Consider the following 57,671-nt stretch of genomic DNA (forward strand, 5'->3'; position numbering starts at 1 on the left):
CCCTTATCTATTGTCTCCTCAACAAAGGTAATCTCTTTTTCCTCCCCCTCCCAGCACATCAAAATGCGAATTAGCCGTGACAAGAATATCGTTACGGCAAATGGTGTAGGTCATTTGGAATTTACTCGTGAAATGCTTATACTGCTGAAAGCCAATACCCACGAACAGATTGCCCATTGGTATGATTTCTACAAAAACGGATTCGTGAGACAATAGATAAATTCATATGGAAAAGAATTGGGTGAAGAACATATCCGTATATATCAAAAGAACGATTAGTCCTGACGGAAGAGACACGTTTGAGTCCACACAAGCATTGAGCGAACGGATGTTTGAGTTTACAAGTGTCAAGAATGGAGATAGATTGTTGGATTTGGGGTGTGGCTGGGGAAAATCCCTGCAACCATTCGTTTCTCATTTTCTATCCGCTCTCGGAATAGATACGAGCCAAGAGAATATTGCACAGGCAAAGGATACTTATAAGCACTATGATAATGTTTCGTTTCAGTGTGGTAGCATTCAAAACTTGGAACTGTCGGCAGAAAGCGTAGATTTAATCATTTCCTCGCTCGTTCTGCATCAAGTGGAATGGAATGAGCAGGCAAGACTGTTTGAAGCCGTGAAGCAGGTACTGAAAGCAGATGGCGAAATGATAATGGCAGATGAAATTATCTTGTTCAATCCAGACGCATCTCCCGAAAAGTTTAATGAAGTCTATCGCTATCTGTTGGAACATACTACCCCGAAAGAAGTGTATGAAAATCATATCAAACCATATCTGCAAGAGGGACATATCTATACTTGGCAGGACATGAAAGAGAACACTCCTCCCGAATATTGGTTCCACTCTATCGAAGATTTGAAAACGACATTGCAGAAAGTTTGTTTGAAACTTGTGGAGGTTCAAGAAATAACCCCGTTTTTCGGTCTGCTCAAAATCAAACATCAATAATATCAAAAGAATGAAACCGAGGAAGATATACGCCTGTTGGATTTATGTAAGTGATTTGCAAAAGTCAAAGCAATTTTATAAGGACATGGGCTTTGAGGTTAAACTAACAGATGGAGATTGGATAGAGTTTGATTTAGGTGAAACTTCATTCGCCATTCTTCAAAGACCAGCACATAAAGGTGATGTGATTGCCAGCAAAACAAGGATTATGTTTGAAACCGACAACATAGAACTTGTATATGAAGAATTAAAGAATAGAGGAGTAAAGACAATCGGAGAAATAAGAACAGAGCCTTACGGCAAGTTGCTGACCTTTGAAGACCCCGACGGGCATTGGTTGGAATTTTACCAAAGACCCAAGCCCGTAAAGACGTAGAAAAGACACAATCTTCGGCTTAGTTCCGCCCCTTCCTCTTGCAACGGGAATGCCAAGAGCATTGCCGCCTCCCCCTTGCTCAGGAAACGAGGCTTGCGCTCTACGGCTTCATACTTCGCCCCCTCGAATGGATTAAAGTGGATTGTTCCCTGACTGACGGCTCGGTACATCAATCGGCTCAACCAGCATAAATGTCTGTTTGTCGTTGCAGGGGCATAACCCTCCTTCTTCAAATAGAAACGATAATCATCAAAGAAGTCCATCGTGAGAGCTGTTAGGGGAATATCCACCTCGCTACGACTTCGCACAGAGGCGTTGAGTTGTCTGTCGGAACTTCGATTGTCGCTGTACGTTCCCTCACTCTTGCTTTCTCGTTGGGCTTTGAGTTCTTCTGTACTAAGGGCAAGAAGTGTCGTTGGAGTCCTCCCGATGCCTTGCAGGTAGTTCTTCAGAATTTCGGCACTCACTGCTCCATATTTGTAGAGCAAGGTGTTGTATCCTTGTTCGATTTCATCCCGAAAGGTTTGCAGGCGTTGGTTGGTCTTCTTGTCCGTTGTCTCCCCTCGCTTCACGCTCCAATCGTGGGGAGTGGTGCTTTCGCCTGTGGTTATCACCACGTTCGCTCCGTCTATGGTGATACGGCAAAGGATTGCCGTTGTGCCGTCCGCCTTGGTCTTGTTCTTATTGATATAGAATAGGATTTTGAATGTACTGCGCATAAGTTTTACAAGGTTAAGGTTAGGTTTTCAGTGAAAGAGAGATACCGCTCGAACTCATCGAAGAGTTTCTTTGGGGTAACGTGGGCATATCGCTCGGTCGTTTGGATGCTACTATGCCCCAACATTCGGCTCACCGTTTCGATGGGAACGCCTCGTTCCAAAGTAATCAAGGTGGCAAAGGTATGTCGGCCAATGTGTGCCGAAAGGGGAATAGAGATGCCAGCCCGAAGTTGTAAGGCTTTGAGTTGGGTAAGATAGGCCGAATAAGCAATGGAAGCAAAAAGAGTGTTGCGCTCCTTCGATTGATACCGCTCTATCATACGAACCGCTTCGGGCAAGAGTTTTACACGACAAAGTGTATCTGTCTTTTGTCTGCGGAACTTCAGCCACAATGCCCCCTCATAGTCCGTAAAGAGGTGTTCCCGATTAAGAACAACCATATCGCAATAGGCAACGCCCGTATAACAGGAGAAGAGAAAGAGGTTGCGTGCTGTTTCCAACTCCACTTCATAAGGCTCAAAAGTCAAGGCTTGCAACTTATCCAATGAAGCTCTGTCCAAAGCACGAGGTTGTTTGTTCTCTCCTCGTTCGATCTCCACGTGAGCGAACAGCTGTCGCTCTGTCAAGCCCTCACGATATGCCAAACGGCAGACTTTCTTCACCGCCAAAGCCATCTTGCGATAATAACCTTGTGAATGTCCCAGCTTTCCAACAGAGTAGTGTCGCAAGCATTCCAAAAAATCTTCTTCAAGTTGACCAAAAGAAATGTCTGTCGTGTGGAACTTCTCCCCTATAAAGGCTTGCAGATGCTTGCGAATAGTATAGTAACTGTTCAAAGTTGTTGCCGTTATCTCGATTCCCACCTTTTGCCTCATCTCTTCGACCATTTGGTCGTATCGTTCCAAAAAGGTGATTTGAGTTTGCATACTTCATTGAAACAGCTCTTTGATGTCTGTGGCCGTAAATGCCACACCACGGTTGCAAAGGATTTGATAAGCCGACTGCACCGAGAGAAGCAGACGTTCCAACTTGCCGTTCGTTGCCACAGCTTCACGGCTCTTGCCATTCAATCTGCTCTCACGAGCGTTCCACAAATCGGGGTTGCATGAAATCTTGCAACTGAACTGCGCCATGGTTCGCCCGTATGTTATTCGTCCCATTACCGGAGCTTGCCCCGACTTGTCCAATCCGCTCTTTTTCAGGTATAGCAAAACCTTCATTTCGTCTGTTTGCATACGCTTCTGTTTTTATGGGCAAAGTTACCCGTTATCGAAGCGTTTTCAGCTATGCAAAACATTGTGTATCAAAGTATAAGCACCTTAATTACAGAAAGATAAGTTACCGAAAAGCCTTCCGTCAGTTACCGTCTTCTACCTCTTCGTTACCATTCAAGGAATAGACTAACGATTTGGTAACGGAACTTCTGCACAAATCCACGCTTTCTGCACTTTTATCCTCTGTGTAGAACATAGAGAAATACTGCAAATCCCTCTCATTTCCATTTACTTACCTCTCATCTACAACCTAATACCCTTTCCGAAGATAGTTCCTCCGAGAAAACAAGGTGACGCATTTGAGCGGTGCAGAAGCTATTAAACTCATTGTGAAGAGTGGTGAACTAAGCACCCCGTCAGGGTGTCGCACTGATTGACTGACTGGTAAGTGCGACACCCTAGCGGGGTCGTATATCTCTCCCGGGGTCTTCTTTCCCGGGGTCTTCGACACTTCGTGCCTCGACCGCGGACTATGAAGAACGGACCCCTACCGGGGTCCCCTGCTGGTTAGCCTATCGGGAAGTATGCAACTCCATTCCGAGGACACCAACCGGTCATCCCTTGAGAGAATATGGGGAGTGGGCAAGCACCCCTCCGGGGTGCCCTGCGGACTCGGTAGACGGGGCTGCGTCAGACGGGGTGGCACCCCGGCATAGGTGCATCGCAGTTCGTCCGACCATCCGACTCGTCCGATATGATAGCGCGCGCCCCAAAAAAGGGGCAAAAATCTAATACCGATAAAAGAAAACACTAATACCGATATTAGGCGCACCTAATATCGGTATTAGTGAAATCTCTCTCCAGGGCCGTATCGGAGAGCGACAAGGTCAATCGTCCCAGAAGCCGAGGTCGTCGAGCATCTCCTGCTCGTCGCGCTCCAGCTGCTCGAGGTCGTCCGTCTCAGCGTCCGCAGCATCCTCTCTCAGCTCGGGATCGTCGTCATCGAGCCAGTCGGGGATATACTGCGTCGGGTCCATGAATTGCTCGAGATCGCGCCGCTCTTTCTTCGTCGGGCGTCCAGTACCCCGCGCCCGCCCCTGGCGATAAGCGGCCTGCATCGTCTCGAGGATCTCGTACTCGCTCCTGGGGGTGACGTTCTTGAGATACTCGGGCACCAGCTTTACTCCCACGCGAGCCTTGGGGAGCCCCACCACCTCGAAGGAGAAGGTCATCGGTGGCTTCTTCACCTCGATGCGATCCCCCACCCTCACCTTGGAGGCGGGCTTGAGGGAGACGCCATCGCGGGTGACACGATTGATCTTGCACGCCTTGGCGGCTATGGAGCGGGTCTTGAAGACTCGGGCGCCCCAGAGCCAGCGGTCTATACGTAGGTCTTCCATGGGTCGATTTTTTCTCTCTCTTAGTGATGATGGCTCTTCTTGTGCGTCTCGTCCTTGGTGCGGGCGTTGTAGGTATTCATCGTCCGCTCGATGCCCTGCAGGGCAAAGCTGCGGATCACCTCGGCGGCGAGGATGGCGAGGTTGGGCCACTGAGCCTCCTCCTCTTCGTCAAAGGAGCCGAGGACGTAGTCGATCTGCCCCCCCTTGGCGTAGTGGGAGCCGATGCCAAATCGGAGACGGGCGTACTTCGCACTCCCAAGCGTTGCCTCGATGTGCTTCAGGCCGTTGTGCCCGCCAGAGCTACCCTGAGCGCGGATGCGAAATTCGCCAAAGGGGATATTGAGGTCATCGACGACGACGAAGAGGTTCTCCTGCGGGATATTCTCCTTCTTCATCCAGTAGCGGACGGCATCACCGCTGAGATTGACGTAGGTGGAGGGCTTGAGGAGGATGAGGATCTTATTCTTGACCCTCATCTGGGCAACCATGCCGTAGCGCTTGTCCTCAAAGGCGACACCTCCCTCCTCTGCCAGCGCGCTCAGGACGCGGAAGCCGGCGTTGTGTCGGGTGTCACGGTACTCGGGGCCGGGATTGCCGATCCCCACGATCAGGTATTTACTTGACTCACTCATGACTTGATAGATAATGATCTGCCACCTCCTCCAGCCGGCTGTACCACTCGGCTCCGTAGGCGCGCACCAGTGCGGAGCGGACGAAGCGGTAGATCCGGATCCCCTCTCGCCGACCCCGTGCCACCGCCGCATCACAGAGGGGTGACCAGACGTCGTAGTAGAGGATCGTCCGCCCGGCATCGGTCCGCCGGGTACGCACGGGGTAGAGGTGGCAGGAGATCGGCTTGTAGAAGAGCGACTGCGCCCCCTCGGTGAAGCACTTCTCGAAGGCACAGCGGCAGCACTCGCCCTCCTCATTGCAGGTAAAGACGCACCGCCCACCGTCGACGATCATCGTCGCCCAGGCTCCCGGAGCCGGGCTGTAGAGCACGCCATGGGTCGTCATATAATCGACGTTGGCAGGCGGGATGGTGTCGATCACCTGGGGCAGCGCCTCTAAGAGGGAAGCTTTCTCCTCCTCCCCCACGGGCGCACCCTCCACGCCCTCCACGCAGCAGGCACCCCGGCAGACCTCGAGGTCACACGCGAAGTACTCGGTGATGACCTCCGGACTGACGAGGATCTCTCCCACCTCGAGGTATTTACTCTTCTTTGCCATAAAAAAAAGGAGAGCCATCCCTACCATGCCGGCACGGGGTGACTCTCCTTAGATCTTGCGACCCGTCGTCTCCTGCATATAGTGCGGGAGGGAGGGGCGTGGGTAGCTTACTCTGCGGAGCCCTCAGCAGCCTCCTCAGCCGGAGCCTCGGGAGCAGCGGGTGCTGCAACCTCCTCCTCAGCCTCCATCTGAGCAGCCATAGCGGCCATCTCACGGGAGGACTTGATGGTGGCGACAACGGCGTTGCCGGCGTTGAGCAGCTCGAGGTTGTCGAAGCTCAGATTGCGTACCTGGATCGGCTGGTCAACACCCATATTGGTGATGTCGATGTGGAGACGATCGGGGATATTGGTATAGAGACCCTTGACCTTGAGGTAGCGCATACGAGTGATCAGCGTACCACCGGCACGGACACCCTTCGCGAATCCATCGAGGACGATGGGCATATTGACCACGATAGGCTTATCCTCAGAGATCTGGAGGAGGTCAATGTGCAGCACCTCGTCGGTGACGGGGTGGAACTGCAGGTCCTGCACGATGCACATCACCTTGTCGCCACCCTCTACAGAGAGCTCGACCGTGTGCACGTCGGGAGAGTAGATCAGGTTGCGCACATCCTTCTTGGATACAAGGAGGCTCTGATTCTTCTCACCACCATAGATCTCTACGGGGATCAGACCCTGGCGACGCTGGTCGCGGGTCGCCTTCTTACCCACCTCCTTGCGGAGAGTGGCACTTAGACTGTACGTCTTCATACTTGCTTATTAGTTGTGTTACTCAAAATTAGCTCTTCCTAATTTCCCATCACACCTTGATAGGCCTTTTCCATAAGAAAAGCACGCAAAGATACTGATTTCCTCTCACATAACGACCCCCCCCGACTCCCCCTTTGGGCAAAAAAAGGAGAGAAAGCCCGGGTAGGACTCTCTCTCCATAGAGGGATGATCGATTCGCCGACCTTACTCTAAGCGGCGAGCACCGTCACCGATGATGACGGGGTAGACCTTGGGTGCGTGACCAAACTTCTCCTCATACGCCTTGGTGGCGTGGGCGATGAAGCTGTCGTAGAGCTCCTCGCGGACGAGATTGATCGTGCAGCCACCGAAGCCTCCACCCATGACACGTGAGCCGGTGACGCCGTGATGAAGTGCCTCGAGTACGAGGAAGTCCAGCTCCTCACAGCTCACCTCGTACTTCATTGAGAGGCCCCAGTGGGTCTGGTACATCTTACGACCCACGGTGGGGTAGTCCCCCGCCTTGAGCGCATCGGAGACCACCAGCACACGATCGATCTCCTCAATCACGTACTCGGCCCGGAGCGCATCCTCAGCGGAGACCTTGTCCCGGATGCTATCCAGCATGTGGAGGTCAGCGTCGCGGAGGTACTCGATCTTGCGGTCGGGATAGGCCTCACGGAGAGCTCGGACCACATGCTCGCAGGAGGCACGGCGCTGATTGTAGGCACCGGAGGCGAGATTGTGCTTCACCACCGTGTCGATCAGGACGAGGCGGTAGCCCTCGGGCTCCCAGGGGAAGTACTCGTGCTCCAGCGAGCGGCAGTCGAGGCGCATGATGTGCCCCGCCTTGCCGAAGACGCTGGCAAACTGGTCCATGATCCCGCAATTGACACCCACATAGTGGTGCTCGGTCATCTGCCCAGCGATGGCAAGGTCGAAGTCGTCCACCTTGCCGTCACCAAAGAGCTCATTGAGCGCCCTGGCGTAGCAGCTCTCGAGAGCAGCGGAGGAGGACATACCTGCCCCGAGCGGCACATCACCGGAGAAGGCGGTGTCGAAGCCCCTGACCGGGACGCCGAGCTTCTGCATCTCGCGGCTGAGGCCGAAGATGTAGCGCGCCCACTGCTCCTCGGGAGCGTCCTCCTCCGTGAGACCGAAGGAAGCTCTCTCGTCGAGGTCGATGGCGAAGGCGTTGATGCGGTCGGTACCATTGGGACGGATCGCCGCCATAATGCCGGTGTCGACGGCACCGGGGAAGACGAAGCCTCCATTATAGTCGGTATGCTCACCGATGACATTGATCCGGCCGGGGGCGAAGTAGAGGCACACCCCGTCTGTGTGGTCAAAGGCCTGCCCAAAGGCAGCTCTCACTTTTTCTCTATTTCTCATAAGGACTCAGGCTGCAGTGTGGGTGGCAGGGACGTCGGTCTTATTGGGCTTGCACCCCCAGAGGGCGTAGAAGAGGATCCATGCCTCACCGATGGCAACGAGGACCCAAGAGATATTCCAGCCGATACCATCAGCCATCGCGCCCTGGATCACAGGGAGGAGCGCACCACCGAAGCAGCCCATCATCAGGATGCCGGATGCCTTGGAGGTGTAGCGGCCGAGGCCATTGAGGGCGAGGGTGAAGGTGGAGGGCCACATCACGGAGTGGAAGAGACCGATGGCACAGAGGAAGTAGGGATTCTCCGTCACCATGGCGAGGATCACGAGGATCAGCGCGGCGAGGGCGGCGATCATCAGCTGCGTGCGGGCGCTGACCTTGCTGAGGAAGCTGCCGACGAAGCGACCGACCAGCAGACCACCCCAGTAGAAAGAGGCGAGCGTGGCGCCGAGCTTGGCGGCCATCGCGAGGTCGTTCATCGCATAGAGGACGATATTGGCACCCACGCAGACCTCCACGCCGACGTAGAAGAAGAGGGTCACCAGCCCGAGTGAGAGCTGACGGAAGGACCAGACGCTATCGGGGAGTTTCTCGTTGCCTGAGGAGACACCCTCGATCTCGGGGAGATTGATGCGCGTGAGGGCAAAGACGATCACCGCCACGAGGACCATCAGGCAGATGATCGGGAGGTAGAGGGAGGTGATATTGACCTCGAGTCCGCTCTTTCCGCTAAAGATCACGTAGGCGACGAAGAGCGGGCCGAGCGTGGTCATGAGGGAGTTACCGGTACCGGAGATATTCTGACGCTGTACGCCGGTGGTGCCGGGGACATCGCAGGCGACGAGGTAGGGATTGACCACAGCCTGGAGGTAGGTGAGTGCCGTACCGGCGACAAAGGCGGCAATGAGGAAGATCCAGTAAGCGATCGGGAGGGTTACGGGACCCTGCCAGGTGAGACCGGTGAAGTCGCCGGACTTGGCGGTATTGATAACAAAATTGCCCGTCTCAGCCGCAGAAGCCTGCATGGCAGCGATACTGCCCTGCTCCTCGATGGACTTTGCCTCACTGATCGCGTCAGAGAAGCGAGGCAGGTCAAAGCTGTCGAAGCACCAGGCGGAGCACATATAGATCGCAAAGGCAACGATCAGGATGCCGAGACCGAGGATGAGTGACTTCTTGTACCCATTCTTCTCGATATATCGGGTACTGATCGGACCCATCACTAAGTAGGCGAGGAAGAAGGCGAAATTGAGCGCCGTCGTCAGCGTATTGGTCATGCTACCTCCCTTGATGAGGTAGGCGGCCTGCATCGGGGCCTGGAATTGCTGATTGAGGTTGGTGATCAGGCCGATCAGAGCCATCAGCACCACCATGATGATGAAGGGCACCAAGTAATTGGGCTTCGTCTGATTGTACGTTTTAGTCATAAGATATTGTGGAAAGTGTTAGTAAGCGTATGGTCAGAGCTCCTCGTCCTGTATCTCCACGGTGGAGAAGGCGAAGGTGGTCCGACTCTCGTAGGTGTCTCCCGGGCGGAGGACCGTAGAGGGGAAGTCGGGCTTATTGGGAGAGTCGGGGAAGTGCTGTGTCTCGAAGCAGATCGCTGAGCGGGCGGGATAGCGGCTCTCGCCCTTGCCCCTCATATTGCCGGTGAGCCAATTGGCGGTATAGATCTGTACGCCGGGCTGGTCGGTCTGCACCTCCATGGAGATGCCGCTCTTGGGAGAGAAGCAGATGGCGCAGGGTCCGAAGGTACCCGGCTCCTTATCCAGCACCCAGGTGTGGTCGTAGCCACGCGCCTGGAGGAGCTGCTTCTCCTCTCTGTCGATCCGCTCGCCCACCTCGTGCCAGTCGAGGAAGTCAAAGGGCGTCCGCTCCACAGCCTCAGCGGTACCGAAGGGGATCGCCGTGTCGTCTGTCGGGAGGTACTTCGACCCGAAGAGCCGAAGCATATGGTCGTGGACGGATGGGTCGCCCTCACCGGAGAGATTGAAGTAGGAGTGATTGGTAAGATTGACCACCGTCGGCCTGGTCGTAGTCGCCCTGTAGTGTATGTCGAGGGTGTTATCCTCAGTGAGACTATAGGTCACCTCCACCTCCAGCTCTCCCGGGAAGCCCTCCTCACCGTCTGTGGAGGTGTACCGCAGCACGAGCGTAGCGTCATCCCTCTGCTCGGCCTCCCAGACACGGAAGTTGAATCCGGTGGGTCCGCCGTGGAGGCTATTGGGACCATTATTGATCCTGAGGCGATAGGTTATGTCATCAAGCGTGAACTTCCCCTTCGCGATCCGATTGCCGTAGCGACCGATGATAGAGCCGAAGTACTGCTCCTCCGTCCCGAGGTAGTCGTCGAGGCTGTCGTGCCCGAGGACGATATCCACCGGCTTGCCCTCTCGGTCGGGGACGAGCAGCTGGACGATCTTGCCGCCATAATTGGTCACCAGCATCTCCATCCCGACCCCATTGGTGAGACGGTAGAGGTGGGTGGGATGACCGCAGAGGTTGCGGTCAAATTTCTCTGCGTCTATCGCGACAGGCTTTCTATAATAGTTCATACGTAAGCATTGGTTGGAGTGGTGCATGAGCCGAGAGAAACCCTCCCGGACGATATTCCGTCATCAAATGTACACTTTTTTACCCTTACACCCCACCGATAAGCAAATAATTTATTGTACACCACCGCCACCCAGCTCTATCAGCCAGCGACAAAAGAGGAGGAAAAGGTAGGCCAAAAGGACCATGAGGAGGATCAAGACGATGATGGCCACGACGAAGTAGCGGGCTCGGCGATTGACCTCACGGATCGTCTCGCGGTCATCCTCGACAAAGCCCCGAACCAGCTTGGCGGTCCGGCTATTGGCTCGGAAGAGGAAGTCCAGCACCGGACCGATGAAGGGGACCAGCCCGACGCAGGCATCGATGAGAAAATTGTAGAGTATCGCCAGCGTCAGCGGGAGGGACCTGATCTTGCGGGTCGAGAGCCGCAGGCCGGGGATCACGAAGAGGAAGCCCACCACATCGCCCGCATAGGGGATGAGACCGATGAGTGCATCGATCCCGTAGCGGTCCATATACCTATCCGCCCAGAGGATGATCCGGTAGTCGCGGTCGCTGAGGAGCTCCAGCTGGCGCTCCTCCTTCCTCGCATGGCGCGCTGCCTCCTCCGCCCGAGCGCGATCCATGGAGGCTTGCTCCTCGGGGTCAGTCAGCCGGAGCTGACGCCGCACCCGCTCTCGTCGTCCCTCGTGCATCGCCTTATACGTCCAGAGTCGCCTCGCCGCTGAGCAGCTTACGGAGGTCGTCCGGCCCGAGGTCCTGCTTTCCCTCCCCGGCGAGGAGCAGCAGGTCCTCACGGACACGCTCATCGGTCAGGTCGGTGTGGACACGGCGCCTCACCTCAGCAAGGAAGGCGGACTTATCATCGATCTGCCGCATATTATACTGAAAGGTCTCACGGATCCGCTCCAGCTCACGCCGGTAGTGGTCCTCGGTCACCTTACTCGCCACCTCCTTCTGCCGCAGCAGGAGGAGCTCATCGACAGCTGCCGCCGACCGCTGAGCGGCGACACGCGAGCGGGCTGCCGCCACCTGAGCCAGCTGGCGGGCACGCTGCTCATCCCGAGGGTCGGCCGGTCTCGAGGGAGTAACAGAGTGAGAGACCCTCTCTGCAATCACCGGCGCCGCCTGTTGCTCCACCCCCTGCAGACGCTGCCGGAGGCGATCGATGCGCTCCGTCATCTCGGCAGGGAGGGAGGTCTGCTCCAGCTCCCTGAGAGACTGAGGAGCCACTAAGCGATCCTCCAGCGGACTCTCGATGATGTCCCGAGCAATGGAGAGGAGCTTCAGCACCGGGGTAAGGTGGGCGGCCGCATCGCTCAGCATCGTCGGTGAGAGGGTCTGCAGCTCATGGATATGCTCCGTCAGGTCACCGGCATCCATACGCGACTGGTGGTACTCCTTGAGCGACTCATCGTAGATGCGCTGTAGCGAGTCGATCTCCTCGCCGAAGACCCTCAGGTCAACCCTCAGCTCCTCGTACTTACGCACGATCTCTCCATCGTACTTATCCCACTCGGTGAGGTCGCGGCCGTAGCTCTCGCTAGCCTTACCAAAGGTGACCATACGGCGGAACCAATTCGGCTCCTTTGGCTTAGCCTGTAGAGCCTCCTGGTAGCGCCCCTCCAGCGAGTCAAGGAGCACCTTTGTCGTCTCCACCTGATCCTTATAGTAGGTGATATTGAGCCGGGCGTCAAGCATTTTCTCCTCCAACCCTCTCATATGCTTATGGATCTCCTCCCTCTCGCGGACGATCTGCTTCACTTCGGGGTCGGAGTAGAGTGCCTCCCGTAGAGCCCTCCACTCACCCGAGAAGACGCGCTCCCCATACTGATAGAAGAGGTCCGCCCTCGAGAGGTAGAGGTCGTTTATCGTCCGGTACACCTCCACCAACCGCGCCATATCCGCCTGTATTGAGGAGGCATCCCGCACCACATCGCTCCGGAGGTCGAGGAGCTGCCCTTTCAGTCGTGCGGTGTCGCCGACCGTCTTGCTGTAGTGTGTGACGAGATTGACCGCCGCCATCACGAGGGCAAAGCGACGACCGGAGGCGTAGCTGTAGTCCCGCACCGAGTCGGAGAGGCTGGTGCGGAAGTCCTCCGAGATAGAGCTGAGCAGCTCAGAGGCGCGCCCCGAGAGACTGTCAAAGGAGAGCCTCGCCCGGCCGTACATCTCGTCTACATCGATCCAGCGAAGTTTATCAAAGTCAAAGAGCTCCGGCGCCACGCTATGGATCCGATCACCAAAGAGATCCTTCAGCAGCGCCACCCACTCCCGATAGCTGTAGAGGACCTGCTCCCGCAGCTCACCGTAGGCGGTGATGGCCCCCTTGATATCCCCTTTTGCTTCCTTATATGCCTCTACCAGACCGGCATAGCGCCGGAGGAGATCCTCCGACTCCGCCTGGATCGCCTTGATGCCGGCGGTGCCGACGATGGTATCGACCGCCTGCTGAGAGAGCTGAGGCTTCACGCCCGGTCGGTAGTCACGGGACGCCTCGTCCACCTGCAGGAGGACCCGGTCCATAGCCCTCTTCCCCTCCTCGAGCAGCTCCGTCACCACACTCACCGCCTTGGCACTCTCGCTCGACTCGATCAGGTCGATGATGCGGTACTCATCGACGAGGCTCTTGCTGCTACTGTTATTGAGGAAAGCCTCCCTGATGTGGGGGTCGTCGCCCATCGACCTATACGCCTCCCAGACCAGCCGGCTCACCTCGGACGAGTCCCCGGAGATGCCGTCACCCCGCAGCTCATAGGCGAGGTCGGCACGGGTAAAGTGGTCGTCCCGGGCGACCAATTGGTCAGCAATAGACTTGATGCGCTCGTAGAGACGCTGCAGATCGATATCGGACATAGGAAAAAGAGAATTTCGGTACATATAAAAAAACAGCCGTGAGCGACACCGCCCACCCGACTGCTCAAATGTAACGCTTTTCAGTGGATCGTCTCCGCCGGAGGGACCCTACCCGGATCTCTATCGGTCGAGCCAAAGGGTCATCTGGCAGGCACGACAGTCGGTGGTGATGCGGAAGCGCTCCTGACCACGGACGAGGTAGAGGGGCAGGGCAAAGGGTGGCCGCTTGCCCTCCCGGGTGCAGTAGCCCAGCCGATGAAGCAGGCAGTGACGGGTCTGCATCACCGGCACCGACCCCTCCGGCATCGCCACCTCCATTGCGGGGGCGATCTCCCCCTCTACACCGAGACGGCGGTAAAGCCGCTCTGCCTGCCGGTTGGCGACGTTATAGGTAAAGTCAAGGCTCACCGGCAGTCCGCACTCCTCCCGAGAGTGCTCCCGAAAGAGGAAGTCCCTCCGCTGCTCCCGGAGCCGCTCCCCCCGGCGGTCACGCTCCTCGGTCATCACCCTCAGGCAGGCCTCCCGCAGGCGCTCCACAAGCTCCCTCCGCAGCTCCGTCACCACGGAGGGCGGCAGGTATAGTCCCCGAAGTCTCAGCTCCGGCTGCTCGACCCTGTAGGGCGTGTCGCCGAGCTTAGAGAGCGCATCGATGAGTCTCGCCGAGGGATCCTTCTCGGCCGGCTCCAGTGCCATCTCCCGTTGCACCTCCACCGCTATGGAGGGCGATTCGGCTACAGCGGCACGAAGGATGATCCCCTGCTCCGTCGCCTCGCACTCCATACTTATTTGGACCTTTCGGCTCGAGGCATCATCGCGCCTCAGGAGCCGGTCCAGCCGATGATTGAGGTTGCGGAAGACCATCGCACCGGGCGGCATCTCGACTGCGGCGGAGAGCCTCAGCCGGTAGGTCCCATCGCCCTGGGGCGTCACCTGATTGACCAGCGCACCGGCTGTCGTCGTCTCATCAGGGGAGACTAAGAGGAGGCCGTCGCCATTACTCAGCTCAGTCCCCATATCGCGGAGCCGAATCACTACCTCCCGTCCCCGACACTCAGTGAGCGTGCCGAACTCCTCCCCGACACTCTTATTGGTATAGGGGGTGATGCTCTCCGTCGGGATCGGCGTATGCAGTGGGGTATTGTAGGCGGTGAAGCGTCGAGAGAAGGTCTGCTCCGGTCGGGGCGTAAAGGTGAGCTCCGTCTCGCCCCACGAGCTGCGGCAGTACTCCTCGCTGCGACGAGCGATGATCTCATCCACCACACGGCGGTAGTGGGCGGTCACATTGCGGACGTAGTCGATGTCCTTTAGCCGCCCCTCGATCTTTAGCGACGAGACACCCCGGTCGAGCATCTCCTCGACGATCTCAGTCCGATTGAGGTCCCGGAGCGACAGCAGGTGCTGCCCGGTGAGAAGTTTTTGCCCCGTGGCATCCTCCAGGTCGTAGCTCATGCGGCAGTACTGAGCGCAGGCTCCACGATTGGCACTGCGGCCACGGCACGCCTCGGAGATGAAGCAGCGCCCGCTGTAGGAGACGCAGAGGGCTCCGTGAACAAAGCTCTCCACCCGCATCCCTACCCCGTCAAGCAGGCTCGGCAGGTCCGCCGTGCTCACCTCTCGCGGGAGCACCACCTGCTCTATGCCGAGCGCCTCGAGGGTGCGGAGCTTGGCGTTGCTGTCGTTGTGGCACTGCGTACTGGCGTGGAGGGGAATGGGCGGCAGCTCCTCCATCAGCAACCCCATATCCTGTATGATCAGCGCATCGGCACCGGCATCATAGAGATCCCATGCCAGCGAGACCGCCTCGGGGAGTTGCTCATCCGTCAGGATCGTATTGAGCGCCACATAGACCCGTGCGCCCACCTCGTGTGCCTCTCGGGTGAGCGTCGCGATGTCCTCGAGAGAGACCCCTGCGGCAGCGCGTGCGCCAAACTTCGGTGCCCCGATATAGACTGCGTCCGCCCCTGCCGAGAGAGCCACCCGCCCGCCCTCGAGGGACGAAGCGGGTGCCAGTATTTCGATGCTTCTCTTCATACCGCAAAGGTACCCATTCCTCCCCTCAGTTCGCCCCCCTGAATTCAGCATGAAACTCGATGCGGTGAGTTAACAAGGCGAAAATGGGTAACTTTGGGCATCAGAGCAGGAATTGGGAGCAAAGCACTGACCAAGACCATGCACTTCACCAAGATGGAGGCACTGGGCAACGACTACGTCTACACGTGATTATCCTCGTGACCGACCTGGTAAACCCCGCCCACATTGAGACCAGCGCGGTGGCGGGTCGCTGCGGCTTGTATTGCGACGGACGGTGGGCGAGGCTATGATACCTGCCGTGAATAAAGAGAATGAACCTAAATCCCCCCCTCTACCCTTGCAGCACTTCGACCAGCTCTACCTCTGCCACCCCAATAACACAACCATTACTTACCTTTAAATATGCCCGTTTCGCTGTCTCGATTCCATACACCCTTTTGATCTGACTGATATTTACGTCCGCGTGAAAGATTCCATGTCAGATTCAAAGAGATCATATTTCCCCACTCCGGAATATATACAGTTAGATCTTTCTTGATGAACTGCGAGTGCGTTGCCTCCCCGAAGGTAGATCCATTTTTCAGGAATAGATGAGAGCCATAAAGACCAATGGAGAGGTTTTGGCTCAGTTTATAATTCACTTGCGCTTCTATATTCTGGCCGGTGGTGTTCTCACTTTCTCCTCTAAAGTTTCTTTCCTTTGCAGACCAAGAAGCTCTAAAACTCCATTTGCCCAAAAAAAGTTTCGAGCCAACATATCCCCATAGGCGATGGAAGTCGTGGGTATAATTATTTCCCACGTAACGAGATAGCAGGTACGAAAATCCGCCATCCAAAGTCAGAACATTGGGTATTATATAGAGCTGAACAGTTGTATAATTCCAAAAGTCTGCTGCTGACTTCTGCTGTTCATAGCCTAAGTCAAACCATGTCCTCCCATTTGCGTCACTGTGTCTCGTTATTTCTTCTAAGATAGGATTCCGGCTATACGTGTACCCCGTTGTGTTTTCAGTATAGAAGTATTTATGCTCGTAAGAAAGGGTCAGCGTCTGTGTATACCTGCTGTAAGGTTTCAAGTTAGGATTACCTACATGATATTCGTATTCATTTGACTGCTGTCTGTTATTGCTCAGATTAGCCAAGGATGGTGCATTGGGAGATATATTTAAGACATATCGTATGTTTCCCTTGTCCAGAAAAGGGTGGCTGAGACTTAGAGATGGGCGTAAAAGGAAGTAATGATAGCTCTCTGTCCCTTGCGAATAATATTGATAGCTTCCTCCTAAACCAAGCATATAACGTAAGTTGCTGAATCTTCCTGAAATCTGGGAATAAAGATAGGTGCTGCTGTTGTGCATATCATTGATGATGTCGGAAGTCCCTGTATATTTATTTTTGGTATAGCCCTGCAGGTGACTGACGCCAGAGGTCCAGCTGGACTTGCCCAAAGGCTGGCTAAACTTGACGTCACCTATAAGGGAATAGCGTTTGCCGTCTGTATCGTAGCCATATTGTGATGTCGGCAAGTCAAAATCTTCATTGTCAAAGGTTTTAAAGCTATATCCATATTTCGTGTCGTACATGGTACCTACTAAATTGAAGGTCAATGTGCGATTTTTCTTAAAATAGCGCCTAAAGAATAAATCTATCGTTGGCGAGAAATAATGCTCTGTAGGTTCGGTCAAAGCGTAATATGTAGGCTTGCCCGTTTCATAAATGCGCTGGCGGTGGCCTCTGTCCGGGCTATTATAGAAGTGACAGCTTGCCTGTGCCATAAAGGTATACTGTCCCTTCTTTGTCCAATCATAGGTAATGCCGAAATCATGGTTTGCGTATGCCAGCTTTGTATTCATTCCCTCACGGCGTATTCCGTGAAGGTTTCCATCAGATAAGATATAGCTATCCGTTTGGTCAATGTGTCTTCGGCTTAACTTTGAAAAATCATTCTGATAGTAAATGCCCCACTTGGACAGGCGATGATTATATTGTGCATAGATATAATTCTGTCCATTCAACGTAGTCACAGCATCATTCAGATTAAAACCGATGGACATACCTTTCACTCGAGGCTTAACGATAAAATTGATGATGGCAGTAGGTGTCTCCAGCCCAAATTCAACACCGGGATTATCAATGTACTCTATACGCACAACCTCATCTGGTCGCAGGGCAACGACATCGGCTTGTGAAGCACGCTTTTCATTGATAAAAACAGGAACACTTCCCGATCCTCGCCTCTCCACTTTTTTGTTTGCCGTATCAACATAAACTCCGGGCAAGTTGACTTTATCTATGAGATCATAGCCAGAGCTCGAAAGCCTAATGTCATCTTGGGATGGAAACAGTAGCTTTCTATCTACTTTATGGATAATTCTATCAGCCATGACCGTCACCTCCTCGAGGACGTTATCCTCCAATCTTATTGTATCAAGCTCTATCGCTTTCGGCATTTTCTGTAAAGAAAGGAGGTAGGGAGCATAGGCAGCATGTCTAATTTCAAGAATGCAGTCTTGTCCCTCAAGTGTTTTTGTTTCCACCCTAAACTCTCCTTTCATATTTGAAATAGAAATATTCTTAGCCGGACTCCCCTTGCAGGTCAGTGTAACAGAGGCACCACCGACAGGTTGTTTCTCCCTATTAACTATTGTGCCGGTAACTTGTGCAGAGCAGACATTACCCATCAATAGTATGATAGCACATATAGTACAAAATAGAAATCGATTATTCATAATAACGTTGTTCGGTTTTCTGATTTATAAAATTGAGAAATTCCTTTCCGTTCTTATCTTGCCCGTCAGTCGTGCGGTGTCACTGACTATCTTTCTATAAGGACCACCTGCTCCATACCCAGCGCCTCGAGGGTGCGGAGCTTGGCGTTGCTGTCATTGTGGCACTGCGTACTGGCGTGGAGGGGAATGGGAGGCAACTCCTCCATCAGCAGCCCCATATCCTGTATGATCAGCGCATCGGCACCGGCACCATAGAGATCCCATGCCAGCGAGACCGCCTCGGGGAGTTGCTCATCCGTCAGGATCGTATTGAGCGCCACATAGACCCGTGCGTCCACCTCGTGTGCCTCTCGGGTGAGCGTTGCGATGTCCTCGAGAGAGGCCCCGGCGGCAGCGCGTGCGCCAAACTTCGGTGCCCCGATATAGACCGCGTCCGCCCCCCCGAGAGAGCCACCCGTCCGCCCTTGAGGGACGAAGCGGGCGCCAGTATTTCAATGCTTCTCTTCATGGCACAAAGGTACCCATTCCTCCCCTCAGTTTTACCCACCCCAATTGGAGCTATGGGTCGTCGGGGTGCACGGATCGGTCACTTCTGTCATAGGGGAGAAATGCCGAGATCAGCCCCCCCTACCTCTGTTGTTTCCATGGGTCCTATCTACCTCCTCCCCTACTATCTACTGCCTTTGCCGTGGAGCCCAAAGGGAGGGGTGTCCCATGCCCGATGGATAGGCGCTTGATCTAATACCGATATTAGAGAATTCTTTTATCGGTATTAGACTTCACTAATATCGGTATTAGAGATTTCTCTGAGAAGCGAGCTGCTTGGGTAGGGGAGTCACAGATCACAGGGGTTACGCATTTGAGCGGTACAAAAGCTCTTCGTCTCATAGTGAAGAGTGGAGGATGAAGCACCCCTTGCGGGTGCCCGTTTTTTAGCCCCAGGTCGAGGGGCGTAGCCCCGACGACCCGGGGGTCAGGTATTGCAAGCGAACCCACGACCCCGCAAGGGTGTCGCACAGATTGACTGGTATGTGCGACACCCTTGCGGGGTCGTATACCTTAAATGCGTCGTCGTTTCCCGGGGTCTTCGGCACTTCGTGCCTCGACACCCGGTCTAAAAAGCGGTGATCCCTACGGGGCTTCGCCCCTGCGGGATCGGCAGACGGGAGCATTATGAGAGGGGTCTGCCGACGATATGGCACAGCGACAGGGATTATCACTCCTTAACTGTAAAGCTCAGACGCATAACCCCTGCGACAAATCACTATAACCTATCATTAAATATAAATATTTCCTACATTTGCATACCATATGATAGGTTGAGAGAGATGGCAAAGAACACGATGGGGACAAAGTTGCCCCGAAAGTTAGAGCAAAAGATGGAGACTGTAGGCGAACAGATCAAGCTGGCTCGCCTCAGGCGCAATCTGACAATGGAGCAGGTGGCAGAGCGAGCCACCTGCTCCCCCCTCACGGTATCTCGGATCGAAAGGGGGACCCCAACCGTTGCCATCGGCATCTATCTCAGAGTATTGTATGCGCTACAGCTCGATGATGACATCCTTTGGTTAGCCAAGGAGGACGAGCTGGGGCGACGCCTACAAGACTTAAGCATGGTGGATAGACAGCGGGCTTCGAAGAAAGGATAGCCATGCAGACATTGCTGATATATGCCGATTTCGATTGGCTTAAGGAGGTAAGGTTGGTCGGGAAGCTCTCTTATGAGTCGCTCCGCGGGAGCGACTCGTATGGATTTTCCTTCGACAAAGAGTGGCTTCGGGATTACGGAAGTCTCTTCTTGAGTGCAGACCTCAATCCCTATCCCGGGATGCAATACACCGAGGAGGGGAAGGATCTCTTCGGCTGCTTCTCAGACGCCTTGCCTGATCGCTGGGGTAGGATGCTCTTTATGCGTAAGCAGCAGATCCTGGCCGTGGAGGAGGGGCGACCGCTCCGCCATATTTCCTCCTTTGACTACCTCCTGGGCATCGATGACTTTTCTCGTATGGGCGGCTTCCGCTTCAGGGAGTCGCCGGGTGGTGAATTCATCAATAGCAGTCCGGTACTAAGGATACCCCCCTTGACGGACATAAGGGCACTGGAGGCTGCCAGCCGGGCCATAGAGCAGAGCGAGGAGGCAAACGAGTTGCCTGACAAGAAGTGGCTGACCCAACTTCTACAGCCGGGTTCTTCGCTCGGAGGAGCCAGACCGAAGGCAAGTGTAGTAGACACCGATGGGGCGCTATATATCGCTAAGTTTCCCTCCCGAAAGGACGACTACGATGTGGGCTTATGGGAGCACTTTTGCCACCAATTAGCCATAGAGGCTGGTATTAATGTGGCTGAGACTAAGGTGAGTGCCTCAGGATCTAAGTATCACACACTATTGTCTCGAAGGTTTGATCGGAGAGAGGAGGGACAGCGGATCCACTTCGCCTCGGCGATGACCCTCTTAGGATTGAGTGATGGGGACAATGCCTCCAATGGCTATGGCTACCTCGACATAGTTGATTTCATCATCCAGCACTGCACGGACGTGCAAGCCAATCTGCAGGAACTATACAGACGAGTAGCCTTCAATATATGTATCGGCAATAGCGATGACCACTTCCGCAACCACGGCTTCTTGCTGACGGCTAAGGGGTGGACCCTGTCACCGGCCTATGATCTCAACCCCACTCTCAGTCAGCATCAGAGCCTCCTGATCAACTCCGTCACGAGTGAGGCCAACATAGGATACCTGGCAGATGCGTCGGAGGAGTATATGATCGAGAAGGACGTAGCTCGGCAGATCATCAGCGAGGTGACTGACGCCGTGAGGGGATGGCAAGAAATAGCAACAAGGCTGCAGATCCCAAGCCGTGAGATACCGGCCTTTGCGGGGCGCTTCAGCATCACTTCCGTATCCTGATGCTTTTGCCCTGGAAGAGCGAACGAGGCGAAAATGGGTAACTTTGGGCATCAGAGCAAGAATTTGAGAGCAAAGCAATGACCGAGATCCTGCACTTCACCAAGATGGAGGCACTGGGCAACGACTACATCTACATAGATCGTGACCGCTACCCCTCCCTCGACTATCCGGCACTCGCCCGGCGCTACTCCGACCGCCACACCGGCATCGGGGGAGACGGTGTGGTGACCTACTCCCGGCACGACGCCGAGAGCTTCGAGATGCATATATACAATAAGGACGGCTCCGAGGCGGAGATGTGCGGCAATGCGATCCGCTGCGTCGCCAACCTCCTCCACGAAGAGGGACGCACCGAGGAGACCTCCCTTAGCATCCATACCGGGGCGGGACTCCTGACTGTGGACCTCCTTTTTGATAAAGAAAAAGAGGTCACCGGGGCGCGCGTCGAGATGGGCATCCCCGAGGTGACCGCGACCCCCGAGACGGTCGAGGGGGTCGAGGGCTACGTCGCAAGCATGGGCAACCCCCACTTCGTCATCCTCGCACAGGGAGATTTCCCGCTCGAGACCAAGGGGCCGATGCTGGAGCAGAGCCGGCGATTCCCCGAGGGGACGAATGTGGAGGTGATCCGCCCCATCGACTGGCACACTCTTGAGATGCGGGTCTGGGAGCGAGGCTCCGGGCTGACCCGCGCCTGTGGTACCGGAGCCTGCGCATCAGCCGCCGTGGCGATCCGCCTCGGGCTGGCGCTCTCCCCTGTATGCGTTCGCATGCCGGGCGGTGATCTGACGATCGAGTGGAGCGGGGAGGAGAGCCGGCCACTCTATATGACCGGACCCGCCACCCGGGTATTTGATGGCACACTTCAGCTAAGATAAATCCGTATGAATCATAAGATCAACACCAATTACCTCAAGCTCCCCGACAGCTACGTCTTCGTGGAGATCAATGACCGCATCGACCGCCACCTCAAGCACCACCCCGATGCCGACCTGATCCGCATGGGAATCGGTGATGTCTCGCTTCCCCTGCCGGATGCCTGCCTACAGGCTATGGCTAAGGCAGTGGAAGAGCTGGGCCACAGCGAGACGATGCACGGCTACGGCCCCGAGGTGGGGCATAAGTTCCTCCGGGAGCGCATCGCCAAGGACTACCGCAGCAAGGGGCTTCCGGTCGACTGGTCGGAGGTCTTCATCAGCGATGGTGCGGGACCGGACGCCTCCAATATCGTCGACATCTTTGACGACAGCGTGATGGTTGCAGTGACCGACCCGGTATACCCCGCCTACATCGAGACCAATGCGATGGCGGGACGCTGCGGAGAGTACCGCGACGGACGGTGGACGAGGCTGGAGTACCTGCCGTGTAATAAGGAGAATGGCTTTATCCCCCCACTACCCTCCCGGCACGTCGACCTGCTCTACCTCTGCTACCCCAATAACCCGACCGGCACGGTACTCAAGCGGGCCGACCTGCAGCGCTTCGTCGACTACGCCCTCGCTGAGGATGCGGTGATCCTCTTTGACGGCGCCTATGAGGCCTACATCCGTGAGGAGGACGTGCCCCACAGCATCTACGAGCTGGAGGGAGCAGATCGGTGCGCGATCGAGTTTCGCAGCTTCTCCAAGTCTGCCGGCTTCACCGGGGTCCGCTGTGGCTACACGGTGGTCCCGCACGCTCTGAAGGCACACCTCGAGGACGGCTCCGAGGTGGAGCTCAATCGGCTCTGGGCGCGGCGTCAGGGGACGAAGTTTAATGGCGCCTCCTACATCTCTCAGGTCGGTGCCTCCGCCTCCTACCTGCCTGAGGCGCAGGCGCAGATCCGGGACCACGTCGACTACTACCTCGAGAATTGCCGGATGATCCGCACCGCCTTTGCAGAGCGAGGCATGGAGGTCTTCGGCGGGATCTCGGCACCCTACATCTGGATCAAAACCCCGGAGAGCCACCCGAGGAGCTGGGACTTCTTCCAGTACCTCCTCGACGAGAAGGGCGTGGTGGGTACGCCGGGCGTCGGCTTCGGTCCCGAGGGCGAGGGCTACTTCCGCCTCTCCGGCTTCTCCACGCACGAGCTGACGGAGCGGGCGATGAAGCGGATCCTCGGCTGACCCAATGGGCACGCCTGTCGCCGAGAGAGCACGTGAGCAGATCATCATCGGGATAGACCCGGGGACGATCGTGATGGGCTACGCCATCATCGCCGCCCGAGGGCGCAAGATGCGCCTCCTCGCTATGGGTGTGCTTAAGCTCGACCGCTACGCTGACACGTACCGCCGACTGCGCAAGATCCACGAAGGTGTCTCTCAGCTCATCGCCCGCTACCACCCCGATCAGCTGGCGATCGAGGCGCCCTTTTATGGCAAAAACGTACAGAGTATGCTCAAGCTGGGGCGCGCCCAGGGGGCGGCAATCGTCGCTGCTCAACTCGCCGACCTGCCGGTGACGGAGTACCCCCCATCGACGATCAAGAAGATGGTGACCGGCAACGGCAGCGCCTCCAAGGAGCAGGTCGCCTACTACCTCCGCAAGATGCTCTCCATTCCCCCGGAGGCGATGATGGATGCGCTGGACGCCACCGACGCCACCGGTGCGGCGGTCTGTCACGTCCTCTCCGCAGGACGCGGACCGGTGACGGGCGGTCGCTCCTCCTCGTGGCGCGACTACCTCCGCAACCATCCCGACAAGGTCGTCAAGTGAGAACCTGCCGACAGGGATTTGTCCCTGTTGATCACTTCAGCACCAATCCATCCCAAAATATTTTTTTGCAACACCCGGAGAAAACTGCTTGTTTCAAAGTAAAAAAAACAACTAAATTTACAAACGTAAGTCAGTCGGGGGACGGGAACTCCACAAAGATAGAACTCTCCACCAGACGACATGACTCACATTATAGCAAATACCGCAAGTAGTATTGTTGCGTTTACCAATTGGAGCCTCACAGCTCTCGGATAGGCTCCTCCACGACCCATACAACTGACATTATCAAATCCAAATAACAACTTATACTCTTATGACTTTATCCAAGAAGTACCTCAGTACGGTAGCACTGGCTCTGCTGTGTGCCGCAGTCTTCCCCTCCTGCAAGGGAGATGGCAAGAAGGATCAGTCGACCCCTCCCCCCGCGGAGGAGAAGTCGCTCATCGCATCACTCACAGTGACGGCGGAGGACTTAACCGACGCCTCAAAGAGTACGGTGACCACCCAGTACACCTACGACAAGGAGGGTCGGGTCTCCTCAATGGCGGTCAGCATGAAAACTAACGATGGCACCCATAACGAGACATGGCCCATCACCTACGGAAACGGAACGATATCCGTCCCTATCTCCTCTGAACCCCTGGTGCTTAAGACAAATGCCAGCGGCTATATCATTGGGCAGAAAACGAGTGGAGACGAGAGTTACTTCTCAGCATCCTACGACAGCGAGGGACACCTCCTGTCACTCAAGCGCGACGAGCAGGGACTATACACCTTCAAGTGGAAGGGAGACCTGATCTCAGAGCGTCAGCTTACTATCGGAGAGTCGCAGGGCATGACTTCGCACACGACCTTTACCTACAGCGAGACAAAGGATCCCGCCGGGCTCATGGTCCTCTACATCCCGGAGTTCACCGATATGCCCATACCCGGAGCATGGTTTGGCAAGACACCCACCTACCTCCCCTCCAAGAGAGTGAGCACACTTAAGGTGTCGGGCAGCAGCCTCCCCGTCGAGATGACCACCACATATGACTACACGCTTGACGCAAAAGGTCGTCCGGTAAAGATCGTCACCACGGATGACCTGAAGTCCAAGAGCAAAGACCTCATCCCGGACTTCGCAGGAAAGATCCTCCGCACCACCTTCACGATCACCTACAAGTAAGTGAGCAGAGCGCTCGGTGACACAACGTAGTGTCATCGGGGCGCATTCTGCTTCCTGACTGAAACAACATTCACAAGATACGCCAAAGGGGCTGTCTCACTTCTCGGTGAGACAGCCCCTTTGGAATTGATCTATACTCTAAAGCTATGCCTTAGGCATTGGCAGCGGCGACGAGGTCAGCTACCGTCTTATTGGCATCGCCGAGGAGGAGAGTCACACCGGACTCACGCTCGTAGAGCGGGTTGGGGACACCGGCGTAGCCGGGGTTGAGGTCGTAGTTGCAGATGATGACGTACTTCGCCTGATCGACGTTCAGCACCGGCATGCCGTAGATTGGCGTACCCTCGGCCTCACGGGCGGCAGGATTGAGGACGTCATTGGCTCCGATCACGATCACGAGGTCGGTTTCCTTGAAGTCGTCATTGATCCGTTCCATCTCGAAGAGGTCATCGTAGGGCACATCGGCCTCGGCGAGGAGGACATTCATGTGGCCCGGCATACGACCGGCGACGGGGTGGATGGCAAAGCGAACCTCTGCCCCCTTACGGGTCAGGGTGTCCGCCAGCTGCTTCACCAAGTGCTGTGCCTGGGCGAGCGCCATACCGTAGCCGGGGACAATGATCACCTTCTTCGCATCAGTGAGCACCTTGGAGAGGTCGGGACCACCGGTGGCCTTCTTCACCTCCGAGGGTGCAGCGGCAGCCTCGGCAGCGAGCTGAGCCACGGTCTCCTTGGCGTCACCAAGCTTCAGCGTCACTCCCTCCTTGCGGGTGTAGAGCGGGTTCTCCACTCCGGCATAGCCCGGCTTGAGGTCGTAGTTACAGATGATGATGTGCTTCGCCTGGTCGACGTTGAGCACCGGCATGCCGTAGATCGGCGTGCCCTCAGCCTCACGGGCGGCAGGATTGAGGACGTCATTCGCTCCGATCACGATCACGAGGTCGGTATCCTTGAAGTCGTCATTGATCCGCTCCATCTCGAAGAGGTCATCGTAGGGCACATCCGCCTCGGCGAGGAGGACATTCATATGCCCAGGCATACGACCGGCAACGGGGTGGATGGCAAAGCGAACCTCAGCGCCATTGCGCCGAAGCGTGTCGGCAAGCCCCTTCACCTCGTGCTGCGCCTGAGCGAGCGCCATACCGTAGCCGGGGACGATGATCACCCGCTTGGACTCGTGGAGGAGAGCACCCTCATCGGAGAGCTCCGTCGGCTCACATGCAGTGGCGAGGGGTGCGGTCGTCTTGGCGAGGAGCTCGCCGACCGTCTCCTTGGCATCGCCGAGACACATCGTCACGCCCTCCTTGCGGGTATAGAGCGGATTCTCCACTCCGGCGTACCCCGGTTTGAGGTCGTAGTTGCAGATAATAATGTGCTTTGCTTGGTCAACATTGAGCACCGGCATGCCGTAGATCGGTGTACCCTCAGCCTCGCGCGCGGCAGGATTGAGGACGTCATTTGCCCCGATCACGACGACAAGGTCGGTCGACTTGAAGTCGTCATTGATCCGCTCCATCTCGAAGAGATCATCATAGGGCACGTCCGCCTCGGCAAGGAGGACATTCATGTGGCCAGGCATACGACCGGCGACGGGATGGATCGCAAAGCGTACGTGTGCGCCATTGCGGGTCAGCGCATCGGCGAGGTGCTTCACCTCGTGCTGCGCCTGTGCGAGTGCCATACCGTAGCCGGGGACGATGATCACCTCCTTAGCCTCGTGGAGGAGCTTGGCGGTATCATCGGGAGCGGCATCCGCCTTGGCAGGTGCCTGGGTAGCGGCACTGACGAGGTCAGCCACCGTCTCCTTGGCATCACCGAGACACATCGTCACGCCCTCCTTGCGGGTGTAGAGCGGGTTCTCCACTCCGGCGTAGCCCGGCTTGAGGTCGTAGTTGCAGATGATGATGTGCTTCGCCTGATCGACGTTGAGCACCGGCATGCCGTAGATCGGTGTGCCCTCAGCCTCACGGGCGGCAGGATTGAGGACGTCATTCGCTCCGATCACGACGACAAGGTCGGTCGACTTGAAGTCGTCATTGATCCGCTCCATCTCGAAGAGGTCATCGTAAGGCACATCCGCCTCGGCGAGGAGGACATTCATATGGCCCGGCATACGACCGGCAACGGGGTGGATGGCAAAACGAACCTCTGCGCCATTGCGACGAAGGGTGTCGGCGAGCTGCTTCACCTGATGCTGTGCCTGTGCGAGCGCCATACCGTAGCCGGGGACGATTATCACCTTCTTCGCATCGTGGAGGAGCTCCGGGAGGGAGGCCTCCTTCTTAGCTGCCGGAGCAGCAGGGGCGGCGGCGGGAGCGGCAGCCTTGGGGGCAGCTTTCTTCTTCCCTGCAGGAGCAGCGGTCTTGCCGAGGAGGATATCCCCGAGGGAGCGATTCATCGCCCGACACATGATCTGCGTGAGGAGGAGTCCGGAGGCACCTACGATACCACCGATGGCTACCAGCATCACGTTGCCGATAGCCATACCGGCGATCGAGCCGGCGACACCGGAGAGAGAGTTGAGGAGCGAGATCGTGATCGGCATATCGGCACCACCGACGCGGATGGTGAAGAGCCCACCGAAGAGGGCAGCAAAGAGGACCGATAGGCAGACGATCCATGCGGCATTGCCGTCATTGACACCGAAGAAACTCCAGATGAAGAGGATGCCACAGAGGGCGAGGGAGACAGTGAGGTAGAGGCTGTGATTCTTGATCACCTTGGGTCGCCCATCGATGACGCGGTGGAGCTTACCGGCAGCGATGAGACTGCCGACGAGCGTGATCATACCGACGATCACGGCGAGGACACCGGTGGAGGACTCGAAGGCCCCCAGCGAGAAGGAGTCGGCGTGCATACCGACTGAGGTAATCGACACCTCGGGCGAGGTGATGCCCATCAGCGTGACGATACCGACGAGGGCGGAGGCACCACCACCGAGACCATTGAGCAGTCCGACCATCTCAGGCATCTCGATCATCTTGACCTTACGAGCCATCATAAAGCCGATCACGAGACCGATGAGGATGAAGAAGAGGGTGCAGAGAAGTGGCACCATACCGTGTCCCCAGAAGGCGACGAGTATCGCCAGGATCATCGCCAGGATACTGGTCCGATTACCATTAACAGACGAAGAGACACGGCTCATCATCCAGAGGCCGGCGAGCACTAAGAGGGGGATAATAATATTGAGTACAGATATCATAATACCGATCATTTACCCCCCTTGGAGGACTTGCTGTGGTGAAACATCTTGAGCATCCGCTCCGTGACGCCAAAGCCACCGACGACATTGATCATCGCCAGGATGAGCGCAATGCCGCCGAGGATCAGGGCGAGGTAGTAGCGGAAGTCGCCCCCGTAGGCATCGATGCACTCCACCGTCTCACAGACGACGATGATCGCGCCGACGATGGTGATGCCGGAGAGTGCATTCATACCCGACATCAGCGGCGTATGGAGCAGACTGGGGATCTGCCGGATGATGAAGTATCCGACCACTGCGGACACTATGAAGACCAGGACTAAGACTAGTGGTGAAGCCATATCATAAGAGATAAAAAAGAGCCAAACCGGTCTCCCTATCCAGGAAAATCGATTTGGCTCATGGTGATTAGATGATTAGCACTCCAGAGGACCGTCTGCACCGAGCGCCTCGAGGCAGCCGGCATGTACGATCTTGCGGTCCTTGGTCACGGTGATACCCTTGCAGATCTCATCCTGAGGATCGAGGACGATCTTGCCGTCGTGAGTGAGATACTTGGTCAGGTTGTAGATATTCTGAGAGAACATCCAGGTGGAGCTATTGGCGAGCAGTCCGGGGATATTCTTGATACCATTGATCATAACATCGTGGACACGCTCGTGCTTTCCGGGAGGCGTGCACTCGCAGTTACCGCCCTGGTCGATAGAGATGTCGACGATGGCAGCGCCCTTCTTCATCCCCTTGACCATCTCCTCGGTGATGATCGTAGGAGCGATCTTACCGGGGATCAGTGCGGAGCAGAAGACGATGTCCATCTCCTTGATCGTAGGATAGAGCTTCTCACGCTCTGCAGCCAGCACATCGTCGGGAAGACGCATAGCGTAGCCTCCCTCGCCGACAGCGAGCTTGGGATCGACACCGGTCTCGACGATCTGAGCGCCGAGAGACTTTGCATTCTCAGCAGCCATCGGGCGGATATCAGCAGCGTAGGTGATCGCACCGAGACGCTTGGCGGTGGCAAGAGCCTGCAGACCGGCAACGCCGACACCGATGACCATCACCTTGGCGGGGACGATCTGGCCGACAGCGGTAAACATCTGGGGCATAAAGTAGGGCAGGTCGTTGGCTGCCATGATCATACCCTTGTATCCGGCGCAGGTACTCATCGAGGTGAGTGCGTCCATATTCTGAGCGCGAGAGATACGGGGTACACCATCGAGGGTGAGAGCTACGACGCCATTGTGGGCGAGCTTCTTCACCATCTCATGATTGACGGGGGAGGCGGGGTGGATGAAGGTGATCAGCACCTGACCCTCGTGCATCATGTCTGCCTCATTCTTCTGCAGCTGCTCATTGAAGAGCGGCTCCTTGACCTTGAGGATCACGTCGGCCTTGTCGAAGAGTGCCTGAGTATCGGTCATCAGCTTGGCACCGGCAGCCTCGTAGTCCTTGTCGTGGTGGTAGGAGGGCTCTCCTGCACCGGCCTCTACGAGGACTTCGCAGCCGTCAGCGACAAACTTCTTCACGGTCTCCGGAGTCGCTGCGACGCGACTCTCACCGGGCATGATCTCACGCGGAATGCTTATAATCATAGATGATAAGTGGTTGGTTTTGGTTTTAAAGGTGATTGTAATTGTCTTGTCTGAGACAAATGTATGGAAAAAAGAGTCGGACCAAACAAGAAAAATAGAGGTTCGGGGATACTAAATTTTCACATTAACTCACTCGCTAATAAAAAGAGCCACCAAGAAGATCGCGTACATACTTAATATACAGAGATCTACATCCCACAAGAGCCGCCGACAATCATCTGAGGGAGACGCATCTCAGCTGATGGCAAGTAGTGCTAATTGCTTACTGCACTTTGCACATCCCGTGCTACCTTCACGCGCAATCCGCATCCTACCCTACGGAGTGGTAGACGAGCAGACTGCCCTCTCAGATCACCGTTTATGATCCACGATGGCAACCCCCGGGCATAGACGCTTGTTTTAATGGGAATAAAGAGTACTTTTGTACCCTAATCTATTGTTAATCATTGGAAATACTTTCTAATCATTTTACTTCATCATGGAAGTACGAGTAAGTCGCATTATTGCTGAATACTACGACTACACCCGACGCGAGGCCGAGGATTACATCCGCCAGGGGCGCGTCACTGTCAATGGATCGAAGATTCAGATCGGCGACAAGGCCGGCTCCGGCGATATCGTCGCACTGGATGACGTCTCCATACCCCTCAAGGGGATCTTCCGCCGACTGGAGCGTCAGGAGATTGGGCGGACCGAGGTCGGCTCGGGAAAGCAATTTCGACAGGAGGATGAGCGCTACGAGGACCCCAAGAGTCGCGAGCTGAGGAAGGGTCGGAAGAAGCACCGTCGTACCCGCTCCAAGGTGGACGAGTACGAGGAGGATGCGTACGACGAATAGATAAGTAGACACACAATATATATGAGCGTGATGAGGATGGGAGTGGGGAGTATGACTCTGGTGCTCCTATTGGTGGGCTCTCTCTCCTGCAGCGGCAGTAAGCGGCAGAGCGAGGAGAAGAGCTGGGAAGAGGCGACCCCCGCCCCTCTCACGACTGAGCAGAGCGTCCCGATGGCGACGGAGGTGGAGGAGCCCTGCACCTTTGCGGTGTACCAGTCCAATAACTCCCTCCTTGAGAGCATCGAGGCGCCATGCAATCAGGGGACCGAGCCACTGACCTCCTTCCTCGTAAGCTTCCGTAAGGACGCCGGAGTGGTACGCTCGCGCGCCCTCCTCCCAAGCGGAGTCACTCCACCTCATGTGGTCGAGGATCCCTTCCGGATCATCTCGCCTGACAGCACCGGTTACTTTGCCTCATGGATCATCATCGAGAGGGACACTGCCTCCTTCTGCACCGGATACATCGACTCTGACATCCTTGAGCAGTACACCTTTGCCCGGAAATCTCCGGACGACAAGTGGTACCTCATCGATTACTACAACGCCGCCACACAAGACGATATCAGCGAGTACGCCGACTGAGCCGCTGATCCGGTAGGCAGTTTGCCGGGAAGTATGTGATAGATTTTGCCTAACTTTGTCCCTGATCATTATCAGGCAAGTGCTATGGGCAAAGTAATAGCTATATCCAATCAGAAGGGCGGTGTCGGCAAGACAACGACGGCGATGAACCTCTCTGCGGCACTGGTCGCGCTGGGGTGCCACGTGTTGCTTATCGATGCGGACCCGCAGGCCAATGCTACCAGTGGTCTCGGTGCTCAGGCCAAGTCCGCCGAGCTCTCTACCTACGGCTGCATCCTCGGGGATACCGACCCGAGGAAGTGCCTGATCCCCTCCTCCGTGGAGGGACTGGAGATCCTCCCATCACACACCGACCTCGCTGGGGCTGAGGTGGAGCTGGTCAACGTCCCACAGCGGGAGTATGTCCTCAGGCGCATCACGGAGCTACTCAAGCCGGACTTCGACTTCATCCTCATCGACTGCGCGCCCTCCCTCGGTCTCATCACCATCGCTGCCCTCGCTGCCGCCGACTCGGTCATCATCCCTGTCCAGTGCGAGTACTTCGCCCTCGAGGGGATCAGTAAGCTCCTCAGCACCCTACGCATCGTCAAGGAGCGGCTCAATCCCCCCATCGACATCGAGGGCTTCCTCATGACTATGTACGACAGCCGCACCAAGCTCTCCACGCAGGTCTATAAGGACGTCAAGAAGCACTTCAAGGACCTCGTCTTCGACACGGTCATCAATCGCAACGTCCGCATCAGCGAGGCACCGAGCTTCGGCAAGAGCGTACTCGACTTTGACCTCTCCTCCAAGGGGAGTCAAAACTACCTCGAGCTGGCTCACGAGGTGATGGAGAATAATCACACCCCGATCCGCCGAACCATCTCATGAGTACGAGCAATAGAAATAGCGCCTCTCTCGGGCGAGGACTTGACGCCCTCTTCCCCAATGACTTCGTCAATATAAAGAAGGTAGAGACCGGAGGATCCTCCTCCATCTCTGAGCTACCTCTCGATGCCATTTACCCCAATCCCGACCAGCCACGGCGAGACTTCGATGCCGAGACCCTCGAGGAGCTGGCCTCCTCGATCAAGCACATCGGGCTCGTCCAGCCGATCACCGTGCGGGAGGATGGTAAGGGGCAGGGAAAGTACATCATCATCAGCGGTGAGCGCCGCTACCGAGCTGCCCGGCTGATAGAGTTGGAGACGATCCCCGCCTATATCCGCACCGTGGATGACGACCAGGTAGTGGAGATGGCGCTGATCGAGAATATCCAGCGCGAGGACCTCAATGCGATCGAGATCGCCCTCACCTTCAGCAAGCTGATCGATGCCGACGGGCTGACGCAGGAGGAGCTGGCGACACGCGTGGGGAAGAAGCGCGCCACGGTCGCCAATTACCTCCGGCTCCTCAAGCTCCCGGCGCAGATACAGCTGGGGCTGAAGAATAGGAAGCTCACCATGGGGCACGCCCGCGCCCTCCTCAGCATAGAGGACACCGAGCTGCAGCTGGCGCTCTACAAGCAGATCCTCACCGATGATCTCTCCGTCAGGGACGTGGAGCAGATGGCTCGCGAGTACAGCACTGCTGAGCCGAGCGACCGGGCAAAATCGCAGGAGGAGGCACGCCGGGTCGCCAAGGAGCGCTTGGCACAGTACCGCAGCACCACCGACCAGATCTCACAGATCTTCGGGACGAAAGTGAAGATGAGCTGCAACGCCGCCGGTAAGGGTCGGATCACGATCCCCTTCGCAAGCGATGATCAGCTGCAGGAGATCCTCTCGATGCTGAGCAAGCTGTAGCGTATGTACCGCCTGAGTCATCGTCTGGCACACCTTTTCTTCCTCCTCTTGGCTCTCGGCTTGGGGACAAGCTTGGCGTATGGGCGCGAGACGATCGGCTGCGACACCATCCCCTCTGCCCCACCACTGCAGCCCGACACAACCATCCTCACACCCGCCAAGACAGACGCCCTGGCAGTACAGCAGGATAGCACTCGGCTGATACCGACCGAGGTCCCCACTGAGGAGGAGGAGGTGACGAAGGTGGAGCAGAAGACCTTCTCCCCCAGTCCCCGCGCCGCAGTCCTCTGGGCGATCATCCCCGGAGGCGGACAGGTCTACAATAGGAAGTACTGGAAGGTCCCGATCATCATCGGGGGCATGACCGCCCTCTACTACGCCATCTCGTGGAATAACAACAACCTCCTCGAGTACGCCAAGGCCTACAGCGACATCAAGAGCGACGACCCGATGACCAACGACTCGTGGATCGCCTTTGTCCCCGCCGGTGCCGACCCCAAAAGCTACCGGACTAACGGCTCCTTCCAAGAGACCCTCCGCCATGGACGCGACTTCTATCGGCGCAATCGCGACCTCTCCATCATCGTTGCCGTGGGCGTCTACGCCCTCTCGATCGTCGATGCCTACGTCGATGCGGAGCTGGCACACTTCGACATCTCCCCGGAACTGACACTTCGGGCGACCCCCTCCTACATCCCCTCGACCACTCTCCCCTCATCGGGAGGACCTGCCGTCCAGGTAGCTCTATCCTTTTGACCTTATATGAGACGCCCATTCCCACTCCTCCTACTCCTCCTGCTGACAGCACTCGCCCTACCTCAGGCCTATGGTCAGAGCAATGGTGAGGAGCCCGACCTAGGACGTCTGCCGGAGAGCTTCGATATGGCTCTCGACTCGCTCCTCAACTCTCGGTACAAGGAATACTACTCCCTCAGCAAGCCACACCGACAGGCGAGCAAGCGAGAGCTGGAGGGTAAGGACCAGCTCTACCGCGACCGGCTGGCACGGATGGAGAGCGCCATACCGCTCACCTACAATCCCGCTGTGCGGGAGGCGATCGACCTCTATGTCAATCGCCGGAGCAACCTTATGAGCCTGATGCTAAGTCGGGCCACCTACTACTTCCCTATCATCGAGGAGGAGCTCGACAGACAGGGGCTGCCCCTCGAGCTGAAGTACCTCGCCATCGTTGAGAGTGCACTCAATCCCACCGCCGTCTCCCGGATGGGAGCGACAGGCTTCTGGCAATTTATGCTCCGCACCGGCAAGATCTACGGTCTCACGATCAACTCGGTGATCGATGAGCGGATGGATCCCCGCAAGTCCACCCGCGCCATGTGCGAGTACTTCAAGGACATGTACGCCCTCTACGGCGACTGGATGCTCGCCATAGCGGCCTACAATTGTGGTCCCGGCAATATCAATAAGGCGATCCGCCGCTCAGGGGGGAAGAGAGACTTCTGGGAGATCTTTCCCTACCTCCCCCGCGAGACCCGCTCCTACGTCCCCTTCTTCATCGCTGCCTTCTACAGCATGGAGTACTACCGGGAGCACGACATACGACCCTCAGCGATCCACATACCGCTCGCCACAGACACAGTCCACCTCGCCCGTCGCTGCACCACGAGAGAGCTGGCGGAGATCACCAGCGTCTCCCTCGATACCATCGAGCTGCTCAATCCTATGTACAAGAAGGGGATCATCCCCGGCAACCAGCAATCGCAGGTGATCGTGCTGCCGGCGCAGGCAGCGATCGACTTTGACTCCAAGAGGGAGAAGTACTTCGCCACTCACCACGAGAGCGAGGCGAGGGAGGAGGACAGCACGTCCGACTCTGATGACATTGACGAGCAGCAGACTGCCGACAGTGAGCGAGAGGTGACCTACCGCGTCCGCCGAGGCGACTCTCTCGGCTCCATAGCCCGCCGCTTCCACGTCACCACAGCTCAGATCAAGCAGTGGAATGGATTGAGGTCAAATACGATCCACCCCGGGCAGCGGTTAGTGATCCGGACAGGCGACAAAGCCTCAGTCTCCGCAGCCAAGTCCGGCACGACGAGCAAGAAAAAGGGCAGCACCCAGCAGCATAATGCCCGCTACTACACCGTGAAGAGAGGCGACACCCTCTCCGGGATCGCCTCGAAGTACAAGGGCGTCACCGTCACCAAGATCAAGCGAGCCAATAACCTCCGCTCCAATAACATCCGTCCCGGGCAGCGCCTCCTGATCCCGTAAGTCCCCGTCTGCCATCTGAGAGGGCTATAGTACGAGGCCTCGTGGAGCAGGTCGTCACCTACGAGATACGCCCTATGGAGCATCCCGTGGCCCTCTTCCTCCACTTCAGATCTTATAAAAGAGGTCAAGCGGACCACTTAAGTCGGACACTTTGGGTATATTTGTGGTCGGTAAAGAAAGATTTTTAGTACTAATCCTATAGAATAATGAGAAGAATGGAAATTCAGAACGTACATGGTCGCGAGATCCTCGACTCTCGCGGCAACCCCACCGTAGAGGTAGAGGTAGAGCTGGAGTATGGCATCATCGGTCGCGCTTGCGTCCCCAGTGGTGCCTCCACGGGTGAGAACGAGGCTCTCGAGCTCCGCGATTGCGACAAGAAGCGCTACTGCGGCAAGGGCGTCCTCAAGGCTGTGGAGAATGTCAATACTAAGATCGCTCCCGAGCTGATCGGTATGGACGTCCTCGACCAGCGTGGCATTGACCAGAAGATGCTCGAGCTCGACGGCACCAAGACGAAGTCCAAGCTCGGAGCCAACGCCATCCTCGGCGTCTCCCTCGCCTGCGCCCGTGCTGCCGCCACCGCACTCGACCTGCCCCTCTATCGCTATATCGGCGGCACCAATACGTACGTCCTCCCGGTACCGATGATGAATATCATCAATGGTGGCGCTCACTCCGATGCGCCCATCGCCTTCCAGGAGTTTATGATCCGCCCCGTGGGTGCTGAGACCTTCCGTGAGGGTCTCCGTATGGGTGCTGAGGTCTTCCACGCTCTCGCCAAGCTACTCAAGAAGCGTGGCCTCTCCACCGCTGTCGGTGACGAGGGTGGCTTCGCCCCCAAGCTCGATGGCATCGAGGACGCCCTCGACTCCATCATCCAGGCTGTCAAGGACGCCGGCTACGAGCCCGGTAAGGACGTGCGCATCGCTATGGACTGCGCCGCATCTGAGTTTGCTGTACAGGAGGATGGCAAGTGGTACTACGACTACCGCCAGCTCAAGACCGGTATGCCCAAGGATCCCAATGGCAAGAAGCTGACCGCTGAGGAGCAGATCGACTACCTCGAGCAGCTCATCGCTAAGTACCCCATCGACTCCATCGAGGATGGTCTGGATGAGAACGACTGGGAGAATTGGGTGAAGCTCACCGACCGCATCGGTGACCGCTGCCAGCTCGTCGGCGACGACCTCTTCGTCACCAACGTCGACTACCTCAAGAAGGGCATCGAGATGGGCGCTGCCAACTCGATCCTCATCAAGGTCAATCAGATCGGTACCCTCACCGAGACCCTCGACGCCATCGAGATGGCTCACCGCGCCGGCTACACCAGCGTCACCAGCCACCGCTCCGGTGAGACTGAGGACACCACCATCGCCGACATCGCTGTGGCCACCAATAGCGGCCAGATCAAGACCGGCTCTCTCAGCCGCACCGACCGCATCGCCAAGTACAATCAGCTGCTCCGCATCGAGGAGGAGCTGGGTGACAAGGCTCAGTACGGCTACTGCCGCGTAAGCCGCAAGAAGTAATCTCTCCCTCGAGAGAGAGCCCACAGAGAGGGGGCGACAGGTCACTACTGACTTGTCGCCCCCTCTTTTTTCCCCAAAAAAAAGATCGTCAGGCACCAAAGGAAAGGCGCCCCGGGGGATCTAAGTCCGCCGGGGCGCCATAGGTTTGGATGAAGTGGAAGTGGATTACTTCAGGATCCCGAGGTCGTGGCCAATCTTATCGAAGGCAGCGATGCAGCGGTCGATCTGCTCGTGGGTGTGAGCAGCAGAGAGCTGTACGCGGATGCGTGCCTTGTCCTTCGGTACCACCGGATAGCTGAAGCCAGTGACGAAGATGCCCTCCTCCTGCATGCGGGCAGCAAACTCAGCAGCCTTGGCAGCGTCGTAGATCATCACAGCGACGATGGCGCTCTGTGTGGGGAGCAGGTCGAAGCCGAGCTTCTTGATCTTCTCCTGGAAGTAGGCGACATTGTCCATCAGACGGTCGTGGAGCTCCGTTGACTCCTCGAGGATGCGGAAGGTCTCGATGCCGGCACCGACGAGAGATGGGGGGAGAGAGTTGGAGAAGAGGTAGGGACGTGAGGTCTGGCGGAGGAGCTCGATGATCTCCTTCTTACCGGTGGTGAAGCCACCGACAGCACCACCAAAGGCCTTGCCGAGGGTACCGGTGATGATCTCCACCTTACCACGCACGCCATACTGCTCGGTGACACCGCGACCGGTCTTGCCGACGACACCGGCAGAGTGGCTCTCGTCGACCATCACCATAGCGTCATACTTCTCAGCCAGCTCGCAGATCTTATCGAGCGGAGCGACGTTGCCGTCCATAGAGAAGACACCATCCGTGGCGATGACGCGGAAGCGCTGAGCCTGAGCCTCCTTGAGCTTCGCCTCCAGGTCGGCCATATCGCCATTGAGGTAGCGGTAGCGCTGTGCCTTGCAGAGACGGACACCATCGATGATGGAGGCGTGATTGAGCTGATCGGAGATGATCGCATCCTCCTCGGTGAGGAGGGAGCCGAAGAGACCGCCATTGGCATCAAAGCAGGCAGCGTAGAGGATCGTGTCCTCGGTGCCGAAGTAGCGAGAGATAGCCTTCTCCAGCTCCAGGTGTACATCCTGCGTACCGCAGATGAAGCGGACAGAGGACATACCGAAGCCACGGCGGGCCATCATCTTCTCTGCGGCATCGATCAGGCGCTGATCGTCAGCGAGACCGAGGTAGTTATTGGCGCAGAAGTTGAGTGCATGGATCTCCTTGCCATTCTGATCCACGGTGATGGCAGAGCTCTGCTTGCTGGTGATGAGGCGCTCACGCTTGTAAGTGCCGGCATCCTTGATCGCCTGGAGAGTCTCCTCGAGGTGCTTCTTATACTTGTCGTACATAGATTGTGATTGTGTATAGAGATGATTAAAAGTGTCTTCTACTGAGGATTCGCTTTTTGAGTACCCCAAAGATACCATTTTTTACTCGTCTTGACTGCCTCTCAAGAGCCGGTGTGAGAGTATGGAGAAAAGGGATCATCCGCCCATCCCTAATGCGCCTGCCCCATGACGAAAAACAGGCGCTTGTCTAATACCGATATTAGGTGATTCTAATACCGATATTAGGAAAGTCTAATACCGATATTAGAGTTACCTAATATCGGTATTAGACTTTTCCCTTAGGACTGGGCTCCGACCTTTCATCCTCTGAGCAAAAGAAAAGGGTCCCCACAGCCGGTGCGACTGTGGGGACCCTTTTGATTCTCTATTAGGGAAAGGCGATGGCCTTACTTCATCTTGCCGGTGACGATGGCGACGGTATCGCGTGCGATGACCAGCTCCTCGTTGGTCGGCACGACGATCACCTTGACCTTACTGTCGGGGGCAGAGATGACGGTCTCGGTACCGTGGACCTTGGCATTGAGCTCCTTGTCGAGCTTGATGCCACAAAACTCCATATCGGAGCAGACGGTCTCACGGGTGATGGCCTGATTCTCTCCCACACCGCCGGTGAAGATGATCGCATCGGCACCACCGAGCTCAGCGAGGTAGGCTCCGACGTACTTCTTGATCCGCTGATCGTACATAGAGAGGGCGAGGATGCAGTCCTTGTCGCCTGCAGCCACACCAGCCTCGATGTCGCGCATGTCGCTGGACTTGCCGGTGACGCCGAGGACGCCAGACTCCTTATTGAGCAGGTGGTCCATCTGATCGGGAGTGAGTCCCTCCTTCTTCATGATATAGAGGACTGCAGCCGGGTCGATGTCGCCTGAGCGGGTACCCATCATCAGTCCCTCCAGCGGGGTGAGCCCCATCGTGGTATCGATGCACTTGCCATCCTTGACAGCGCAGATAGAGCCTCCGTTGCCGATGTGGCAGGAGATGAGGCGATTGTGATCGGGGTCAAGCCCGAGGATCTCGCAGGTGCGGTGGCTGACATAGCGGTGGCTGGTGCCGTGGAAGCCGTAGCGACGGATCTGATACTCGTCGTAGAAGCGGCGAGGGATGGCGTACATGTAGGACTTCGCCGGCATCGTCTGATGGAAGGAGGTGTCGAAGACGACCACCTGGGGAGCCTTGGGCAGGACCTGTGAGACAGCGTCGATACCCTTGAGGTTGGCGGGGTTGTGCAGTGGCCCGAGGGGGATGCACCTCTTGATCCCCTCAATCACCTCGGGGGTAACGAGACAGCTCTTCGTGAAGACGGAGCCACCGTGCAGGACGCGGTGACCGACAGCGCCGATCTCATCAAGGCTGGAGATGCAGTGGTACTGCGGGTCGGTGAGCTGCTTGAGGATCAGCTCCACCGCCTGGGTGTGATCGCGGAAGTACTGCTCGATGGTATTGGACTTGCCGTCCGGGGTCTTGACCTTGAGGAACGACTCCTTGTCGCCGATGCGCTCAGCATTCCCCTTGATCATCACCTGCTCCGACTCGGTGTCGATGAGCTGAAACTTGGCAGACGAGCTGCCGCAATTGAGGACTAAAACCTTCATATCCTGATATTACTTCTGAGACTTACGATGAGCAGCCTGGAGGGCGGTGACAGCAGCGAGGTAGTAGATGTCCATGGGGGAGCAGCCGCGGGAGAGGTCGTTGACAGCACCGTCAAGACCCTGCAGGATCGGGCCGATGGCGGTGGCACCACCGATACGCTGTGCGATCTTGTAGGCGATGTTGCCCACCTGGAGGTCGGGGAAGACGAGGACATTGGCGTGACCGGCCACCTCGCTACCGGGAGCCTTGAGCTCAGCGACAGTGGGATCGAGGGCGGCATCGATCTGGAGCTCGCCATCGATCTTCAGCTCGGGAGCGATCTCGCGGGTGTACTCCATAGCCTCGACCATGAGGTCGACCTTCTCATCCTTGGCACTGCCCTTGGTGGAGAAGGAGGTGAAGGCGATCTTGGGATCCATACCGAGGACAGACTGTGCGGTCTCGGCGGAGGAGATGGCGATCTGAGCGAGCTGCTCCTTATTCGGTGAGATCATGACGCCGCAGTCGGCAAAGACGAAGAGGCCGTCGGAGCCGTACTTGGGCGTGATCTGGTCATTCATTTGGATGATGAAGCTACCGCTCACAGCCTTGACTCCGGGAGCGGTGCGGAGGATCTGCAGGGCGGGGCGGATGGTGTCGCCGGTGGAGTGGATCGCACCGGATACCTCTCCGTCGGCGTCGCCACTCTTGATCATAAGGCAGCCGAGGAAGAGCGGGTCCTCAGCCTTGGCGAGTGCCTGCTCGGGCGTCATGCCCTTATGCTTGCGGAGATCGTAGAGGAGGTCTGCGTACTCCTGCTTCTTGGGGTTGCTCTTGGGACAAACGATCTGAGCCTCATGGATGTGCTCCAGCCCGAGCTCCTCGGACTTCCTCCGGATCACTTCCGGGTCGCCGATCAGGATAGGCGTGAGGATCTTGTCCCGAAGGAGCATATCGACGCCCTTAAGCGTCCGCTCCTCCTCGCCCTCTGGGAAGACGATCGACATGACATTTTTCTTTGCCTTCTCGGCAATAGACTCCAGTAGTTTCATAGGATATGATGAACGTATTGATTGTAATGATTTTTTCTCTCTCGCTGGGCAAAAGTAACCATTTTTTACCACTTTGGGGTGGGTCGGAGGAGAGCGACAAATCGGGTGTCGGGGAGGATCGGGGTGAGCAGCGTGGGGGCGTACGTGTGGAGTGACCCGGTGAGGTAGAGGGGGAGGTCGGTAAGACCCTGCGGGGAGGTGATCTCGTAGAGGAGGGTCAGTCCGGTCGGCTCGGCATACCGCCGCGACAACTCGAGGGCGACGTGCCCCATCGTCCGCCGGAGATTGATCTCCACAGAGGGGGCGAGCCGTAGGTGGTCGCCATCCCTCCATACCACAGTGTCGATACCGAAGGGACCGGTGTAGCCGTGGAAGTCGTAGCCTCGCAGTCGCTCCAGCAGGTGTGCCACATACTCCTCGTGCGTGGGCGTGGTAGGCTGACGGCGGAGTTGCTCCAGCACCACCGCTTGAGGAGCAACGAGACTGGCGCCATAGCGACCCTGACCGGTGGTGAAGAGATGGACACCCACGTACTCGATCCCGCCATCGGGGTGGCGGACAAACTCGTACCCTCGGTCTGCCACCCGATCGAGCCACGGCTCCAGGTAGAGCTCCTGATGCCTCCGGAGCACCTCCCGAAGCTCCGGTATGGACTTAGGGAAGAAGACCCCACGACCGGAGCTGCTGAAGTCGAGCTTGGCGACCCAGCGTCCCTCCTTGGGCACTTCGCTCTCCTCCGAGATGCGTCGAGGCGGCATCATAGGACCGAAGAGCGACGGCTCGTACAGTTTTTTCCACAACTCCAGTGACCGCTCCCGACTCGCGAGCCGGCGCATCACTTCCGGTTCATACCCGATCCCCGGCACTTCCGGTGCCGCCCCCCACGGCACGATCCGGTCGCCCGTCTCCGCCCGGCTGACCATTTGCTCCGTCCGCAGCTCCGTAGGGAGGTCCTGCGGCACCAGCACCCCCTCACCCTCCGCAGCGTAGTAGATCGGCAGGGTGGCGAGGTCATGCCGCAGCTGCCGGACCGGCTTCGTCGGCGTGTAGTGAGCCTGCCGCCGCTTTGCGGAGAGCTCGTACCCGGGATTGAAGTAGTGGAGGATCATAAAAGATATGGTAAGAGCACCCGCACCTCGCATAAAGACGAGCGAGGTGCGGATGCTCTCAACTACTCCTTAGTCTACGTATTGAAAAGCAGTCCCCAAACCGGACAAATATTATCAATGAAAAGATAGGAGAAGATCACAATCCAGAGATAGATCTCCCTTCGACGCGCAGATACATAAGGAGGATTTTGGTATGTGTCTTTCTTTTTCTCTAGCTCGATCAAGTTAGAGATGTACAGGACAAGTCCCAAAAGACCAATAACCAGAGGAAATAAAGGTCGCCAATTCATAAAACACTTATAACAATAAGGTTACTCTATCATTCAATTAGCAAAGTCATATACCGGTATACCCGCCAAACACAGGGAAAATCCTGTCACGCCCATCTGCGGTATCTGTAAAGGTGATGCCCGTCCCTCACAAGCTCTTGGTCAGGTGTCAGTGCGTCCAGCGACGGAGCTTTCACCCCCTCACCGAGCGTCACATCCGGCACCTGCTCCACGTAGATCTCATCCCAAAGGTCCGCCTCCAGGAACGCCCTCAGCGTCTCTGCCCCACCCTCGACGAGCAGCGAGGTGACACTCTCCATCAGGAGGTAGGACATACTCTCCGGCGAGACGCTGCGGAGGAGCTCCCAGCCGGGATCCAGGTCAACCTCCTGCGAGGAGAGGAGAAAGCGCTTCGGCGAGTAGGGCGAGAGCGGCCAGTAGCGATTGGTGAGCGACGGCCGGTCCAGCTCAAGGGTCCTCCTCCCGACCACAATCCCACTACAGCAGCTCCGGAGCCGATGAACCAGCATACGCGTATGAGGGGTGGAGAAGGCGACCGGGCGCTCCTCCGGGCTTTGCCGCAGCCGATCGAGGAAGTGATCGGCCGACTCCGCCCACTTCAGTATGATATATGGCCTTCCCTGCTCCTGATTGGTGAGGAAAACTCTCGCCACCTGCCGGCACTGCTCCTCGAGACAGCCGGTGGAGACCTCAATGCCGGACTGGCGCAGGAGGCTGATCCCCCGTCCGGAGACGAGTGGATTGGGATCAAGGCAGCCGACGACCACCCGCCGGATGCCTCTTGAGATCAGCATACGGGCGCAGGAGGGGGTTCGTCCCTGATGAGAGCAGGGCTCGAGAGTGACGTAGAGTGTGCTGTCGGGGATCTTCGACTCGTCCTCGGGGGCGACAGAGCCGAGACAATTCACCTCCGCATGCCCCTCTCCACACCGCTGATGATACCCCTCACCGATGACCCTATCCTGCCAGACCAGCACCGCACCGACCCGGGGATTGGGGCAGACAGCCTGCAGCTCTGCACGGCGAGCGAGATCGATGGCTCGCCACATATATCTCTCGTCACTCATCATTTCATTAGGGAAAATGCTTGTATATTTGCTACAGATGGATATCCAGTCGCATAGTCGCCATATCGCAGACCGCCTCGCGAGCTACTACACCGACCGACGCGAGGCGATCGGTCTCTCCCGTCGTCTCCTCGAGGAGGTGACGGGGAGGGGCTACCCTGAGATGATCCTCTCCGACTACAAACTTACGAAAAAGGAGACCGAGACCCTCACGGACTACACCGATCGGCTCATAGAGCACGAGCCGCTGCAGTACATTCTCGGTCGTGCCGACTTCGGGGAGCTGACCCTGGCGACCGCCCCCGGAGTACTGATCCCACGGCCCGAGACAGCCACCCTCTGCGACCTCATCGACCGACGAGGCTGGCTCGTAGGTAATGAGCGGGTGGCAGACCTCGGCACCGGCACCGGTGCCATCGCCCTTCTCCTTGCCCACCGCCACCCTGGGATCCGTGTCACCGCCATAGACGTCAGCCCGGATGCCGTCCGACTGGCACAGCAAAATGCGGAGACCACCGGGCTCTCGGACCGGGTGACGATCCTCCGGGCCGACCTGCTCATCAACACCTTTGCCCTTCCCCACCCTGTGGATCTCGTGGTGAGCAACCCACCTTACATCCTCGAGCGGGAGCGTCAGGAGATGGCACCACACGTAACGGAGCGGGAGCCGGCGGAGGCACTCTTCGTCCCGGACGATGAGCCGGCACTCTTCTACGAAGCGATCCTCACTCGCTGCCCCGCCCCTCGGTACGCTCTGGAGAGCAATCCTCTTGCCGCCGTGCGCCTTGAGGAGCTTTTCCACAGAAGGGAGTACGAGGTCACCTTTGGCTACGGCTACAGGAGGGAGAGGCGATTCTTATTTGCAGAGAAGGGATGATCGACGAGAAGGAGCGGAAGCGACTGCTGACCAAGGCGGGTTCCTACTGCGCCAAGGCGGAGCGGTCGGCGAAGGAGGTGACCGACAAGCTCTACAAATGGTCTCTCGAGCCCATCTCCGCAGAGGAGGTGGAGCAGATACTGGAGTGGCTGAGGTCACAGCACTTCATCGATGAGGAGCGGTATGTGAGGCACTTCGTGGCGGATAAGACGGAGCTCCTCGGCAAGGGACCCTTTATGCTAAGGCGAGAGCTTCGGGGCAAGGGGGTCTCCGATGAGGCGATCGAGCGTGAGCTGGCGACGATCCCTGACGCCAAGTGGATCGAGCTCCTCGAGCGCTACCTAGCGCCTAAGCTCGAGCGATACCGCAAGAAGTCTAAGTCCGCCTACGACCTCCGCGGACGGCTGATGACCGCAGCCTATGGTCGAGGCTACCCCTCCGAGATCACCGAAGAGGTGCTGCGGGAGATGGACCTCACGGTGGAGGGCGAGGATGAGGAGCGATGGTACGAGTAGCAGAGTGGCTCAGCGTGGCGGCGAGAGAGCTGGGTAGCACGCTCTTCCCTCACTACTGTCTCGTCTGTGGCGAGCGGCTATCCGCTGACCGACTGATGATCTGCCCCGCCTGTCTCGACCTCCTGCCCCGCTACCCGGGATCCGAGGCGCTCTACGATGCGGAGAAGCGGATCGAGGGACACGCCCCCTTCACCGAGTATCGGAGCGACCTCGGCTTTACGCACCACAACCCCGTGCGAGACCTCATCCATACGATCAAGTACGAAGGTCATCCCGAGCTGGGGGAGCGACTGGGGCGACTCTTCGCCCCGGAGCACCTCAGGGCGGGACACTTTGCTGACATAGGAGTGGCGGTACCGGTTCCCCTCACACCAAGTCGCCTCCGCCAGCGTGGCTACAACCAGTCGGCTTACATCGCCCGCGGACTGACGGATGTCCTCGGCATCCGCCTTGATGAGACGCTCCTCGCCAGACGCGACAGCGCCGGCACCCAGACCCACAGAGGGCGAGAGGCGCGGTGGGCATCGATGCGAGAGACTTTTTACGTCCCCGATCCCGACAAGGTCTCTCGCCGAAGGATCCTGATCATCGATGACGTGCTGACGACCGGTGCAACGCTCTCCGCCTGCGCGCTGGCGCTGATGGAGGCGGGCGCCGAGAGTGTCTCCTACTACACTCTCGCTTGTGGCGAAAGGACGATATGACGGACGAGCAGAAACTACCTGAGCTGGTGGAGGACTTCCGGCAGTACCTCACACTGGGACGAAACCTGAGCTCCAATACGATCCGGAGCTACACCTTTGACCTCAAGCACCTCTACGAGTACGCCGCTGACCGGCGACTGGAGGTGCTGCAGCTCACCTACCCCGACCTGGAGCACTTCCTTGCCTACCTCGCCGACCTGGGGCTCGACGCCCGGAGCATGGCACGGGTGGTGAGCGGGGTGAGATCCTTCTACCGGTACCTCTTTGCCGAGGAGATCATCCCCGCCAATCCGACCGACCTGCTGGAGGTACCGCGGATCGGACGGCGCCTTCCGGAGGTGCTGACGGTGGAGGAGATCGACCGGCTGATCGACAGCATCGACCTGAATACGGCTCACGGCGTACGCAATGCCGCTATGCTGGAGCTACTCTACAGCTGCGGGCTGCGGGTCAGCGAGTGCTGCGAGCTAAAGTACGAGCACATCTTCCTCGAGCACAAGTACCTCCGCGTGATGGGGAAGGGGAGCAAGGAGCGGCTCATACCGATGTCCGACACGGCGGTGGCGCGGATCGAGGACTACATCCCGATCCGGCAGGAGATCCGGGAGAAATCGGGCTGCCGAGACTACCTCTTCCTGAGCCGTCTCGGGCGACCGCTCTCGCGGCAGATGGTATTTATGGTGATCAAGGAGCTGGCTAAGGAGGCCGGCATCCGGAAGCCCATCTCCCCGCACACCCTACGCCACTCCTTTGCCACCCACCTGCTGGAGGGCGGCGCCTCCCTCTCCGCCATCCGGGATATGCTCGGGCATGCCGACATCGCCACGACGGAGATCTACACCCACGTCGAGCTGACCGGACTCCGCGACGAGATCCTCACCCACCATCCCCGCAATAAGTAGCCAAGTCCGGATCCGGATTATTGCTGTCCGATAAAGCGTGATCCTCATCCGTACCCCCCTACTCACAGCCACTCGGGCAGTCAAGTCTGAAAGGGGAAGAGGAGCTGTACATCTATAGAACAGTACAGCTCCTCTCCATAGACCGGTCAGCGCAGGTTACTCCGCCGGACCGGACAGATAATAATGTGTGATGTGACTACCGCTTATAGCGCCCCTCTCGGAGATCCTGAAGAGTGGGATTGTACCCACACTTGGTGACCGTCCAGCCATTATCTGGGATCACGCCACTCTCCACTGCAGTCCTGACCCCGGTGTAGTCGGTTAACTGACTAAAGCCGGAAATCGTGATTTTCCCAACGTGCGTGAGGGAGGAGAGGTCGGGGAGAGCAGTCATAGCATAATTGGGAAACGAATTGTACCCCAGTGCGAAAGTCTGGACCTCAGAGAGCACTGGGAGGAGAATCTCCTTAAGTCCGCCCGACCAGAGCGTGAGGGACTCTGCCTTCCTCAGCTTCGGTAGACTGACAGACACCATCGCATCACCACCAATGACAGAGAGCTTACCCACCTCCTCAAGTGAGGGCGCGGAAAAGGGACCATAGTTATTGGAAGCGAGGGAGATCTCGCCTGTGACTACCTTAAGTGAGGCAGGGAGGCTGATTGCACTGGTGAGCTGGAAGGGATTGTCAAAGATAATCTTCTTGCATCGCTCCAGCCCCTTGATGACCGGAATGGAGGTCTTACCGGACTGGGCGTAGGTGAGCTGCTCGATCTCGCTCGGGAGGAGGATGGTGCACTCATCTGTGCAACCAACGACTTTCACATTTTTCACTCCCTTAAGTGGTGAGAGATCAAGGGTGAGCCCCTTGCCCTCGTCTACGGGCATTAAGACCACCTCTGTCACACGACTAAGCTCAGGGAGTGACTCTTTACTGAAGAAGGGGAGAGAGATACTACTCCTGACCTCCTCCAGTGCAGGCAGACTATAGGATCGGAGTGTGGCTGGCAGCACCAAGTTCCCTACGACCCGCAGCGAGGGAAGAGAGAGCTCCTCCATAGCAACGAAACTCATCAGACTCAAACGATCTGTCACCTCTGTCAGCTTAGGTAAGGTGATGGATCGGATCAGCTCGTTGTGGCGGGACGGAGAGGAGGAGTAGGAGGCGTACAGTAAGCTTCCCGCCCGGGTGAGTTCCGGTAGCTCAAGGGAGGTGAGACCGGGCAGTCCCCCAAGACTCAGCTCACCTCCGACAGTAGTAAGAGAGGAGAAATCAACCTGAGTCACCTTTTGGAAACCCTCTATAGCGAGGTCACCCTCGCAAGTCTTTAGCTTGGGGAGACTGAGGGAGGTGATGGGTCCCGGCTCCTCCTGACCATAGGCCGGCTCGTCCTCAAGGTAGAGGCTACCCACCCTCTCGAGGCTAGACAGGTCCAGGATCGCCGAGCGACATGTGCTGAGACTCAGCATCTCCGCCTCAACCAGCGATCCAAGCTTGATAGCACTCACAGAGTCGGCCTCAAGTAGCAGAGCCCCCAGGCTGTGTAGCTCCGGCAGGTCAATGATGCGCAGACTATCTGAGCGGATCTTACCACCATAGCCGGTAGACTTAATGTCCCCACCGACATACTTAAGCGAGGGAAGTCTGACAGCCCTCACCCGGTTGATACGATCTGTCTCAAAGACTATGTCCGTGACACGCTCCAAAGAGCTGAGCTCAAAGAGCTCCCCAACATAGCTGTCTCTGATGATGACGCTTCCTCTCACCTCGCGGAGACCTGCAAGAGGGGCAAGGCTTGTGACCTGTGAATTCTCCTCTGACGGACTATTCTTCTTGACCTTCTCACCGATGATCAGACTGCCATTGAGGATCTCTACTCCACGTGCGGCGAAGGCCTCCACCTCAGCATCAGACTTCAGGAGGACATCCTCGGTAGCCTCCTTAAAGAGAAGTGTGGGACGATAGGTGTAGGCTCGCTTTGCCCCGGAGTAAGAGGTGATCTCAAACTTTGTCTCCAGAGACCAGTCCTTTACTGTCTCCGGTCTGGGAGCAATGGTAGCATGCTCGCTGATGTGGTAGACCGGATTGAGACCGGACTGAAGCGAGCTCGGCGGGAGATCGATGCGGATCTCTTCACCTGAAATACGGGCTGTGTAGATCTCGCCATCAGCAGACTGAAGCGAGAAGTCCAATAGGTAGTCGTCACTTCCCGAGAATGGAGTGTCTCTCTCACATGCAGTGAGAAGGAGCAGCGATACAATCAGGGAGGCACAGAGACTTAGTGTATATCGTGCATTCATCTTATTCTTGTCTATATATGTGTATAGTGAGACGCATCATTACCTATTAGTGAACCGACCCGCCTTGAGATCATCAAGGGAGGGATTGTATCCACACTTGGATATAGAGAGGGAGGTGAGGGATCCGCTCTCTACTGCCCTCTTAAGGAAGCTGTAGTCTCTAAAGGCGCGGTACTTACTGATATGCACCCTCTGTACCTCCTTGAGGCTTGAAAGAGAGCTGAGATCCTCCATAGCGTCATTATGGACAGTGTAATAGATGCAGTCAAGCTTGAGCTCATCGACCCTCCGGAGCTTGGGCATATCCAAAGTCTTAAGGGTGACACTATTGGCTCCCACACCATCCGCCTCTGTCAGGAGGGGACAGGAGAGAGTGTGGACATCCGTCACGGGATGGAGGTCCTCCTGCTGGTAAAACTGAGTGATATAACTCAGGTATATATTGGCCCTCTTCCGGGTTTTGTCACCCTCAAGAGCATGGACGGTCGTGAGTGCCGGGAAGGAGACCTTCTCTACCATCGCAACGCTGACCTCAAGCTTCCGAGATATCGTCTCAATGCCGGGGAAGGAGAGTTCCTTAGTACTCTTTTTCGTCCAGTAATTATTGTAAGAGAATTCCCCCACATGCTTGAGTCCCGTGACTGCAGTAAATGCATCTGTCCCGGCATCCTCAACACTGCTGACGTAAGAGAAGCCCTTGAGGCGCACCACGTCCATCGACTCGGGGAGAGCTAAGGAGGTAAGGTGAGGGGCATCGGTGATCACGAGCTCCGTAATACCCGTATGGGAGAGATCAATCCCCTCGTGTCCCTGATAAGTATCTATCACAATACTCTTGACGGCCGTAAGAGCCTCAAGCGTCAATCCTAGATTGAAGAGATTGGAGACTTTCATAACACTCAGCTTCCCTCCGACCTTAGTCAAGGGTATATCTGACAGGCTCTTAAGACCAGCCTGGGAGATCAAGAAGTCCCCTGTCACCTCACTCAGCTTTGGGAGGGAGAGACGGACAAGCTGTGGCACATTGGACAGCTCCACATTCTCCGCCGTGACGAGAAGGGGTAGCGAGAGATCTGTCATCTTGGGCGAGGATATAGAGACAGAGCCCACCTCCTCAAGGGAGGGGAATGATACATTCTGTAGCGACTCAGAGGCCTTGATGGAAAGGGTCCCGGAGACACGCCCAAGACGACGCACCTTGAGATCAGAGAGCATGGGCGCTGTGGAGATAGTCAGATCCTTACTTACCGACTTAAGTACCGGCAGATTGACGAAGCTGAGGATAGGACAATTCATGACGATGAGGCTCCCGCTAGTGGAGAGACCGGGTAGTAGCAGCGAGCGCATCGACTTACTCTGCAACTTAAGTGTACCCTCGACTTGCTGCAGAAGAGGGAAGTGTACCTCCTCAAGGACGTCACTCTCAAGAGATATGTCCCGGTGTACCACCCGCAAGGATCTCAGATCAGCTTTCTTGAGCTCCTTGGCACTCCGTATGACGAGACTGCCGACCTCAGAGACATTTCGGAGCCCCGTGAGGTCTGTCCCCTTGAATGTAGGATTGATGACAATGCCTTGCTCCACCTTGGTCAGCGCTGTGAGCGGCGTAATGTCTGAGATGGAGTCCCGCCCTGTAGCAGCTCCAATGATCAGATTTCCTCTCACCACACCGGTGTGAGTTGCCCCAAAGACCCTCACCTCTGCATCGGTAGTGAGACGTACATCATACTGGGACGTGGGATGATCGGTGATCACTCTCAGGATATAGGAGCGTCCCTTGCCGGAGGCCGAGGTAACCCTGAAGACTTGATCCTCCCTCCAGTCGCGGACCCTCTCCGGAGCGGGGAAAATGGTCGCGTTCTCACTCAGTAGATACCTCGGCTTAGCGTCTGTGAGATCCACTCCGACCGGGATGGTGATCACCAGCTTGCTCTCGCCCTCAGTGTAAGCCGGATACTCCTCCCCCCCCAGAGTGAGGGCAAAGCTGAGTATGCGATTGTCTCCCTCAAAGTCCGGCATATCCTCTTTGCAACCGGACATGAGGAGCATAATGATTGTAAAAAGGAGGATCCCGCCACTTGTGATGAATCTATTTCTCATATCTCTTACTTGCTTGATGGTACTTGGATGTCAATGAACTTGAAGCACTCGGTGGATACTTCCCCAAGCCATCCGGACTTGGTATTCAGTCCCGTGACGACCTTGACGAAGTCGATATACTCCAGATGTATGGGCTTCCCGTTGGAGTCCATGGCATCCTTGATCCTGAAGTGATTGGCATTAGGTGCTGCGCCGTAATTGATATCATCGGTCAGTCGATCTATCGGGCTGAAGTTGTCCACATACCCCCACTCGTACTCAGGATTGATCCAGTAGGTGCCCTGACCGGACTGGTCAAAGTTGGCACTCTTAAGACGAGTCCCTCTGAGGACATATCTATTCGGCTTGACCCATATTGGATAGTAGGAGTCTTGCTGGTGGAAGTTGAGCCAGTCTATCTCTCCAGTGTTGCCCATATTGTCTGCCCAGAGGACATTTGATCGGGCCGTTGCAGGACGGAAGTAAGTCACCTCATAGTCCTGTATAGTCCCCTCCTTACCGGTCTCACTACCTCTGAGTTCATACCAGTTGTCATCCGGGAGACCATTTCCATTCTCATCCTGCATAACCCACACAATGCCCGGCTCAGAGCTACCCTTGAAGGAATTGCCCATTACAGCGAAGTCGTACCCCTTGAAAGCGCCGGTATTGGGGATACTGTGGTCAAATCCAATGACGAGATATCCTCCAAACCCACCCAGTGAGACATAGACATCCTGTGACAGTCGCTCCTCAGCATACTTGATAGCATCATCCATGGTGTGAGCACTGTATCCCTCGTTGACAAACTGTCCCGGAGCGGCGAGGAACTCGTAGACCTTGCCCCCGTACTTACTACTCTTCGCAGGATTAAAGCTTCGGAAATGTGCATCGGGCTCTCCCACCTGCACCGGTATGATCGACTCTCCCGCTCTCTCTTTCTTCGCTCCGCTTGGATCTGTCTTGTAGGCGCAGACCTTCACCTGCAGGGTCCCCACCCGGGTGGGCGTATAGACGAGTATCGGCCCGGTCTGACCCTCAATCACCTGTCCGTCCACGGACCACTCATAGGAGATGTTTTTCGTGGTGCTGATCCGGGGCTCTATACGGAGCGGACGACCTACCGTGCCGGAGTGCTGCGGATAGGGGAAGCTTATCTCTAGTGGTATGGAGGGGACCACCACCACCTTGACCAAGTAGTCGTCCTCACCATCATCATTCTGAGTAAAGAGGTGGACGAAGTGTACGCCCTCCTTGTCTGGTCGGAGCTCAAAGACCGGCTCGCTGGAAACCGCCTTCCCATCAAGCTCCCAGGTATACTTGATATTCTCCGTATTGGCTATCTCGGGGGTGAGCGTCAGAAGCTCCCCTATCTCAGCCAAGATGTCATTGCCCTCCTTCATCCCGATGATGGGTAGCTCGAGGTCAATAACCTTTACAACGATCTCCTGCCATGCTGTTCCGTCTGCTGTCGAGACGCTATACTTAATGGTGTAGTCTCCGGTGATGGGGAAGGAATACTCGAGGTTCTTCTCTGTCGAGATGACCCTACCGTCCAGCTTCCAGGAGTAGATCGCATTAATGTTGTCATTAGACACCTCAGGTGTGATCAGCAGCTTGCGATCAGGCTTGATGGTGTACGTCTTCTCCATAGTGATCGTAGGTGGCATCTTTGACTCGATGTCCCTGCACCCAGAGAGGCCGCCTACTAAGAGTAGGAGCATAGTAAGCAGCAGATTGGCTTGAAGAGTGTGTTTCATGGGCATGAATGAGTTATTTGTGATACAGGAAGGCAAAGTGCCCGGGAATATCCCCGGTGTCGGTCTTCCACTTGAGGTATCCGTCCTTGCCGTAGCAACGCAAGTCTCCAGGCGTTACGTAGTCAAGGGCGTCTGTGATGTATATATCTTTATTGATAGGATTGACCGCTATACCATAAGGTATGCGTATGTCCTCCTCCGTGTGATCCTTGATGAAGTTGGTGGAGGTGAGCTCGTGGGTGCGTATGTCAAATGTCCCATAGGTGATGGTATTTTGCTGGGTATTATAGCTCCAGTCAACGGCATAGAAGTAGGCCTTGTCTGTCTCGTAGTCGATGTAGAGATTGGTGACCGCCTTGCTAAGAGTATCGATGACCTGGTCGGTCTTAAGGTCGATGAAGAAAAGCCTCGATGGATGATCATAATAGTCTCCTCTGCTGGTGACGATTAGCTCCTGTGGTCCATTACTATCCTCAGACAACTTCCCCTTACGCAGTCGGTGGAGGTTAATGTCCACATCAATCTTCCTCTCTTGAGTAAAGGTATTGAGATCAATGACGGAGATCGTATGGTCGTAATTGGGGAACATATAGCCACCGGAGTTGGCTACATACAGCTTCTGCCTATTCTCCTTACGGTCGTACCAGATCACCATCTCCTCCGGCTGATAGCCTACATTGCAGGTCCGGGTGACCTCCAGCGTGGTAGTGTCGATCTCTGCGACATAGCCGACACGGGCGTTTTGGTCAAATTTCACCGGTGCCACATATGACGAGGCGTAGGCCTTACCATTAGCTTCATTGAATATGATGTACCTCACGTTGGGGATCTTGATCATCCCGATATGCCTGGCTGTGCGTGCATCCATCACTTCGATGAAATTGGAGACATTAATCACGGCGTACAGCTTACTACCGAAGATCCCAATGTCATTGCCGACGTCACCCAGCTCCTTGACCATATGAGGATTAGCTTCCGCATAGACATTCCGATGGTACACCCCGGTGCTCAGATCACAGTAGTCGAGAGTCGCCTTGTTACTCCCCATATTACCCTCGTTTAGGAGATAAAAACCTCTCAGATCCTTGTAGTCCTCGTGAGGGATATTGAGTTCATTGGAGACGACGGGCAAGATCTCATACTCCCCTCGGCAGCCTACGAGAGTCAGGCTGCAGATAAGTAGTAGTGCGATAGTATGTGTAAGTCTCCGGATCATGGCAGTATTTCTTAGAGGATCAGCGCAATAGTAAGCTTATAATTACGTCCCGGCATCGGGTAATTCAGCACCACATCATAGTGCTGATCAAAGATGTTATTGATATCCACGGAGGTCCTGATAAGCCCCTTCCCGCCAAAACCGGTGAAGACCTTCCGGAAGGAGAGATCGCTTGTGTACCATGGGAGCATACGACTATTCACATCGTTGTACTTAGCATTGTATCGTATGCCGGTATAGATGAAGCTGTAATTCACGCCCCAACTCTTGTAGTCCATCATCGTCGTGAAGGAGCCACTGTGCCTGGGAATGTAGATGATCTGGTGTCGATAGTTCTTGTCCTCACTCGAGGTGACATCAATGGCACTCTGGTACGTGTAGCCGGCTCGGCAAGATACGGCGAAGTCCGGTAGGAGCATTGTCCCGAGAGAGGCATTGAGCTCTAGACCGGTGACCTCCACCTGTCCGAGATTGAGCATCATCCAGCGAAACATATTCCCTGCCGGGACGGCGATGATCTTATCAGTGACGTGATTTAGGTACGCCTCTGCCTTGAGATCGACTTTCCGCAGCCACCCCTCGGAGCGCTCCAGATCGTAGTGTACCCCGAGACTGAGCTGTCTGGTGTACTCTGGCCTAAGGGCAGCATTGCCTATAAATGTGTAGTACAGGTCATTGAAGGTCGGCATCCTGAAGATGCGCTTGTAGAAAGCATCGATGGTGAGATCGTGCTCCTCCCACGGCTTGAAGGAGAGAAAGACGGAGGGAGTGAAAATGTCCTTCGGTGGGGCAGCTGCATTTCTCTTTACCGTCTCCCGGACAATCGTCTCAAGACCGCTGAGCTGGAGTGTCAGCAAGGATCCCCAGCGGAGCTGTGTCGCCAAGGCGATGAGGGCGGTGTGTCGTGTAGGCTCGGAGAAGTTGACTAGATTGGCCTTCATCATATTATACTGGTAGTCCGTCGAGAGACTGATATGCCACCAGGGGCGTATACGGAGTAAGTTGGCCGCTGATAGGTACACCTCATGCTGCAGGTACTCGTTGTCCACATAGGTGGGGCTGGTCCACTCATCATCGACATATCGGGTGTAGTCATTGGCATACTTGACATTAAGCTTCAGGGCATAGAGATCGGAGAAGTCCATACTGTACTTACTCTGGACGAAAGCGTTCTCATCAGTGAGCCGCTGTCCGTGCTTAAAGACATTTCTGATGATGGGACCGGGCAGACCTCTGTGAGACTGGTAGTAGTATCCGTGTATGTCCCATGCTCCATTCTCGAGGGTCTTGTAGAGAGATGCCTCTACACGATAAGCTGTGATATCGCTATTCTCTCGGTATGCAGTGGTGTCGTATGCCGTCACTCCGTCTTGGAACAGTCGTCGGTACTTGAAGGGGTAATTGCCGCGAGATCGGATAACCTCGGCGTTGGCACCTATGGCATAGTGCCGAGGCAGTTTACGCTCCCAGAGGATGGAGGATGATAGGTAGCCGAATGAGCCACCCCTCGCTGTAAGTCGGAGATTACTCTCCTTGCCATCAATGAAGCTCGGATTACGTGTCTTGATGTATACAGAGCCGGCACTGCCAAAGTCCTTAGCCGGCTGGAAGATCATACTCCTCTGACCATTGTAGAGGGAAATGGATGCAATGTTGTCCATTGAGAATTTCCCGAGGTCGACTTGTCCGTTTTGGGCGTTTCCCACCTCTATCCCGTCATAGAATATCCCAACATGCTGGGAGCCCATACCTCTGATATTGATCGTCTTGAGTCCGCCAATACCTCCATAGTCCTTGATCTGTACACCCGAGAAGAAGCGCACCGCATCCGCTATAGAGAATGTACTCATCCGCTGCAGTGAGGGTCCCTCAAGCACCTGTCCCCGGATCACCTCTTGTCTCCGGATAGTCTCCTGCACGACCACTTCGGGGAGGCGAAAGAGCGTATCCGAGAGACTGCTCTGTGCCGAGAGACGGCAGGAGCAGGTGACAGCGTACAGTAGGAAAAGCAGGGCACCTATAGACCTTCTTTTTATCACCACTCTGACTCTCTTCGCTCTACTTGTGCCTGCACTCCTAACCAAAGGAATGCAGACTATTGATCTATCAGTTACTTATTGATCCACTCATTCGTGAACCGGTAGTAGAAGTCCACGCCCGCCGGGCTAGCGCCCTCTCTCGAGCCGTAGAAGAACTCCCCTACAGGAGCAGGCTGGTCACCGACAGTGTAATTGAATACCGTACTTGTGGTATAGTCCTTGGAGGTCCCTATCCACAGCTTCCCGGTATACTTATCGACACCCATATATCCGTAATTGACATAAGGGGTGATGATGTACTGACTGTCAAAGGTGTCGGTCTCATAATTGTACCGAGCGGCCGTATAGGAATTGAAGTCTGAGGTACCCCTGAAGTAGAGGTAAGGATCAGTGAAGGATGCACAGGCACCTATGTTGGGTGACCATGTGGCAATGGGGAGTGTGATCTGTGCCGGAGCCTCTGCTTGATCGATGATATTCCCCTCCTTATCCAGCTCCACGATCAGCGGGTTAGAAGTGAATTGAGCTCCCCACTGCATATTTCCGGTAAAGGTGCCGGCAAAGAATGCAAATAGGTTCCCATTGGCACCCTTAACCACGTCCTTACACTGCCGTCCCTCCATCTTCACCGTCTTGATGACCTTTGATGTTGTGGGGTCCAAGATGCTTACACCGTGACCATGAGCGAAGTAGATATTCCCCTTGGAGAGGATCATTCTGGCCTTGATGGCATTCTCTTTTGTCCAGAGACCATAGGTTCCCTCAATGTCTTCGGAGATCTTTGTCACCTTATCGTCTGCCAGGGTGATCTCTCGCATACCGCCCGTTCGCTCATAGTCAGACGAGCCATACTGGATGAAGATCTGAGTGGGACTGGTGACGATCAGGTGCTGAGGCCATGCATGGGCACCATTGGCCTTAGGATCGGTGATCGGGATGTCAAGGGCATCCTTGCTGAGCATCTTCATCGTCTTGAGATCACAGATGACGAGCCTTCCCTCTCCGCCAAGATCCTTACGCGTACCATTCTGAGTGATGAGATAGACCTTGTCCTTGTAGATGAACATATCCTGCACCACATTGCCAATCGTCTTGCCGGGATTAGCGTTGCGGAAGATGTGCCGGTACTCTCTCCCTTCCCCATCGTAGTACATCAGCATCCCATTGGAGTCGGTCATATTGCCCTCCACGACGACGAAGACACCCCTCGGGTCGGTAAAGTCGGCTACTCTCACATCTGTGGAGGCTCGATAGAGCTTCCCGTCTGCATCCACTCCCTCCACGACGATGATCCCACCAGAGCAGTAGGAGCCCGATGCCGGAGGAGTTACCTCTATGGCGAGGGGGAAATTCTGACCGATGCGGACTGTCCAGCCGTCAGGCTGCTTGGCGATCGTCAGGTCTTGGATGCCCTCAGCATCCAGCTTGATGGATCGTGTCTTCTCTCCGTACTCAAAGGAGTGGTACGGAGCTCCCTTAGGCTCATTGATATGAAGATGAGTGGCTCCGGCTATCGGCAGGGTGAAGGACTCTCCTCCGGCGAGCGTGAAGACAACCACGCCCTTTCTCTTGTCAACCCTGACATCCTTGAAGAAGGAGTCTCCCTGAGCTTTGACCTCTTTCCCATCAGGGTCTTTCAGTCTCTCTCCGTCAACAGTCCAGAAGCCATCACTATCAATGGCAATCGAGGGAGAGTGTCCCGGGGCACCGGGCTCTCCCTTCTCTCCCGGGGCACCGGGCTCTCCCTTCTCCCCGGGGGCACCGGGCTCTCCCTTCTCCCCGGGGGCACCGGGCTCACCCTTCTCTCCCGGGGCACCGGGCTCACCCTTCTCCCCGGTGGCACCGGGAGCTCCATCATTGCCTGTGACGGGGATCTTATTGCCCTCCTTATCTGTGAGGAAGACCTGAGTCCCATCAGGCTGGATAAGTACCCAGTAGAAGCGGTCTCCCTCCTTGGCGATATTGACCTCAGCCGGTTTCCCATTCCGGATCTCTATCGGCTGTGCATTGCCACTCAGAGTGATTCTCCATCCCTCATTATCGGGAAGAGGTGTCACACCCGTGATCACATTCCCTTTGGAGAGGGCG

Annotated in this window: 44 protein-coding genes and 4 pseudogenes (1 of these 48 running past the window's edge); 20 read left to right on the plus strand and 28 right to left on the minus strand. The window is 56.3% G+C overall.

Going from position 1 to position 57,671, the window contains the following annotated elements; genetic code table 11:
- The 3 genes and pseudogenes from AC1EKE_RS04605 to AC1EKE_RS04615 all read left to right on the plus strand — a co-directional run.
- A pseudogene (locus AC1EKE_RS04605) lies at positions 1 to 216 on the plus strand (hypothetical protein); the annotation flags it as partial.
- 10 nt (positions 217 to 226) lie between these two features.
- A complete protein-coding gene (locus AC1EKE_RS04610) occupies positions 227 to 952 on the plus strand; it encodes a class I SAM-dependent methyltransferase (RefSeq protein ID WP_480308448.1) in 726 nt (241 codons plus the stop codon).
- 10 nt (positions 953 to 962) lie between these two features.
- Complete coding sequence (locus AC1EKE_RS04615; RefSeq protein ID WP_480308449.1) at positions 963 to 1,328, plus strand: VOC family protein; 366 nt, start codon at positions 963 to 965, stop codon at positions 1,326 to 1,328.
- Here AC1EKE_RS04615 and AC1EKE_RS04620 read toward each other — a convergent pair.
- The 14 genes and pseudogenes from AC1EKE_RS04620 to AC1EKE_RS04685 all read right to left on the minus strand — a co-directional run.
- Positions 1,310 to 2,047, minus strand: a pseudogene (locus tag AC1EKE_RS04620) (phage integrase SAM-like domain-containing protein); the annotation flags it as partial. The gene AC1EKE_RS04615 and the pseudogene AC1EKE_RS04620 overlap by 19 nt on opposite strands.
- A gap of 5 nt (positions 2,048 to 2,052) precedes the next feature.
- Positions 2,053 to 3,282, minus strand: a pseudogene (locus AC1EKE_RS04625) (site-specific integrase).
- Positions 3,283 to 4,148: 866 nt separating this feature from the next.
- Positions 4,149 to 4,661 (minus strand): RNA-binding S4 domain-containing protein, encoded by a 513-nt coding sequence (locus AC1EKE_RS04630; RefSeq protein WP_480308451.1) that lies wholly within the window; start codon positions 4,659 to 4,661, stop codon positions 4,149 to 4,151.
- Positions 4,662 to 4,681: 20 nt separating this feature from the next.
- Positions 4,682 to 5,293 (minus strand): aminoacyl-tRNA hydrolase, encoded by a 612-nt coding sequence (gene pth, locus AC1EKE_RS04635; protein WP_297128136.1) that lies wholly within the window; start codon positions 5,291 to 5,293, stop codon positions 4,682 to 4,684.
- The gene (locus AC1EKE_RS04640) at positions 5,286 to 5,891 is read right to left on the minus strand and encodes a DUF3109 family protein (RefSeq protein WP_480308454.1); all 606 of its coding nucleotides are present in this window, start codon (positions 5,889 to 5,891) and stop codon (positions 5,286 to 5,288) included. The genes pth and AC1EKE_RS04640 overlap by 8 nt, the downstream gene beginning before the upstream one ends.
- 107 nt (positions 5,892 to 5,998) lie before the next feature.
- Positions 5,999 to 6,646 (minus strand): 50S ribosomal protein L25, encoded by a 648-nt coding sequence (locus tag AC1EKE_RS04645; RefSeq protein WP_480308456.1) that lies wholly within the window; start codon positions 6,644 to 6,646, stop codon positions 5,999 to 6,001.
- 204 nt (positions 6,647 to 6,850) lie between these two features.
- On the minus strand, positions 6,851 to 8,017 hold the full coding sequence (galK, locus tag AC1EKE_RS04650) for a galactokinase (RefSeq protein WP_296158944.1): 1,167 nt from the start codon (positions 8,015 to 8,017) through the stop codon (positions 6,851 to 6,853).
- A 6-nt stretch (positions 8,018 to 8,023) separates the two neighbouring features.
- Positions 8,024 to 9,442, minus strand: coding sequence for an MFS transporter (locus AC1EKE_RS04655; RefSeq protein WP_480308458.1), 1,419 nt, complete (start codon positions 9,440 to 9,442; stop codon positions 8,024 to 8,026).
- Between the two features lie 33 nt (positions 9,443 to 9,475).
- Positions 9,476 to 10,570 carry an aldose epimerase family protein gene (locus AC1EKE_RS04660; RefSeq protein WP_480308460.1) on the minus strand — a complete coding sequence of 365 codons (1,095 nt, stop codon included), beginning with the start codon at positions 10,568 to 10,570 and terminating at the stop codon, positions 9,476 to 9,478.
- A 111-nt stretch (positions 10,571 to 10,681) separates the two neighbouring features.
- Positions 10,682 to 11,266 (minus strand): DUF4112 domain-containing protein, encoded by a 585-nt coding sequence (locus tag AC1EKE_RS04665; protein WP_480308462.1) that lies wholly within the window; start codon positions 11,264 to 11,266, stop codon positions 10,682 to 10,684.
- A 4-nt stretch (positions 11,267 to 11,270) separates the two neighbouring features.
- Positions 11,271 to 13,427: a hypothetical protein gene (locus AC1EKE_RS04670; RefSeq protein WP_480308463.1), complete on the minus strand. Its 2,157-nt coding sequence runs from the start codon at positions 13,425 to 13,427 to the stop codon at positions 11,271 to 11,273.
- 120 nt (positions 13,428 to 13,547) lie between these two features.
- Entirely contained in the window at positions 13,548 to 15,458 is a 1,911-nt protein-coding gene (locus AC1EKE_RS04675; RefSeq protein WP_480308465.1) for a peptidase U32 family protein, read from the minus strand.
- Between the two features lie 386 nt (positions 15,459 to 15,844).
- On the minus strand, positions 15,845 to 18,187 hold the full coding sequence (locus AC1EKE_RS04680) for a TonB-dependent receptor (RefSeq protein WP_480308467.1): 2,343 nt from the start codon (positions 18,185 to 18,187) through the stop codon (positions 15,845 to 15,847).
- A gap of 98 nt (positions 18,188 to 18,285) precedes the next feature.
- Positions 18,286 to 18,695, minus strand: a pseudogene (locus AC1EKE_RS04685) (peptidase U32 family protein); the annotation flags it as partial.
- A gap of 820 nt (positions 18,696 to 19,515) precedes the next feature.
- Between AC1EKE_RS04685 and AC1EKE_RS04690 the strand changes: the two are divergent.
- The 6 genes from AC1EKE_RS04690 (at position 19,516) to AC1EKE_RS04715 (ending at position 24,963) form a co-directional block, all read left to right on the plus strand.
- On the plus strand, positions 19,516 to 19,836 hold the full coding sequence (locus tag AC1EKE_RS04690) for a helix-turn-helix domain-containing protein (protein WP_296119324.1): 321 nt from the start codon (positions 19,516 to 19,518) through the stop codon (positions 19,834 to 19,836).
- Between the two features lie 2 nt (positions 19,837 to 19,838).
- Positions 19,839 to 21,098: a type II toxin-antitoxin system HipA family toxin gene (locus AC1EKE_RS04695; RefSeq protein WP_480308469.1), complete on the plus strand. Its 1,260-nt coding sequence runs from the start codon at positions 19,839 to 19,841 to the stop codon at positions 21,096 to 21,098.
- Positions 21,099 to 21,175: 77 nt separating this feature from the next.
- The gene (dapF, locus tag AC1EKE_RS04700; protein ID WP_480308471.1) at positions 21,176 to 21,976 is read left to right on the plus strand and encodes a diaminopimelate epimerase; all 801 of its coding nucleotides are present in this window, start codon (positions 21,176 to 21,178) and stop codon (positions 21,974 to 21,976) included.
- A 6-nt stretch (positions 21,977 to 21,982) separates the two neighbouring features.
- Positions 21,983 to 23,206 carry an LL-diaminopimelate aminotransferase gene (locus AC1EKE_RS04705; RefSeq protein WP_480308472.1) on the plus strand — a complete coding sequence of 408 codons (1,224 nt, stop codon included), beginning with the start codon at positions 21,983 to 21,985 and terminating at the stop codon, positions 23,204 to 23,206.
- Positions 23,207 to 23,210: 4 nt separating this feature from the next.
- Positions 23,211 to 23,795: a crossover junction endodeoxyribonuclease RuvC gene (gene ruvC, locus AC1EKE_RS04710; protein WP_480308474.1), complete on the plus strand. Its 585-nt coding sequence runs from the start codon at positions 23,211 to 23,213 to the stop codon at positions 23,793 to 23,795.
- Positions 23,796 to 24,108: 313 nt separating this feature from the next.
- Positions 24,109 to 24,963, plus strand: a complete 855-nt coding sequence (locus AC1EKE_RS04715; protein WP_480308475.1) for a hypothetical protein — start codon at positions 24,109 to 24,111, stop codon at positions 24,961 to 24,963.
- Positions 24,964 to 25,114: 151 nt separating this feature from the next.
- On the opposite strand, the gene AC1EKE_RS04720 is transcribed toward AC1EKE_RS04715, so the two are convergent.
- The 3 genes from AC1EKE_RS04720 to AC1EKE_RS04730 form a co-directional block, all read right to left on the minus strand.
- Positions 25,115 to 28,168, minus strand: coding sequence for an NAD(P)(+) transhydrogenase (Re/Si-specific) subunit beta (locus AC1EKE_RS04720; RefSeq protein WP_480308476.1), 3,054 nt, complete (start codon positions 28,166 to 28,168; stop codon positions 25,115 to 25,117).
- Between the two features lie 8 nt (positions 28,169 to 28,176).
- Positions 28,177 to 28,509: an NAD(P) transhydrogenase subunit alpha part 2 gene (locus tag AC1EKE_RS04725; RefSeq protein WP_018107869.1), complete on the minus strand. Its 333-nt coding sequence runs from the start codon at positions 28,507 to 28,509 to the stop codon at positions 28,177 to 28,179.
- Positions 28,510 to 28,584: 75 nt separating this feature from the next.
- Positions 28,585 to 29,760, minus strand: coding sequence for an NAD(P) transhydrogenase subunit alpha (locus AC1EKE_RS04730; RefSeq protein ID WP_297128092.1), 1,176 nt, complete (start codon positions 29,758 to 29,760; stop codon positions 28,585 to 28,587).
- A gap of 478 nt (positions 29,761 to 30,238) precedes the next feature.
- Here AC1EKE_RS04730 and AC1EKE_RS04735 point away from each other — a divergent pair, with 478 nt between their 5' ends.
- The 7 genes from AC1EKE_RS04735 to eno all read left to right on the plus strand — a co-directional run bounded on the left by AC1EKE_RS04735 (position 30,239) and on the right by eno (position 36,734).
- Positions 30,239 to 30,598, plus strand: a complete 360-nt coding sequence (locus AC1EKE_RS04735; protein WP_297128089.1) for a S4 domain-containing protein — start codon at positions 30,239 to 30,241, stop codon at positions 30,596 to 30,598.
- Between the two features lie 21 nt (positions 30,599 to 30,619).
- Positions 30,620 to 31,180, plus strand: a complete 561-nt coding sequence (locus AC1EKE_RS04740; RefSeq protein ID WP_297128086.1) for a hypothetical protein — start codon at positions 30,620 to 30,622, stop codon at positions 31,178 to 31,180.
- Positions 31,181 to 31,264: 84 nt separating this feature from the next.
- Entirely contained in the window at positions 31,265 to 32,053 is a 789-nt protein-coding gene (locus AC1EKE_RS04745) for a ParA family protein (protein WP_070464738.1), read from the plus strand.
- Entirely contained in the window at positions 32,050 to 32,967 is a 918-nt protein-coding gene (locus AC1EKE_RS04750; protein WP_297128082.1) for a ParB/RepB/Spo0J family partition protein, read from the plus strand. The genes AC1EKE_RS04745 and AC1EKE_RS04750 overlap by 4 nt, the downstream gene beginning before the upstream one ends.
- A gap of 3 nt (positions 32,968 to 32,970) precedes the next feature.
- Positions 32,971 to 33,723, plus strand: coding sequence for a DUF5683 domain-containing protein (locus AC1EKE_RS04755; protein WP_297128079.1), 753 nt, complete (start codon positions 32,971 to 32,973; stop codon positions 33,721 to 33,723).
- A gap of 6 nt (positions 33,724 to 33,729) precedes the next feature.
- Complete coding sequence (locus AC1EKE_RS04760) at positions 33,730 to 35,202, plus strand: lytic transglycosylase domain-containing protein (protein ID WP_297128076.1); 1,473 nt, start codon at positions 33,730 to 33,732, stop codon at positions 35,200 to 35,202.
- Positions 35,203 to 35,417: 215 nt separating this feature from the next.
- Positions 35,418 to 36,734: a phosphopyruvate hydratase gene (gene eno / locus AC1EKE_RS04765; protein ID WP_480308573.1), complete on the plus strand. Its 1,317-nt coding sequence runs from the start codon at positions 35,418 to 35,420 to the stop codon at positions 36,732 to 36,734.
- A gap of 165 nt (positions 36,735 to 36,899) precedes the next feature.
- On the opposite strand, the gene kbl is transcribed toward eno, so the two are convergent.
- The 5 genes from kbl to ribD all read right to left on the minus strand — a co-directional run bounded on the left by kbl (position 36,900) and on the right by ribD (position 43,192).
- Entirely contained in the window at positions 36,900 to 38,099 is a 1,200-nt protein-coding gene (gene kbl / locus AC1EKE_RS04770; RefSeq protein WP_070464715.1) for a glycine C-acetyltransferase, read from the minus strand.
- Between the two features lie 386 nt (positions 38,100 to 38,485).
- Complete coding sequence (locus AC1EKE_RS04775) at positions 38,486 to 39,694, minus strand: acetate/propionate family kinase (protein WP_297128071.1); 1,209 nt, start codon at positions 39,692 to 39,694, stop codon at positions 38,486 to 38,488.
- A gap of 9 nt (positions 39,695 to 39,703) precedes the next feature.
- Positions 39,704 to 40,726, minus strand: coding sequence for a phosphate acetyltransferase (gene pta / locus AC1EKE_RS04780; RefSeq protein ID WP_070466721.1), 1,023 nt, complete (start codon positions 40,724 to 40,726; stop codon positions 39,704 to 39,706).
- Positions 40,727 to 40,791: 65 nt separating this feature from the next.
- On the minus strand, positions 40,792 to 41,835 hold the full coding sequence (locus AC1EKE_RS04785; RefSeq protein WP_480308477.1) for a hypothetical protein: 1,044 nt from the start codon (positions 41,833 to 41,835) through the stop codon (positions 40,792 to 40,794).
- 376 nt (positions 41,836 to 42,211) lie between these two features.
- On the minus strand, positions 42,212 to 43,192 hold the full coding sequence (ribD, locus tag AC1EKE_RS04790; RefSeq protein WP_297128065.1) for a bifunctional diaminohydroxyphosphoribosylaminopyrimidine deaminase/5-amino-6-(5-phosphoribosylamino)uracil reductase RibD: 981 nt from the start codon (positions 43,190 to 43,192) through the stop codon (positions 42,212 to 42,214).
- Between the two features lie 16 nt (positions 43,193 to 43,208).
- On the opposite strand from ribD, the gene AC1EKE_RS04795 reads away from it, so the two are divergent.
- Genes AC1EKE_RS04795 through xerD form a run of 4 tightly spaced genes read left to right on the plus strand, consistent with a single transcriptional unit; the run spans position 43,209 to position 46,190 of the window.
- Positions 43,209 to 44,069 carry a N5-glutamine methyltransferase family protein gene (locus tag AC1EKE_RS04795; RefSeq protein ID WP_480308478.1) on the plus strand — a complete coding sequence of 287 codons (861 nt, stop codon included), beginning with the start codon at positions 43,209 to 43,211 and terminating at the stop codon, positions 44,067 to 44,069.
- Entirely contained in the window at positions 44,066 to 44,584 is a 519-nt protein-coding gene (locus AC1EKE_RS04800; RefSeq protein ID WP_297128060.1) for a regulatory protein RecX, read from the plus strand. The genes AC1EKE_RS04795 and AC1EKE_RS04800 overlap by 4 nt, the downstream gene beginning before the upstream one ends.
- On the plus strand, positions 44,572 to 45,288 hold the full coding sequence (locus tag AC1EKE_RS04805; RefSeq protein WP_480308479.1) for a ComF family protein: 717 nt from the start codon (positions 44,572 to 44,574) through the stop codon (positions 45,286 to 45,288). Before AC1EKE_RS04800 ends, AC1EKE_RS04805 begins: the two co-directional genes overlap by 13 nt.
- Positions 45,285 to 46,190 (plus strand): site-specific tyrosine recombinase XerD, encoded by a 906-nt coding sequence (gene xerD / locus AC1EKE_RS04810; protein WP_480308480.1) that lies wholly within the window; start codon positions 45,285 to 45,287, stop codon positions 46,188 to 46,190. The genes AC1EKE_RS04805 and xerD overlap by 4 nt, the downstream gene beginning before the upstream one ends.
- A 196-nt stretch (positions 46,191 to 46,386) precedes the next feature.
- Here the strand turns inward: xerD and AC1EKE_RS04815 are convergent, their stop codons facing one another.
- The 6 genes from AC1EKE_RS04815 to AC1EKE_RS04840 form a co-directional block, all read right to left on the minus strand.
- Complete coding sequence (locus tag AC1EKE_RS04815; protein WP_480308481.1) at positions 46,387 to 48,489, minus strand: hypothetical protein; 2,103 nt, start codon at positions 48,487 to 48,489, stop codon at positions 46,387 to 46,389.
- Between the two features lie 39 nt (positions 48,490 to 48,528).
- Positions 48,529 to 50,589 (minus strand): hypothetical protein, encoded by a 2,061-nt coding sequence (locus tag AC1EKE_RS04820; RefSeq protein WP_480308483.1) that lies wholly within the window; start codon positions 50,587 to 50,589, stop codon positions 48,529 to 48,531.
- 5 nt (positions 50,590 to 50,594) lie between these two features.
- Positions 50,595 to 52,328, minus strand: a complete 1,734-nt coding sequence (locus tag AC1EKE_RS04825; protein ID WP_480308484.1) for a PKD-like domain-containing protein — start codon at positions 52,326 to 52,328, stop codon at positions 50,595 to 50,597.
- Between the two features lie 13 nt (positions 52,329 to 52,341).
- Entirely contained in the window at positions 52,342 to 53,544 is a 1,203-nt protein-coding gene (locus tag AC1EKE_RS04830) for a YncE family protein (RefSeq protein WP_296161787.1), read from the minus strand.
- An 11-nt stretch (positions 53,545 to 53,555) separates the two neighbouring features.
- On the minus strand, positions 53,556 to 55,583 hold the full coding sequence (locus AC1EKE_RS04835) for a TonB-dependent receptor plug domain-containing protein (RefSeq protein WP_480308485.1): 2,028 nt from the start codon (positions 55,581 to 55,583) through the stop codon (positions 53,556 to 53,558).
- Positions 55,584 to 55,654: 71 nt separating this feature from the next.
- Positions 55,655 to 57,671, minus strand: the 3' portion of a protein-coding gene (locus AC1EKE_RS04840; RefSeq protein WP_480308486.1) for a DUF5074 domain-containing protein. The gene runs 161 nt beyond the window's last position; 2,017 of the gene's 2,178 nt are visible here — the last part of the coding sequence; its start codon lies beyond the right edge, outside the window; the stop codon is at positions 55,655 to 55,657.

The organism is Porphyromonas sp. C0041D3 (genome assembly GCF_056590575.1).

Coding starts and splice junctions, on each gene's coding strand:
- AC1EKE_RS04610 (WP_480308448.1), top strand. CDS start 227: ATGGAAAAGAATTGGGTGAAGAACATATCCGTATATATCAAAAGAACG.
- AC1EKE_RS04615 (WP_480308449.1), top strand. CDS start 963: ATGAAACCGAGGAAGATATACGCCTGTTGGATTTATGTAAGTGATTTG.
- AC1EKE_RS04630 (WP_480308451.1), bottom strand. CDS start 4,661: ATGGAAGACCTACGTATAGACCGCTGGCTCTGGGGCGCCCGAGTCTTC.
- pth (WP_297128136.1), bottom strand. CDS start 5,293: ATGAGTGAGTCAAGTAAATACCTGATCGTGGGGATCGGCAATCCCGGC.
- AC1EKE_RS04640 (WP_480308454.1), bottom strand. CDS start 5,891: ATGGCAAAGAAGAGTAAATACCTCGAGGTGGGAGAGATCCTCGTCAGT.
- AC1EKE_RS04645 (WP_480308456.1), bottom strand. CDS start 6,646: ATGAAGACGTACAGTCTAAGTGCCACTCTCCGCAAGGAGGTGGGTAAG.
- galK (WP_296158944.1), bottom strand. CDS start 8,017: ATGAGAAATAGAGAAAAAGTGAGAGCTGCCTTTGGGCAGGCCTTTGAC.
- AC1EKE_RS04655 (WP_480308458.1), bottom strand. CDS start 9,442: ATGACTAAAACGTACAATCAGACGAAGCCCAATTACTTGGTGCCCTTC.
- AC1EKE_RS04660 (WP_480308460.1), bottom strand. CDS start 10,570: ATGAACTATTATAGAAAGCCTGTCGCGATAGACGCAGAGAAATTTGAC.
- AC1EKE_RS04665 (WP_480308462.1), bottom strand. CDS start 11,266: ATGCACGAGGGACGACGAGAGCGGGTGCGGCGTCAGCTCCGGCTGACT.
- AC1EKE_RS04670 (WP_480308463.1), bottom strand. CDS start 13,427: ATGTCCGATATCGATCTGCAGCGTCTCTACGAGCGCATCAAGTCTATT.
- AC1EKE_RS04675 (WP_480308465.1), bottom strand. CDS start 15,458: ATGAAGAGAAGCATCGAAATACTGGCACCCGCTTCGTCCCTCGAGGGC.
- AC1EKE_RS04680 (WP_480308467.1), bottom strand. CDS start 18,187: ATGAATAATCGATTTCTATTTTGTACTATATGTGCTATCATACTATTG.
- AC1EKE_RS04690 (WP_296119324.1), top strand. CDS start 19,516: ATGGCAAAGAACACGATGGGGACAAAGTTGCCCCGAAAGTTAGAGCAA.
- AC1EKE_RS04695 (WP_480308469.1), top strand. CDS start 19,839: ATGCAGACATTGCTGATATATGCCGATTTCGATTGGCTTAAGGAGGTA.
- dapF (WP_480308471.1), top strand. CDS start 21,176: ATGACCGAGATCCTGCACTTCACCAAGATGGAGGCACTGGGCAACGAC.
- AC1EKE_RS04705 (WP_480308472.1), top strand. CDS start 21,983: ATGAATCATAAGATCAACACCAATTACCTCAAGCTCCCCGACAGCTAC.
- ruvC (WP_480308474.1), top strand. CDS start 23,211: ATGGGCACGCCTGTCGCCGAGAGAGCACGTGAGCAGATCATCATCGGG.
- AC1EKE_RS04715 (WP_480308475.1), top strand. CDS start 24,109: ATGACTTTATCCAAGAAGTACCTCAGTACGGTAGCACTGGCTCTGCTG.
- AC1EKE_RS04720 (WP_480308476.1), bottom strand. CDS start 28,168: ATGATATCTGTACTCAATATTATTATCCCCCTCTTAGTGCTCGCCGGC.
- AC1EKE_RS04725 (WP_018107869.1), bottom strand. CDS start 28,509: ATGGCTTCACCACTAGTCTTAGTCCTGGTCTTCATAGTGTCCGCAGTG.
- AC1EKE_RS04730 (WP_297128092.1), bottom strand. CDS start 29,760: ATGATTATAAGCATTCCGCGTGAGATCATGCCCGGTGAGAGTCGCGTC.
- AC1EKE_RS04735 (WP_297128089.1), top strand. CDS start 30,239: ATGGAAGTACGAGTAAGTCGCATTATTGCTGAATACTACGACTACACC.
- AC1EKE_RS04740 (WP_297128086.1), top strand. CDS start 30,620: ATGAGCGTGATGAGGATGGGAGTGGGGAGTATGACTCTGGTGCTCCTA.
- AC1EKE_RS04745 (WP_070464738.1), top strand. CDS start 31,265: ATGGGCAAAGTAATAGCTATATCCAATCAGAAGGGCGGTGTCGGCAAG.
- AC1EKE_RS04750 (WP_297128082.1), top strand. CDS start 32,050: ATGAGTACGAGCAATAGAAATAGCGCCTCTCTCGGGCGAGGACTTGAC.
- AC1EKE_RS04755 (WP_297128079.1), top strand. CDS start 32,971: ATGTACCGCCTGAGTCATCGTCTGGCACACCTTTTCTTCCTCCTCTTG.
- AC1EKE_RS04760 (WP_297128076.1), top strand. CDS start 33,730: ATGAGACGCCCATTCCCACTCCTCCTACTCCTCCTGCTGACAGCACTC.
- eno (WP_480308573.1), top strand. CDS start 35,418: ATGGAAATTCAGAACGTACATGGTCGCGAGATCCTCGACTCTCGCGGC.
- kbl (WP_070464715.1), bottom strand. CDS start 38,099: ATGTACGACAAGTATAAGAAGCACCTCGAGGAGACTCTCCAGGCGATC.
- AC1EKE_RS04775 (WP_297128071.1), bottom strand. CDS start 39,694: ATGAAGGTTTTAGTCCTCAATTGCGGCAGCTCGTCTGCCAAGTTTCAG.
- pta (WP_070466721.1), bottom strand. CDS start 40,726: ATGAAACTACTGGAGTCTATTGCCGAGAAGGCAAAGAAAAATGTCATG.
- AC1EKE_RS04785 (WP_480308477.1), bottom strand. CDS start 41,835: ATGATCCTCCACTACTTCAATCCCGGGTACGAGCTCTCCGCAAAGCGG.
- ribD (WP_297128065.1), bottom strand. CDS start 43,192: ATGAGTGACGAGAGATATATGTGGCGAGCCATCGATCTCGCTCGCCGT.
- AC1EKE_RS04795 (WP_480308478.1), top strand. CDS start 43,209: ATGCTTGTATATTTGCTACAGATGGATATCCAGTCGCATAGTCGCCAT.
- AC1EKE_RS04800 (WP_297128060.1), top strand. CDS start 44,066: ATGATCGACGAGAAGGAGCGGAAGCGACTGCTGACCAAGGCGGGTTCC.
- AC1EKE_RS04805 (WP_480308479.1), top strand. CDS start 44,572: ATGGTACGAGTAGCAGAGTGGCTCAGCGTGGCGGCGAGAGAGCTGGGT.
- xerD (WP_480308480.1), top strand. CDS start 45,285: ATGACGGACGAGCAGAAACTACCTGAGCTGGTGGAGGACTTCCGGCAG.
- AC1EKE_RS04815 (WP_480308481.1), bottom strand. CDS start 48,489: ATGAATGCACGATATACACTAAGTCTCTGTGCCTCCCTGATTGTATCG.
- AC1EKE_RS04820 (WP_480308483.1), bottom strand. CDS start 50,589: ATGAGAAATAGATTCATCACAAGTGGCGGGATCCTCCTTTTTACAATC.
- AC1EKE_RS04825 (WP_480308484.1), bottom strand. CDS start 52,328: ATGAAACACACTCTTCAAGCCAATCTGCTGCTTACTATGCTCCTACTC.
- AC1EKE_RS04830 (WP_296161787.1), bottom strand. CDS start 53,544: ATGATCCGGAGACTTACACATACTATCGCACTACTACTTATCTGCAGC.